50 protein-coding genes and 1 pseudogene (2 of these 51 cut by a window edge) are annotated in these 57,671 nt (G+C 69.2%); 12 read left to right on the top strand and 39 right to left on the bottom strand.

Annotated elements, in window-relative coordinates; translation table 11 throughout:
* The 17 genes from mtrB to pruA all read right to left on the bottom strand — a co-directional run.
* Positions 1 to 1,447, bottom strand: the 5' portion of a protein-coding gene (gene mtrB, locus J5V16_RS14435; RefSeq protein WP_208497049.1) for an MtrAB system histidine kinase MtrB. 179 nt of this gene lie to the left of the window's left edge; 1,447 of the gene's 1,626 nt are visible here — the first part of the coding sequence; the start codon lies at positions 1,445 to 1,447; its stop codon lies off the left edge, out of view.
* Positions 1,447 to 2,136 carry an MtrAB system response regulator MtrA gene (gene mtrA, locus J5V16_RS14430; protein WP_030155693.1) on the bottom strand — a complete coding sequence of 230 codons (690 nt, stop codon included), beginning with the start codon at positions 2,134 to 2,136 and terminating at the stop codon, positions 1,447 to 1,449. The genes mtrB and mtrA overlap by 1 nt, the downstream gene beginning before the upstream one ends.
* A 74-nt stretch (positions 2,137 to 2,210) precedes the next feature.
* A complete protein-coding gene (locus tag J5V16_RS14425; RefSeq protein WP_408612455.1) occupies positions 2,211 to 3,587 on the bottom strand; it encodes an NAD(P)/FAD-dependent oxidoreductase in 1,377 nt (458 codons plus the stop codon).
* 20 nt (positions 3,588 to 3,607) lie between these two features.
* Positions 3,608 to 4,222 carry a hypothetical protein gene (locus tag J5V16_RS14420; protein WP_208497048.1) on the bottom strand — a complete coding sequence of 205 codons (615 nt, stop codon included), beginning with the start codon at positions 4,220 to 4,222 and terminating at the stop codon, positions 3,608 to 3,610.
* Positions 4,219 to 5,577, bottom strand: coding sequence for a DUF58 domain-containing protein (locus tag J5V16_RS14415; protein ID WP_208497047.1), 1,359 nt, complete (start codon positions 5,575 to 5,577; stop codon positions 4,219 to 4,221). The genes J5V16_RS14420 and J5V16_RS14415 overlap by 4 nt, the downstream gene beginning before the upstream one ends.
* Positions 5,574 to 6,569 carry an AAA family ATPase gene (locus J5V16_RS14410; RefSeq protein WP_208497046.1) on the bottom strand — a complete coding sequence of 332 codons (996 nt, stop codon included), beginning with the start codon at positions 6,567 to 6,569 and terminating at the stop codon, positions 5,574 to 5,576. The genes J5V16_RS14415 and J5V16_RS14410 overlap by 4 nt, the downstream gene beginning before the upstream one ends.
* Positions 6,569 to 7,078: a hypothetical protein gene (locus tag J5V16_RS14405; RefSeq protein WP_208497045.1), complete on the bottom strand. Its 510-nt coding sequence runs from the start codon at positions 7,076 to 7,078 to the stop codon at positions 6,569 to 6,571. The genes J5V16_RS14410 and J5V16_RS14405 overlap by 1 nt, the downstream gene beginning before the upstream one ends.
* Positions 7,075 to 7,803: a DUF4129 domain-containing protein gene (locus J5V16_RS14400; RefSeq protein ID WP_208497044.1), complete on the bottom strand. Its 729-nt coding sequence runs from the start codon at positions 7,801 to 7,803 to the stop codon at positions 7,075 to 7,077. Before J5V16_RS14400 ends, J5V16_RS14405 begins: the two co-directional genes overlap by 4 nt.
* Positions 7,804 to 7,997: 194 nt before the next feature.
* Entirely contained in the window at positions 7,998 to 8,963 is a 966-nt protein-coding gene (locus J5V16_RS25075; protein ID WP_208497043.1) for a Fic family protein, read from the bottom strand.
* A gap of 143 nt (positions 8,964 to 9,106) precedes the next feature.
* Positions 9,107 to 9,535 (bottom strand): protein-tyrosine phosphatase family protein, encoded by a 429-nt coding sequence (locus J5V16_RS14390; RefSeq protein WP_208497042.1) that lies wholly within the window; start codon positions 9,533 to 9,535, stop codon positions 9,107 to 9,109.
* 51 nt (positions 9,536 to 9,586) lie between these two features.
* Positions 9,587 to 10,825 (bottom strand): MFS transporter, encoded by a 1,239-nt coding sequence (locus J5V16_RS14385; protein ID WP_208497041.1) that lies wholly within the window; start codon positions 10,823 to 10,825, stop codon positions 9,587 to 9,589.
* A gap of 66 nt (positions 10,826 to 10,891) precedes the next feature.
* Entirely contained in the window at positions 10,892 to 13,252 is a 2,361-nt protein-coding gene (locus J5V16_RS14380) for a CHAT domain-containing protein (RefSeq protein ID WP_208497040.1), read from the bottom strand.
* A gap of 163 nt (positions 13,253 to 13,415) precedes the next feature.
* The gene (locus tag J5V16_RS14375; protein ID WP_208497039.1) at positions 13,416 to 13,877 is read right to left on the bottom strand and encodes a hypothetical protein; all 462 of its coding nucleotides are present in this window, start codon (positions 13,875 to 13,877) and stop codon (positions 13,416 to 13,418) included.
* A gap of 58 nt (positions 13,878 to 13,935) precedes the next feature.
* Positions 13,936 to 14,553: an RNA polymerase sigma factor gene (locus tag J5V16_RS14370; protein ID WP_208497038.1), complete on the bottom strand. Its 618-nt coding sequence runs from the start codon at positions 14,551 to 14,553 to the stop codon at positions 13,936 to 13,938.
* Between the two features lie 4 nt (positions 14,554 to 14,557).
* A complete protein-coding gene (locus J5V16_RS14365; RefSeq protein ID WP_208497037.1) occupies positions 14,558 to 16,108 on the bottom strand; it encodes a S8 family peptidase in 1,551 nt (516 codons plus the stop codon).
* A gap of 328 nt (positions 16,109 to 16,436) precedes the next feature.
* A complete protein-coding gene (locus tag J5V16_RS14360; protein WP_208497036.1) occupies positions 16,437 to 16,736 on the bottom strand; it encodes a DUF397 domain-containing protein in 300 nt (99 codons plus the stop codon).
* A 56-nt stretch (positions 16,737 to 16,792) separates the two neighbouring features.
* Complete coding sequence (gene pruA, locus J5V16_RS14355; protein WP_208497035.1) at positions 16,793 to 18,418, bottom strand: L-glutamate gamma-semialdehyde dehydrogenase; 1,626 nt, start codon at positions 18,416 to 18,418, stop codon at positions 16,793 to 16,795.
* Positions 18,419 to 18,597: 179 nt separating this feature from the next.
* On the opposite strand from pruA, the gene J5V16_RS14350 reads away from it, so the two are divergent.
* Positions 18,598 to 19,521 carry a hypothetical protein gene (locus J5V16_RS14350; protein WP_208497034.1) on the top strand — a complete coding sequence of 308 codons (924 nt, stop codon included), beginning with the start codon at positions 18,598 to 18,600 and terminating at the stop codon, positions 19,519 to 19,521.
* Between the two features lie 47 nt (positions 19,522 to 19,568).
* Here J5V16_RS14350 and J5V16_RS25740 read toward each other — a convergent pair.
* Positions 19,569 to 19,916, bottom strand: a pseudogene (locus J5V16_RS25740) (DUF6912 family protein); the annotation flags it as partial.
* A 37-nt stretch (positions 19,917 to 19,953) separates the two neighbouring features.
* The gene (gene secA, locus J5V16_RS14340) at positions 19,954 to 22,851 is read right to left on the bottom strand and encodes a preprotein translocase subunit SecA (RefSeq protein ID WP_208497032.1); all 2,898 of its coding nucleotides are present in this window, start codon (positions 22,849 to 22,851) and stop codon (positions 19,954 to 19,956) included.
* A gap of 114 nt (positions 22,852 to 22,965) precedes the next feature.
* Here secA and J5V16_RS14335 point away from each other — a divergent pair, with 114 nt between their 5' ends.
* The 3 genes from J5V16_RS14335 to J5V16_RS14325 all read left to right on the top strand — a co-directional run bounded on the left by J5V16_RS14335 (position 22,966) and on the right by J5V16_RS14325 (position 26,364).
* Positions 22,966 to 24,087: a GNAT family N-acetyltransferase gene (locus J5V16_RS14335; RefSeq protein ID WP_208497031.1), complete on the top strand. Its 1,122-nt coding sequence runs from the start codon at positions 22,966 to 22,968 to the stop codon at positions 24,085 to 24,087.
* 72 nt (positions 24,088 to 24,159) lie between these two features.
* On the top strand, positions 24,160 to 25,131 hold the full coding sequence (locus J5V16_RS14330; protein ID WP_208497030.1) for a GNAT family N-acetyltransferase: 972 nt from the start codon (positions 24,160 to 24,162) through the stop codon (positions 25,129 to 25,131).
* A gap of 84 nt (positions 25,132 to 25,215) precedes the next feature.
* A complete protein-coding gene (locus tag J5V16_RS14325) occupies positions 25,216 to 26,364 on the top strand; it encodes a L,D-transpeptidase (RefSeq protein ID WP_243901262.1) in 1,149 nt (382 codons plus the stop codon).
* Between the two features lie 158 nt (positions 26,365 to 26,522).
* On the opposite strand, the gene hpf is transcribed toward J5V16_RS14325, so the two are convergent.
* From hpf to J5V16_RS14300, 5 genes are all read right to left on the bottom strand, one after another.
* Positions 26,523 to 27,191: a ribosome hibernation-promoting factor, HPF/YfiA family gene (gene hpf / locus J5V16_RS14320; RefSeq protein WP_208497028.1), complete on the bottom strand. Its 669-nt coding sequence runs from the start codon at positions 27,189 to 27,191 to the stop codon at positions 26,523 to 26,525.
* A gap of 408 nt (positions 27,192 to 27,599) precedes the next feature.
* Entirely contained in the window at positions 27,600 to 28,241 is a 642-nt protein-coding gene (locus J5V16_RS25510; protein WP_208497027.1) for a ComF family protein, read from the bottom strand.
* A gap of 85 nt (positions 28,242 to 28,326) precedes the next feature.
* Positions 28,327 to 29,694: an ABC transporter permease gene (locus J5V16_RS14310; protein WP_208497026.1), complete on the bottom strand. Its 1,368-nt coding sequence runs from the start codon at positions 29,692 to 29,694 to the stop codon at positions 28,327 to 28,329.
* Complete coding sequence (locus tag J5V16_RS14305; RefSeq protein WP_208497025.1) at positions 29,694 to 30,992, bottom strand: hypothetical protein; 1,299 nt, start codon at positions 30,990 to 30,992, stop codon at positions 29,694 to 29,696. The genes J5V16_RS14310 and J5V16_RS14305 overlap by 1 nt, the downstream gene beginning before the upstream one ends.
* A gap of 129 nt (positions 30,993 to 31,121) precedes the next feature.
* The gene (locus tag J5V16_RS14300) at positions 31,122 to 31,814 is read right to left on the bottom strand and encodes a ferritin-like fold-containing protein (RefSeq protein WP_208497024.1); all 693 of its coding nucleotides are present in this window, start codon (positions 31,812 to 31,814) and stop codon (positions 31,122 to 31,124) included.
* A 439-nt stretch (positions 31,815 to 32,253) separates the two neighbouring features.
* Here J5V16_RS14300 and J5V16_RS14295 point away from each other — a divergent pair, with 439 nt between their 5' ends.
* Positions 32,254 to 33,903: a DEAD/DEAH box helicase gene (locus J5V16_RS14295; protein WP_408612454.1), complete on the top strand. Its 1,650-nt coding sequence runs from the start codon at positions 32,254 to 32,256 to the stop codon at positions 33,901 to 33,903.
* Positions 33,904 to 34,156: 253 nt separating this feature from the next.
* On the top strand, positions 34,157 to 34,387 hold the full coding sequence (locus J5V16_RS14290) for a hypothetical protein (RefSeq protein ID WP_208497022.1): 231 nt from the start codon (positions 34,157 to 34,159) through the stop codon (positions 34,385 to 34,387).
* Positions 34,388 to 34,442: 55 nt separating this feature from the next.
* Here the strand turns inward: J5V16_RS14290 and J5V16_RS14285 are convergent, their stop codons facing one another.
* From J5V16_RS14285 to J5V16_RS14245, 9 genes are all read right to left on the bottom strand, one after another.
* Positions 34,443 to 34,991 carry a hypothetical protein gene (locus J5V16_RS14285; protein WP_208497021.1) on the bottom strand — a complete coding sequence of 183 codons (549 nt, stop codon included), beginning with the start codon at positions 34,989 to 34,991 and terminating at the stop codon, positions 34,443 to 34,445.
* A 22-nt stretch (positions 34,992 to 35,013) separates the two neighbouring features.
* A complete protein-coding gene (locus tag J5V16_RS14280; RefSeq protein ID WP_408612458.1) occupies positions 35,014 to 35,637 on the bottom strand; it encodes a MarC family protein in 624 nt (207 codons plus the stop codon).
* Between the two features lie 62 nt (positions 35,638 to 35,699).
* On the bottom strand, positions 35,700 to 36,869 hold the full coding sequence (locus J5V16_RS14275; RefSeq protein WP_208497020.1) for a hypothetical protein: 1,170 nt from the start codon (positions 36,867 to 36,869) through the stop codon (positions 35,700 to 35,702).
* Positions 36,866 to 37,411 carry a SigE family RNA polymerase sigma factor gene (locus J5V16_RS14270; protein ID WP_208497019.1) on the bottom strand — a complete coding sequence of 182 codons (546 nt, stop codon included), beginning with the start codon at positions 37,409 to 37,411 and terminating at the stop codon, positions 36,866 to 36,868. Before J5V16_RS14270 ends, J5V16_RS14275 begins: the two co-directional genes overlap by 4 nt.
* A 242-nt stretch (positions 37,412 to 37,653) precedes the next feature.
* Positions 37,654 to 38,487 carry a PH domain-containing protein gene (locus J5V16_RS14265; RefSeq protein WP_208497018.1) on the bottom strand — a complete coding sequence of 278 codons (834 nt, stop codon included), beginning with the start codon at positions 38,485 to 38,487 and terminating at the stop codon, positions 37,654 to 37,656.
* A 13-nt stretch (positions 38,488 to 38,500) separates the two neighbouring features.
* Complete coding sequence (locus tag J5V16_RS14260) at positions 38,501 to 38,656, bottom strand: hypothetical protein (protein WP_205326815.1); 156 nt, start codon at positions 38,654 to 38,656, stop codon at positions 38,501 to 38,503.
* Positions 38,657 to 39,111: 455 nt separating this feature from the next.
* Positions 39,112 to 39,831, bottom strand: coding sequence for a TrmH family RNA methyltransferase (locus tag J5V16_RS14255; RefSeq protein ID WP_208497017.1), 720 nt, complete (start codon positions 39,829 to 39,831; stop codon positions 39,112 to 39,114).
* Between the two features lie 137 nt (positions 39,832 to 39,968).
* On the bottom strand, positions 39,969 to 41,924 hold the full coding sequence (locus J5V16_RS14250) for an acetoacetate--CoA ligase (protein ID WP_208497016.1): 1,956 nt from the start codon (positions 41,922 to 41,924) through the stop codon (positions 39,969 to 39,971).
* A gap of 93 nt (positions 41,925 to 42,017) precedes the next feature.
* Positions 42,018 to 43,298 (bottom strand): MFS transporter, encoded by a 1,281-nt coding sequence (locus J5V16_RS14245; protein WP_208497015.1) that lies wholly within the window; start codon positions 43,296 to 43,298, stop codon positions 42,018 to 42,020.
* A gap of 256 nt (positions 43,299 to 43,554) precedes the next feature.
* Between J5V16_RS14245 and J5V16_RS14240 the strand changes: the two genes are divergently transcribed.
* Together J5V16_RS14240 and J5V16_RS14235 are read left to right on the top strand one after the other, a co-directional pair.
* Positions 43,555 to 44,223: a FadR/GntR family transcriptional regulator gene (locus J5V16_RS14240; RefSeq protein ID WP_208497014.1), complete on the top strand. Its 669-nt coding sequence runs from the start codon at positions 43,555 to 43,557 to the stop codon at positions 44,221 to 44,223.
* 97 nt (positions 44,224 to 44,320) lie between these two features.
* A complete protein-coding gene (locus tag J5V16_RS14235) occupies positions 44,321 to 44,779 on the top strand; it encodes an RrF2 family transcriptional regulator (protein WP_208497013.1) in 459 nt (152 codons plus the stop codon).
* Positions 44,780 to 44,782: 3 nt separating this feature from the next.
* Here J5V16_RS14235 and J5V16_RS14230 read toward each other — a convergent pair whose 3' ends face one another.
* Entirely contained in the window at positions 44,783 to 45,238 is a 456-nt protein-coding gene (locus J5V16_RS14230) for a type II toxin-antitoxin system VapC family toxin (RefSeq protein ID WP_208497012.1), read from the bottom strand.
* The gene (locus J5V16_RS14225) at positions 45,235 to 45,471 is read right to left on the bottom strand and encodes a ribbon-helix-helix domain-containing protein (protein WP_208497011.1); all 237 of its coding nucleotides are present in this window, start codon (positions 45,469 to 45,471) and stop codon (positions 45,235 to 45,237) included. Before J5V16_RS14225 ends, J5V16_RS14230 begins: the two co-directional genes overlap by 4 nt.
* A gap of 94 nt (positions 45,472 to 45,565) precedes the next feature.
* Between J5V16_RS14225 and J5V16_RS14220 the strand changes: the two genes are divergently transcribed.
* Positions 45,566 to 46,489, top strand: a complete 924-nt coding sequence (locus J5V16_RS14220) for a YihY/virulence factor BrkB family protein (protein WP_208497010.1) — start codon at positions 45,566 to 45,568, stop codon at positions 46,487 to 46,489.
* Positions 46,490 to 46,537: 48 nt separating this feature from the next.
* Here the strand turns inward: J5V16_RS14220 and J5V16_RS14215 are convergent, their stop codons facing one another.
* The 4 genes from J5V16_RS14215 to J5V16_RS14200 all read right to left on the bottom strand — a co-directional run bounded on the left by J5V16_RS14215 (position 46,538) and on the right by J5V16_RS14200 (position 53,659).
* Complete coding sequence (locus tag J5V16_RS14215) at positions 46,538 to 50,272, bottom strand: rhamnogalacturonan lyase family protein (RefSeq protein ID WP_208497009.1); 3,735 nt, start codon at positions 50,270 to 50,272, stop codon at positions 46,538 to 46,540.
* Positions 50,273 to 50,524: 252 nt separating this feature from the next.
* Entirely contained in the window at positions 50,525 to 51,784 is a 1,260-nt protein-coding gene (locus J5V16_RS14210) for an RICIN domain-containing protein (protein ID WP_208497008.1), read from the bottom strand.
* Positions 51,785 to 52,126: 342 nt separating this feature from the next.
* Entirely contained in the window at positions 52,127 to 53,197 is a 1,071-nt protein-coding gene (gene cds1, locus J5V16_RS14205) for an L-cysteine desulfhydrase Cds1 (protein ID WP_208497007.1), read from the bottom strand.
* The gene (locus J5V16_RS14200; RefSeq protein WP_208497006.1) at positions 53,198 to 53,659 is read right to left on the bottom strand and encodes an Lrp/AsnC family transcriptional regulator; all 462 of its coding nucleotides are present in this window, start codon (positions 53,657 to 53,659) and stop codon (positions 53,198 to 53,200) included.
* 226 nt (positions 53,660 to 53,885) lie between these two features.
* On the opposite strand from J5V16_RS14200, the gene J5V16_RS14195 reads away from it, so the two are divergent.
* From J5V16_RS14195 to J5V16_RS14185, 3 genes are all read left to right on the top strand, one after another.
* Complete coding sequence (locus J5V16_RS14195) at positions 53,886 to 54,116, top strand: BldC family transcriptional regulator (RefSeq protein WP_208497005.1); 231 nt, start codon at positions 53,886 to 53,888, stop codon at positions 54,114 to 54,116.
* A gap of 521 nt (positions 54,117 to 54,637) precedes the next feature.
* Positions 54,638 to 56,053: a glycoside hydrolase family 6 protein gene (locus J5V16_RS14190; RefSeq protein WP_208497004.1), complete on the top strand. Its 1,416-nt coding sequence runs from the start codon at positions 54,638 to 54,640 to the stop codon at positions 56,051 to 56,053.
* A gap of 377 nt (positions 56,054 to 56,430) precedes the next feature.
* Positions 56,431 to 57,671: the 5' portion of a glycoside hydrolase family 6 protein gene (locus tag J5V16_RS14185; protein WP_208497003.1), read on the top strand. It continues 526 nt past the right edge of the window; the window shows 1,241 of its 1,767 coding nt (coding positions 1–1,241); its start codon is at positions 56,431 to 56,433; the stop codon falls past the right edge of the window.

Genomic DNA, 57,671 nt, shown 5'->3' with positions numbered 1-57,671 from the left:
GGCCCAGGCCGGTGCCGCCGGTCTTGCGGTTGCGGGAGGGGTCGGCGCGCCAGAACCGGTCGAAGACGCGGTCGGCGTGCCCGGGCTTGAGGCCCACCCCGTGGTCGCGCACCGCGACGGCCACGGCCGTGTCGCTCTCGGCGACCGTGACCTCGACGGGGCGGCCCTCGGCGTGCTCGATCGCGTTCGAGACGAGATTGCGCAGGATGCGGTGCACCCGGCGCTGGTCGACCTCGGCGATGACCCGGCGGGCGGGCTTGGCGATGGTGACCGCGACGCCGCAGTCGCCCGCGAGCCGGTCCAGGCCCGCCACGACGTCCTCGGCGATGCGGCCCACGTCCACGGCCTCCACCTCGAGCGAGGCGAACCCGGAGTCGAAGCGGGAGATCTCGAGCAGCTCCTGGAGCAGGTCCTCGAAGCGGTCGATCTCGTGCTGCAGGAGCTCGGTGGAGCGCTTGGTGAGCGGGTCGAACTCGTCGCGGTTGTCGTAGAGCAGGTCGGCGGCCATGCGGATGGTCGCCAGCGGGGTGCGCAGCTCGTGCGAGACGTCGGAGGTGAAGCGCCGCTGCATCATCGACATCTCCTCGAGCCTGCGGATCTGGTTCTGCAGGTTCTCGGCCATGAGGTTGAAGGAGCCGGCGAGACGGGCCAGGTCGTCAGAGCCGCGCACCTCCATGCGCTCGTGCAGGAGCCCGGCGGCGAGCCGCTGCGAGGTGCGGGCGGCCTCGCGGACCGGGGTGACGACGAGGCGGGTGACGAGCGCGGCGATCACGCCGAGGAGCAGGACCAGGGCGACCCCGGCGAGCGCCAGGTTCGTGCGCAGCAGTCCGATGGCCTCCTGCTGGGACTCGAGCGGGTAGAACGCGTAGATCTCGTACCCGATGTTCAGGTCGATGTACGAGCCGACGACGAGGTACGGCTGCGCGCCGGAGTCGTCGATGTCGAACTCGGCGTACTGGGTCGCGACCTTGACGTCGCCGACCGCGGCCTGCAGTTCCGCGCTCGGCTCGGCGCCGCCCGCGATCGGGTGGGTCTTGGCGACCTCGCCGTCGGCGGTGCGCAGCATGATGTACGGCGCGTAGACCGGGTCCTCGGCGAGCTCGTTGACGATCCGCTGCATGGTCGCCGGGAGCGCCGTGTCGGAGGCCGTGGAGAAGTTGCCCAGCTGCTCGGCGGCGCGCTCGGCGGCGTTCTCGGTCTCCTCGACGGCCGTGTCCTGGCGTTCGTCGAGCAGGCCCGAGGTGACCGAGCCGGCCACGACGAAGCTGAAGATGAGGACGAGGACGGTGGAGGCGATCAGGGTGGAGGAGACCACGCGCAGCTGGAGCGAGGCGCGGAAGCGGTCGACCAGCGGACGCGAGACGCGGCCCGCGAAGCGGGCGGCGCCCTGGGCGAGGCGCCGCAGCCAAGCCGGCCTCTCGCGAGTCCGGCCCTGATCCCGTTTCACTAGCCCAATCCGGCTTTGTACCCGACGCCGCGCACGGTCTGGATGAGCTGGGGGCGCTCGGGGTCGGGCTCGATCTTGGCGCGGAGGCGCTGGACGTGGACGTTCACCAGGCGCGTGTCGGCCGAGTGCCGGTAGCCCCACACCTGCTCCAGGAGGACCTGGCGGGTGAAGACCTGGCGCGGCTTGCGCGCGAGTGCCACGAGCAGGTCGAACTCGAGCGGCGTGAGCTTCACTTCGGCGCCGTTGAGGGTCACCTGGTGGGCGGGCACGTCGATCTGGACCTGGAGGCCGGGCTTGCCGATCTCGAGGCGCTCGGGCGTGACGTCGTCGCCGCGGCGCAGGCGGGCGCGGATGCGGGCCACCAGCTCCTTGGGCTTGAACGGCTTGACGATGTAGTCGTCGGCGCCCGATTCGAGGCCGAGCACGATGTCCACGGTGTCCGATTTGGCGGTGAGCATCACGATCGGCACGCCCGACTCGCCGCGGATCGCCTTGGCGACGTCGATGCCGCTCATGCCCGGGAGCATGAGGTCGAGCAGGACGATGTCGGGGCGATGCTCCTTGAACGCGGCGAGCGCCTTCTCGCCGTCGGTGACGAACGTGGGGGTGAAGCCTTCGGTCCGGAGGATGATGCCGAGCATCTCCGCCAGGGCCGGGTCGTCGTCAACGACGAGTACACGTGCTCTCATGGACACCAGTTTTCCACCTCGCTAAAGGCTGAAGCACCACGGGTCTCATACCCGTGGTGCTCCAACTGTAACGACTAACCGACGGACTTGGCGGCCCGTGCGGGGTCAGTGCCTGCGGCGATGGCTTCGAACGGCTCGCGGCCGGCCTGGATTTCACCGAGTTGGACCATTTCGCGCTTCGTGAAGAAGCCGACGATCCAGTCCGCGAGGACGCGGCCCTTGCGGCCGGTGCCCGGCACGCGCGACAGGTGGTAGCCGCGGTGCATGAGCCAGGCGAGCAGGCCCTTGGCCTTGAAGCCGAAGGTGTTGGCCACGCCCTTGTACAGGCCGAGACCGGCGACCGAGCCGATGTACTTGTGCTCGTACGGCTTGAGCTCGCGGCCGACGTGCTTGCGGTACACGTTCTCGGCGAGGATCGCGGCCTGGCGCACGGCGTGCTGCGCGGACGGGGTGCACCAGTCCATCGGGAAGTCCGAGGTGTCGGGCACCTGCGCGGAGTCGCCGGCGCCCCAGGCGCCTTCGACGACCTCGCCGATGGTGGCCTTGCCGGCCTCGACGCCGGTCGCGACCTGGAGGCGGGTGTTGCACTCGAGGTGGCCGCGCGGGCCGATCGGCAGGTCCGACTGCTTCAGCATCGGGTTCGGCATGACGCCGGCGGTCCAGATGATCGTGTCGGTGTCGAACTCCTCGCCGTCGGTGAGGACGACATGGCCGCCGATGCAGGACTTGAGGGTCGTGCCGAGGCGGATGTCGACGCCGCGCTTGGTGAGCTCGCGGGCGGCGTACGCGCCCATCTCGGGGCCGACCTCGGGGAGGATCTTGTTCGCGTACTCGACGAGGTACCACTTGATCTCGTCCGCGTCGAGCATCGGGTAGTTCTTCACGATGTTCGCGGTGAGGTCCTCGAGCTCGCCGAGGGTCTCGGCGCCGGCGAAGCCGCCGCCGACCGTGACGAACGTGAGGGCCTTGCGGCGCACGTCCGGGTCCTCGGTGGTCGCGGCGATGTCGAAGCGCTGGAGCACGTGGTTGCGCAGCCAGATGGCCTCGCCCATCGACTTGATGCCGATGGCGACGTCGGCCAGGCCCGGGATGGGCAGGGGCCGGGTGACGGAGCCGGGGGCGACGATGACCTCGTCGTACTCGACCTCGCGGGCGGGGCCGACGAACGGCTGCACGGTGAGCTTGCGCTCGGCGTGGTTGATCTCGGTGACCGCACCGGTGAGGATGGTGCAGAGCTTGAGGGCCTGTCGGAGCGGCACGACGCCGTGACGCGGGGAGATGGAGCCAGCGGCCGCCTCGGGCAGGAACGGCTGGTAGGTCATGTGCTGGTTGGGGTCGATGACCATCAGTTCAACTTGACCGCGCTTGATGTCGCTCTTCAGCAGCTTGCTCAAGCGTTCGGCAACGTAGAAACCGACGTGACCGGCACCTATCACGACTATACGTTTCACGGGTTCAATTCTGTCCTTGCTCAGGGGTGCTTGTGTAGTGAACGCGCGAGGACGTAGATCACTGTTACCGCGGACACGATCCCGGCCGCGATGACGAGACCGGCGGCGAGACCGGTGAAATACGCGGTGAACAGGGCCAGGGTACCGGCGACGACCACTGTGCACGCCAGGACGAGCCCCAGGTGGCGGCCCCAGGTGAGCATGATCTCACCGTCCATTGCGGTAGTTGTTCGGAAGCGCTGAGTGACGGCGGCCGTGGCGTGGGCCGTGTACAGCAGGCAGGCGAGGGCGGTGGCCGTCCACAAGGAGGAGTCGCCGTCGTCCAGGGCGCCGCTGATGACCCACGAGACGAGCACGAACAGGATGGCGAGCGCCGGCGCGATCCCGCCCGGGAGCAGGGCCGCGGTGAGGGCGAAGAGCGCGGCGGCGCCGACGTAGAACCCGGCCGCGGCCCACTCCGGCGGGACCGCGATCTCGGCCGCGATGAACAGCGCCAGCATGATCACGAGCCGCAGCAGGACTCCGGCGGGCGCGACCCTCCTGGCCCACGAGACGCTGCCGGCCTTGCCCGCTTTGAGACGTTCGCGGGCGCCTTCGCTGAGCGCCCGGGCGAGACTGCGATGCGAGTCGCTCATCGGTACCGCCTCCGGTTCAGTTCGGCGAGCACGTTGTCGAGCGACGCCGAGCCCTGCCAGGGCTCGACCGCGACGCCGAGGTCGCGCAGCTCCATCACCGTGTTCGCGCGGGTGAGCCGCCACAGCCGCTCCGCATGAGGGGTCCAGTGGGTCCGCTCGGGCGGGGAGACGTGCGGCGGGAGCGTGTCGACGCAGAGCACCGGCCGCCCGGCGCGGGCGATCGCGGCGACGAGCGCGAGCGAGCGGTCGGTGAGCAGCGGCGTGAACACCACGTTCAGCGAGCGCTGCCCCGCGAGCTGGCGGCGCAGCATCTCGGGCGAGGGCGGCAGCGGGTCCGGCGGCATGTCGACCGACTCGAGCCAGCGCAGCGTCGCCGCGGCGTGCCGCCGCCCGGCCCCGGCCCGCATCCGGCGCCCGCGGGCGCCGAACTCGATGCAGGCCGTGCGGTCGCCTTGCAGCGCATAGTGGGAGGCCACGGCCCCGGCCGCGCGCACGGTGAGGTCGGCGATCGACGCGGCGCCGTCCAGGCCGCCGGAGACGCCCGCCTCGACCTGGAGGTCGAGGATCAGGGTGACGTCCGTGTCGCGTTCGGACAAGGTGGCGTTGACGTACAGGTCTTGGCTGCGCATCGAGGTGCGCCAGTCGATGCGGCGCAGCCGGTCGCCGGGCTGGTAGAGCCGGACCTCGGCGAGTTCGCCGGAGTCGCCGCCGCGCCGGGACCGGTGGACGCCGGTGACGCCGTCGGCGAACGGCAGGGACTCGGCCGAGTCGAACCAGTCGGGGACGGGCAGGACCCACACGGTCGCGCCGTGCAGGCGCTGCACGGTGGTCTCGAGCAGGCCGCCGCACGCGATCGAGCGGACGTGGATCGGGCCGAGGTGGTGCCCACCCCAGCGACGGGCCCGCGCGGCGACGACCATGTCGCGGCCGGTCTCGGGCGCGAGGCGCTCGGCGAAGTCGCCCTTGCCGGTGTGCAGCTCGATCCACGGGTCGGCGCCCGCGGTGACGAGCGTGGTGACCGGGACGGGTTCGGGGTTGAAGACCATGAGGCTCGCGGCGGCCGTCGCGCCCTCGGCGGTGGTGGCGTCGTCGTGCGCGACGAGCCGGGCCTCGGGCGGGCGCGTCGGCCGGTGCTGGAGCAGCACCGCGGTGCCGATCGCGAAGGGCGCGGCGATGAGCACCAGGTCGATCCGGCCGAACGCGACCGAGACGAGCAGGCACACCGCGACGAGCGCGACGGCCCGCGTCAGGGCCGGGGTGCGGCGCCAGGTCACGGGCGGCTCGGCGTGCGCCCGTGCCACCGGTCTCGCGCTGTCGGGCCGCAGACTCAGCGCGGGATCGCCTGCGAGACTCATTGCCGCGCAGAATAAGTGGGAGTCTGGGCGGTCTGCGGCGCCTGGACGCCGTGGCAGATGTCGGCGACCACGGCGGCCGGGTCGATGCGGCGCATCCACAGCTCCGGCTTGAGGGTGATGCGGTGCGCGAGGGCCGCTCCCGCGACGCCCTTCACATCGTCCGGCGTCACGAAGTCGCGCCCGGCGAGCACCGCCAGCGCGCGCGAGGCGAGCAGCAGCGCGAGCGACCCGCGCGGTGAGGCGCCGACCTGGAGCTGGGCGTGGCCGCGGGTCGCGGCGGTGATGGCGACCATGTAGCGGCCGACGGAGTCCTCGACGGTGACGTTCTCGAGCGCCCGCTGCATCCCGACGAGCGTGCGGGCGTCGATGACGGGCGCGAGGTCAACGGTCTCGGCGCGGCGCGAGATGCGGCGCTGCAGCACCTCCCACTCCTCGTCGGGCGTCGGGTAGCCGAAGGAGACGCGGAGCAGGAACCGGTCGAGCTGCGCTTCGGGCAGCTGGTAGGTGCCCTCGAACTCGACGGGGTTGGAGGTGGCGAGCACGGTGAACGGCTCGGGCAGCAGGTGGGTCTCGCCTTCGACGGAGACCTGGCGCTCCTGCATGGCCTCGAGGAGAGCGGACTGCGTCTTCGGGGGCGTCCGGTTGATCTCGTCGGCGAGCAGGAGGTTGGTGTGGACGGGGCCCTTGCGGTAGACGAACTCGCCGCTCTTCTGGTTGTAGAGGAGCGAGCCGGTGACGTCGGCGGGCAGCAGGTCCGGCGTGAACTGGAGGCGCCGGAAGTCGAGCCCGAGGCTCTGCGCGAAGCAGCGCGCGGTGAGCGTCTTGCCAAGTCCCGGAAGGTCTTCGAGGAGGATGTGGCCGCCCGCGAGGATGCCGGCGAGGACCAGCTTCAGCGGCTCGTCCTTGCCGACGATGACCGACTGGACGGACTTCAGGACCGCGCCCGCGTGATGGGCGACCTGGTCGAGGCTGATGCTCGGGGTGTCTGACATTAGATCTCCTCGATCGCTTGCAGGTGTTCGCCGAGCTGCCTCGGGGTCGGGCAGTCGGGTGCGGGCCGGGTGAGGAACAGGAACGTCGGTTCGCCGAGCAGCTCCCGGCACTGGTCGGGCTGCTTCTCGAGCGAGAGGCCGCGGCGCAGCCGAAGCCGTTCGGAGGCGACCTCGACGAGCTGCTGCTTCGCGTTCGTGCTCTCGAACCGGCCGGGTTTCGCCTCGGCGAAGATGAGCCGGTCCTCCCAGCGATTGACCTCGGTGAACGGCCGCCAGCTGGGTTCGTTGACGGTGCTCGTGACGAGCGGCGGGGCCTTCACGGTGTCGGCCCGCATGCCGTTGACCACGGAGTTCGCGACGAGCCCGGCGAGCGCCAGCAGCACCAGCTGCCAGATCGCGAACTCGACGCCTGAGATGAGCGCGGCCGCCCAGAACAGGACGGCGAGCGCGACGGCCCCGACCGCGGGCCAGAGCCGCAGCCGCCCGAACGGGGCGAAGAACTCCTTCATCGGCCCTCCCGGACGCCGAGCTGGGCCTGGAGCGCGATGAGCGCGTCACGGGCGCGGTCGCGGTCGGCTTCTACGACCTGGTGCGGCGAGTACCGGGCGCGCAGGTAGGCCTCGGACAGCCGCCGCAGCGCCGTGCCGTCCAGCTCATGCCTCACCAGCAGCTTTCTGACCAGGTCCGCGGGGGTATCGGACGATGCGCGCTCGATCCCCACGGCCTCGGACGCCCGCTCGAAATGCAGCCAGCACGCCATGATCGCCGCCCGCGGATCGGTGCCCAGGTCCATCTCGGCGAGCGCGGCGTTCACGGCCTCCTCGACGAGCGTGAAGTCCCTGTGCAGGTACTCGGGTTCCGGATCGGCGATCCCGCTGCTGGGCGGCGCGTCCCGCAGCCACTCCACGAGCCTGCGGGTGAGGAACAGCAGCACGAAGAACGCGGGCACGCCCACGAGCAGTCCCAGGACCACCCACGACACCCACCCGGGGAGGGTGTACTCCTCGCGGGGCTCCTCCATCGGCATCTCGGACGGCAGCTCCATCGTCTGCTGCGCCTCCGGAGGCGGCGACTCCCGCCCTTCCCCCGTGCCTTCCGGCAGCTCGGCCTCCTGCCACTGCAGCCCGGCCCCCTGCGCGGCCAACCCGACCACCAAGAGCGCCGCGACCACCACGAGCACCGGCAGCCAACGCCTCGCCGCGTCGCTGCGCGATCGCGTGTCGGGGTGCGCCATAAGGAACCTCAAGGGGTGCTCGTCTTCCGGGGTTACGCGCCCCACCCTATGCCAACCGTGCCGCAACCGCATACCACCCCGAGCGCGCTCCCACGAATGTTCGCGAACCCCGAATTAATTGAACCGAACATTCACTGCGACGTGAAGTGGTCGATGGACTCAGCGCTCGTGCGGGTCACCTCGAGTTGCGGCGCTCATTCCCTGCGGCGTCGGCGGCGGGACGCAAGGTACTCGTCGACCGCCTGGCGGCTACTCAGCCACTGGCCGGATGCGTTCTTCGCCGCGCGCAGCCGACCGCGGATGGCGGCGGCCCGTAGGGCGGGCTCGCCGATGTCCTCGCCTGCCAGCCCTGCCAGCGGCACGAGTTGATCGGTGCCCGCGAGCGCGGGCAGGGCGAAGCGCTCGATGCTGTCGAGCGCCTGCCGGGTGAGCAGTTCCGCGAGGCTCGCAAGGTTGCCGCGGTCGGCGTCCTGCAGGCAATCGAGGTACCGCTCGCGGCGGCGCTTCTCAATGACGATCGGCGCGTAGCCGCGCCGCAGCAAGAGCAGGTTGAGGAGCAGTCGGCCGGTGCGGCCGTCGCCGTCGAGGAACGGATGGATCTGCTCGAAGCGGTGGTGCAGGTGGGCGAGCCGTTCCATCTCATGCGAACCGGGCAGCCCATCGAAATCGCAGGCTTCGTCTGCCCAGGTCCGCATCAGCGAATCGACCTCGGTCCACGACGGCGGCTTCATGCCGCCGGGGAAGGCCGCGATCTGGTGTCGACGGAAGGCTCCCGGCCCTTCATCCTTGGAGGCGTGCGGATGCGGAGCGGTCTCCCAGACCAGCCGCATCGACTGGAAGTGGAGCTGCCGGACCTCCTGAAGCGTGACCAGCGGCCCGTCCCCGTCCGAGATCCCCTGGGCATAGACCCATTTGGCGGCATCGGCGTAGCCCTGGACCTCGAGGTATTCGGCCACGGGTCTCGGCCGGGCCGTCCGACCGCGTTCCAGCAGTTGCTCCACGTCGGACAGCGCCAGCGTGTTGCCCTCGATCGCGGTGCTGTGGTGTGTGTCGCGATGCCAGAGGTCGGACCAGATGTCAGCGGCTTGATCGGGTTTGGGGAGCCCGCCGTACTCCGTGCGAAGCTGCTCTACCGCGGCGTCGAGCCGGGCGTAATGCACCTGACGGGACGGCCTTCCGCGCGGTGACATGACCCTCCACGAATGTTCGGCAACGGCGAATTGATTGTACCGAACATTCGCGCAGCGGCCCCGGAAGCCGCGTCGCGGGTCGCGCAGCGACGCGTCGGCCGCTGGCGGGGTCGCTATGAAAAGCGGGCCACGAAGCGGGATTGCCAGGGGGTCTCCACTGCCTTCTTGGCGTAGTGGGCGCGGACGTAGGCGACCGCTTCGGCAGCCGGGACGCCGTCGAGGATCGCGAGGCAGGCGAGGGCGGTGCCGGTGCGGCCGTTGCCGCCGTGGCAGGCGAACTCGACGCGTTCGGTCTCGGCGCGGGTCCACGCGGTGCGGAGTTTCGCGGCGAAGTCGGCCTTGTCGCTGGGGAGGCGGAAGTCGGGCCAGCGGACCCACTCGGCTTCCCAGTCGACGGCCGGCGGCTCCTTGCCTAGGAGGTAGAGCGCGAAGTCGGGCGTCGGGCCTTCGGGGAGCGGCCGGGCGAGGCCGCGCCCGCGGACGAGGCGGCCGGAGGGCAGGCGGAGGACGCCAGGGGCGTCCGGGTCCCAGGTTTCGTTCATCCTCTGGAATCTACTGGGCGGCAACGACTCGCGCTTCGGCCGGAATGCCGGTCATGCGGGCTTCGCATTGAGGGTGTCTTCGTCGGGGATCTCGCGGAGCTTCCGCAGCGGCGTCCACAGGAGCGGGAGCGTCCCGGCGAAGAGCATCGCGGCCGCTATCAGAAGCGCGGCGCGGGCGCTCAGCAGCTCACCGGTGAGACCGCCGACGATCGAACCGACCGCGAGCCCCGCCCAGCAGATCACGCGCTGCGTCGCGCCGACGCGGCCCTGCATGTCGTCCGGGGTGACCGCCTGCCGGTAGCTGATGACGTTCACGTTGAATACGACGATCGCCGCCACGTAGACCACCTGCCCGAAGAAGGCCACCGCCGCGCCCCAGCCGGGACCGGAAGCTGCGACGATCGCCATGCCGGGACCCGAGATCGCCAGCGCCGCAATCGCAGTCGGGCCGACACCTGCTTTCGTCGAGATGCGGCCGACCAGCATCGCACCGAGCACCCCGCCGACACCCGAACCCGCGAGCACGAACCCGGCGACCTCGCTGGATTGGTCGGCTTCGCGGATGAGGAACACCATGAGCATCGCCTGGAACGCGCCGACGGAGAGGTTGCACCAGCAGCTCACGAGCAGGATGCTCCGCAGGACTGCGTCGCGGAAGATGAACTTGACCCCTTGGACGATCTCACTGCCCAGGTGCGGCTTCTCGGGCCGCTCCGGCTCTTCTTCCTGGAACTTGATGCGCGCGACCGAGAACGCGGAGACGGCGAACGACACCACCGCCACGACGATCGCGACCGGCGCGGTCAGGAGCGAAACCAGCGGACCAGCAGCGAGGGGTCCGCCGGTGTCGGAAGCCGACCTGATCCCCTGGATGCGGGAATTGCCGCTCGCGAGGCGCTTGTTGTCGATGAGCCTCGGCACGTAACTCGACTGGGCCACATCGAAGAAGACGGAGGTCAAGCCGAGCAGGAACATCGCCGCGAAGACGTGCACGGTCGTCAGGGCGTCGAACGCCCACGCGATCGGAACGCCCGCCATCACCACCGCGCGCAGGATCTCGCTGGTGACGATGATCGGCTTGTCCCGCAACCGGTCCACCCAGACGCCGACCAGCAGGCCGAACATCACCAGCGCGATCTGGTCCATCGCATACAGGATGCCGATCTGCGACTCGCTGAGGTCCAGGACCACGACCGCGATGATCGAGATCGAGAAGTACGCGACCTGGAGGCCGATCTGGCTCGCGCCGACTGAGGTGAAGATCCGCCGGTAGTCGGGATTGCGGACCATGGGCTTGGGCTCTGACTTAGGCGGGGTTTCGGTCATCTGGGGTGGACCTTCTCAGGGGTGTGCGGTTCACGCGCCGAACGCGACGAACGGATGCCACGGCCTGTGCTCGCCCACGGCCGCAAGGGCTTCAGCGGGGCTGGCACCTGCAACGCAGCGCTTGTGGTACTCGATCATCATCTCGGCGGCCATCTCGTCGGGAACTTTCGCAAGGCTCGAGACGACGGTCGAAGTTCCGGCGTGCAAGAGCGCCGCGGTGAAGCCGAGCGTTTCGTTGCCGACCGCGACGGTCGACCGACCGAGGTCGCAGGAGGAGAGCACGACATGGCCGGGGGGTTGATCGAGGCCGAGGAGCTCATAGGCGTTGAGCGGACCCAGACCGAAGTCGAGCCGGGAGAAGAGCACATTGTCAGGCTCGTGATGCCCATGGGCCGCAATGTGAGCGACAGCAGCATTGTCGAGCGCCTTTAGGACCATCTCAGGATCCGACTCATCGGCGGTGATCAGGTTGGCGCCCGGATAGAGGCCCGCAATCGTTTCAATCTCACCGCCGGCCAGGGACAGCGCTGGACCAGCCGCGACCAGAGCAGGACCGTCGGCGCGGGTTCGATGCACCGCGCGCCACCATGCTTCGGCCGAAGGAGAAATGGTCACGGCCCGACCGCGAAGGGGCGGCAACAACGGCCACGGCACCCAGTTGAGCTGGCTGTGCGGGACGATGACCACCTGCCGGTCGCCGACATAATCGGCGATCGGCTTCCAGATGCCGTCGGCGAGCGCGGTCGCATTTCGGCGGATCGCGCCTTCGACGCTCGCCTGGATACGGGGGTGAAGCCTCCGGCGGCTACCGAGCGCGTCGAGGTCCGCGCCCAGACGACGTTCGAGCTCCGTTGCCTCGTCAAGCGGCATCATCCACGTGAACTGGAGGCCGTCGCCCCCGGCGAGCACCGCACAGACCTTATTCGCGACCTCGAACATGTTGACCACGACCGTGTCCCGCGACTCGGCGAGATCTTGAATGGCATCGGGCGCGATGCGGTCGGCTCGTTTTCCCGAGCCAGGTTGCGCCCGCTCATGAGCGCGGATCTCCTCTTCGATCTCTTGGACCCGACTGCGCGCCTCGGCGTCGTCTCCGCCTTCGACCTGCAAATCCCAGAGCCGCTGGCGTGCTTGCCGAAGCTGACCGAGCGCTTCACGGGCCGCGGGATCGGTGCTGGGCTTGACCGGCGGAATTCGAAGCGCCTGGGCACGGCTGCGCTCGACCCACCACAGCATGTCCTCTGGGCCGCTGTGCCTGGCCACATGGCCGAGTCCCATGAACGCGAGCTGGATCCCGAGGGCCGAGGCCCCCGCCTGGAACTCGACCGAGCCGAAGGCCATCCGGTACTCATCGAGCAGATCGAGTCCGGCGAGCAGTTCGGGAAGGGGGTCGCGATCCTGCGCCACCGCGAGTTCAGCTTTGGCGAGATACCGCGCCAACTCTTCGGCCAGCGCATCGTGGCCTGGTCCACCGTGTTCGCCCTGGAGCACTTGTTCGACACCGTCGAACTCTCCAGCTTTGATCTTGGCGCGAGCGGCGAGGATCTTGGCCTGCTTGAGTCTGAGGGTCCAACCGCGCTGCTCCAGGGCATCGCACAGGCGCTGCACCTTATCCGCGAAGTCCGGGCCGTGCTGTCCCGAATCGAACTGCGCTTGGAGGATGAGGAGGCGGGCGAGGAACGCCATCGGCTCGTTCCCCTGGCTGTACAGCGAATCCATGGCCTGCCTGGCCCATCGGTCGGCCAGTTCGGATCGGTTGTCCTCAAAGGCGGCCAATGCCCGCCAGTATTCATCGATCGCCGCATTCCGAAGGTCCCCGGCGAGTCGATGCGCGGCTATGGCGTGTTCCCACCGCTCTGCTGCCTGCCGGTACATACCGACACTGAGCAACGCATGGGCGTAGGAGGCGTCGATGAAGGATTCAAGGTCCGGGGCGAGCTTCCGGAACTGATCTCTGGCCACGTCGAATGCTTTGAGCGCCTTGGTGACCTCCCCGAGATCGAGCAGGAGTAGAGCCTCGATATGGATGGCCCGTGCCCGGTTGACGGGTACGTCGATGTCGTTGTAGAGCTCGATCGCACGCCGGATGCTCTCCATTCCTTTGCGCAATTCACCCAGGTCTCTCCATACCAAGGCTCGATTGTAGAACGATGCCGCATAGAAGTTGTCGGGTCCGTATTCCGCCAGTAGCGGTTCGGCCAATTCGAACCAATGCAGCGCGTCGGACAGTCGACCGCTCTGCCATAGAATCAGCGCGCGCTGATGCAGCAGAATTCCCCGATCATCCGCGAAAGCCAAGATGTCGGCGAAGTCAAGCAGGCGCTGTCCCTCGGCCGAGTCGCCGAGGCTCGCTCGGTTGAATGCCATCACCATCAGGATTTTGGCGATCAAGCGTGCCTGCGCGGTCCCCGCTTCCGGGAGTCGTTCTTCGCTCCAATTCAGGAGTGCGAGGGCCTTCTCCAGAACTCCTGCGGATTCGGCAACTTGGCCGCGACGGCTGAGGCGCTGACCGCGTGTGAACAATCGCCAAGCACCCTGGAGCATTCTTCACATGCTACAGGCGGACCGCGGGCGTCACGACGACTGCCGGTAGGCCTATCCGCTGCAGTGCCTGTTCGGGCCGAATCACCAGTTGGAGCATCTGCCCCTCGGGTACGCCTTCGAGCGCGAATCTGCCGGACTCATCGGTTGCGGCCCTTCGCGAACCCTCGGGGCTCCTAAGTTCGACCTCATATATGCCTTCGGGCCCGATCCACCCGTCAAGACGAAGCCCCCCTGGCGCGGAGGGGCGCGGCGTCACCATCACGGTGACCGTCTCGCAGTCGAACGTGACCGAAGCCGGATCACCCTGACTGACCGCCAGTTCCGCGTCGCCCCGCATGGATACGAGTTCCCCGGCGCGCGATACCCTTGCCACTCTCGCGTCGAGTTCCGCTTCCAGTTCGAGTACGAACTGGACTCGCTCGTTCAGGTCCTCCGGGATCGGATCATGCCTGTGATGCAGTTCGTTGATCACTGACAAGATCCGCTCATCGCAGGAGTCCAATGGCTCGAATTCGCTCTGACTCTCGTCTTCAGGCCGCATTTTCATCCCGCTCCTCACCTGCGCTCCAGGACGGATCGTCCAGGAGCGTTCTCCTCAGTTTGTCCAAGCAGCGGCCCCGGGTTGGACCGATGCTCCCCCTTTTCATCCCCAATGCCTCGGCGATGACGTCGTAGTCGGGCCGGGCGACCGTCGCCACGAAGGCGAGCAGCCGCCGGCACCGCTCAGATTGGGCGAGGAAGGCGCGGCGCACGGCCTCTCGTTCAGCGACGCGGACGAGTCCGTCCTCGGCGCTTTCGAGGGTCCCTTCCTCCTGGATCTCGATCGGGTCGGCTATGACTTCGCGCCGCATGTGCCCGATCTGCTTCCAGGCCTCGCGGCTGACGGTGGTGAGCAGCCACTTGGTCAGCGCGCGAGGATGTTCCAGTTCTTTTTCGATGTGCCACAACCGAAGCCATGCGGTCTGCACAACATCAGCGGCGCGTTCACGGTCCAGTCCGGTGCGACGGGCCGCGCGCCACAGGACCTCGTTGAGCTCCGTGACGAGGGCCCGCTGCGCGATGCCGTCGCCGGCGCGCGCGGCGAGGTAGAGCCGCGCGCGCCTGTCATAGTCGACGGTGTCCACCGGGTGAGCCGAAATCGCGTTCATGGACTCAGGCTAGCTGCTTCTTCAACCGCTTCAACGCTTCGTGCGCACGCGCTGACGATTGGGCGGCACTGCCGACCTCGCTGAGCTCGGACTCCGACATCGCGTTCACGAGGAACGAAGCCGCGATCGGCGCCGCGAATGAAGTCCCGCTCCAGACGGCGTACCCGGCAGAGAAGTCGTCAGGGTCGTGGCTTTCCCTGTGGCGGTTGAGAATCGTGGACATGGCTCGGCGTTCAGGCATTCGCGAGCCCAAAGCCTCGCAGGGGTACGTGCTGACCAACCCGGCCCCGGTGGCGTAGCACGAGACCCAAGGGCCTTCATTGGAGAACATCGCGATCTTGCGGTTGGGGTTGAGCGCGCCGACGCTCAGGATCGGTGCGGTGTCCTCCGCCCTCGGGTGCGCCGCGAACGCCGCGGGATAGAAGGGGCGGTCCGACGACTGGTTCCCCGCGGCGGCGACCACTGGGACACCGAGTGTCGCGAGGCGTTGCACGGCATCCCCGATCCAGCCGCCGGGCTGGTCCTCCGGGTTCTCGTCTACGTAGCCCATTGCCAGGACTACCAGATCGACGCCGAACGCCTCGCGGTCGCCGTTTCGCGCCGCCTCGACTTGGTCTGCGACATGGTGTATGGCCGCGATGACCTCGTGCTCGTACGCCATGCCGTCGTTGTGGACGACGCGCAGCGAATAGACCTGCACGTCGGGCGACATCTGCCGAAGCAGCCCGGTAATGAAGGTGCCGTGGCCGAAGTGGCTGGCGACCTCGCCGATGAGGGTCGGCTCGTGGACCGGGCCTTCCCAGGGATCGTCGAGCGGGATCGCGGGCGAATCGGAGTGATCGCCGAGTTTCGCCTGGAAGGCGTGGTCGACCACTACGAAGGTGTCGTCGTGTTCAGTGCGGTCCGAGACGTCGAACGCGGGGTGGCGTACGGGGACACCGGTGTCCAGGACCGCGACGCGCAAGCGCCGGTCCAACTTTTGACGGACGGGCATGGGGTTGACCATGTCGACAGGGATGCGGCCGAGCGGGTGCGGATGTCCACCGCCGATGGGCGGCTCGCCACTGCCGATGCCGCCGCCGCCGCTCTTGGCGCAGATCATCAGGTGTTCAAGGCGAACCTTGTCGAGCAGCGCGCCCGGGAGGCTCTGCTCACCAGTGTCGGTGCGAAGTCGTTGGAGCAGCGACCAGGCGTCGACACCGGCCTGATCCCCGTGCATGGAAAGCACCGGGACTCGGTATGCGCCCTGCCCGGGCACAATCGTGCTCGCGGCCTGGCTCTCCATCTGCATTCCAGTGGGGCGGATCGCCTCTTCGAGCCTTTCGCGGGCCTCACTGTCGCGGATGACCGACTCGTCGACGAGCAAGCGGTCGTACCGGTAGATCGTGCCGATCGGTGCCGAGTGGCCCGCAGTGCGCATGACCTGTCCCGGGGCAAGGACGCGGCCGCCGTGGCGGTCCAGGGTCGCGTAGGAGAGTTCGGGGACGCCGCTCATGTGGTCGCGGCGGGGGTTGGGCTTCAGATGGGGTTCGTTATCGGCGAACACCAATCGCATGGGAGCTCCTCTGCTGGTCTCGGGGGTCTATGCGGTTGTCCGGTGAGGAGGGGGATCCTTCGCGATCCATTCTCCCCGCCCATCGCCATGCGCAGGGTTCTCGCGTGGCGCCGATAGGTCGGGAGGCATTCAGGCCCGGAATGCCGCGAACGCCACGGGCTGGCGCATATCGCGACTTTCACCAGGGAAGAGACCGCCGAGTCCGATCGGATACAAGAGATTCCCGAGAAATTCAGGTTGGCACGTTCCGGCGATGCGCAGAAGGTCCGGGAACGCGGACGGCCGCGCCGACAGGGAGCGTCGGCGCGGCCGCGCGTGCTTGCGGGGCTTACTTGTTCGCCGGAGCGTCTTCCTCGTCGTCTTCGATGATCTCGACGATGGGTTCGTCGTCCCAGGTCTCGATGTCGAACTCGCCGTCGCGGACGCCTTCGACGAAGGCCTCCCATTCGGACGGGGTGTAGATGAGGATGTCGCCTTCGGGGTCTTCGGCCATGCGGAGGGCGACCAGACCGTTGTCGGCGTAGCCGATCTCGAGCGCGGCGGGCGTGCCGTCCTCGTGGGTGGTGCGTTCCCAACGGGCCGTTGCAGTGTCGAACTCGCCCTTGAGCGGGTGCTCACGCTTCGTCATCGTCCAAGCATAGAAGGGCCCGGACCTCCCGGTCCGGGCCCCCTTTAGGCCAGGAGCTATCCCTGGTGCGGATAGCGGTAGTCCGTGGGCGGCAGGAAGTTCTCCTTGATGGAGCGGGGGCTGACCCAGCGGACCAGGTTCTGCCAGGAGCCGGCCTTGTCGTTGGTGCCGGAGCCGCGGGAGCCGCCGAAGGGCTGCTGGCCGACGACGGCGCCGGTGGGCTTGTCGTTGATGTAGTAGTTGCCGGCGGCGAAGCGCAGTTCCTCGCTGGCGCGGGCGATGGCGGCCCGGTCGGTGGCGAAGACCGCGCCCGTCAGGGCGTAGGGGGCGATGTCGGCGGCCTGGCGGACGACTGTGTCGAAGTCGGCGTCGTCGTAGACGTAGACGCCGTTGATCGGCCCGAAGTACTCGTCGGTGAACAGCTCGTGGGTCGGGTCGGTGGACTCGATGAGCGTGGGCTGGACGAAGTAGCCCTGCGAGTCGTCGGCCGAACCGCCGGTGACGACGGTGGCCTTCGCGTCCCCTTGGAGGCGTTCGAAGAGCGCGGCGTGCTTGGCGAAGGCGCGGTCGTCGATGACGGCGCCGCCGAAGTTGGCGAAGTCGGTGACGTCGCCGTAGGCGATGTCCCCGGTCATGCCGACGACGGCGTCCTTGAGGCCGCCGCGCCACAGCGAGGCGGGCACGTAGGTGCGCGAGAGCGCCGAGCACTTCTGGCCCTGGTACTCGTACGCACCGCGGACCATGGCGACGGCGAGCGCCTGGAGGTCGGCGCTCGGGTGGGCGACGATGAAGTCCTTGCCGCCGGTCTCGCCGACGAGGCGCGGGTAGGTGCGATACCCGGCGATGTTCCGGCCCACCGTCTGCCACAGGTGCTGGAAGGTCTTGGTGGAGCCGGTGAAGTGGATGCCGCCGAGGTCGGGGTCGAGGAGCGCGGTCTCGCTGTTGGCGCCGACGCCGGTGACCATGTTGATGACGCCGTGCGGGAGGCCGGCCTCGAGGAGGACCTTCATGACGAAGTGGGCGGCGAACTGCTGGGTCGGCGAGGGCTTCCAGACGACCGTGTTGCCCATGAGGGCCGGGGCCGTGGGGAGGTTGCCGGCGATCGCGGTGAAGTTGAAGGGCGTGATGGCGAGGACGAACCCGTCGAGCGGCCGGTGGTCGGTGCGGTTCCACAGGCCCCTGGAGGAGTTCGGCTGCTGCCGGTAGATGCCTTCGGCGAAGCTGACGTTGAAGCGCAGGAAGTCGATGAGCTCGCACGCGGCGTCGATCTCGGCCTGCGCGGCGGTCTTGGACTGGCCGAGCATGGTCGCGCCGTTGAGGACGTCGCGGTAGGGGCCGGCGATGAGTTCGGCGGCGCGCAGGAAGATCGCGGCGCGGTCGGCGAAGTCGGTGCGGATCCAGTCGTGGCGGGCGGCCTTGGCGGCGGCGACGGCGTCGGCCCATTCGGCGGCGGTGGCCTCGCGGGTGGTGCCGAGGACGTGGGCGCGGTTGTGGGGCTGCACGACCTTGATCTCGGCGCCGGTGCCGCGCCGCCACTCGCCGGAGATGTTGAGGTCGAGGTCGAGCTGGGTGCCCGCGAGTTCGGCGAGGGTCTTCTGGAGGCTTTCGCGCTCAGGGGTGCCCGGTGCGTACGTATTGACCGGTTCGTTCTCCGGAGTGGGAACCGTAAACAAGGCGTCCATCGCGCCCTCCCGTCGAATCGATGGCTGTTTCGATGATAAGTCTTTGATCAAGAGGCTACAAGGTGCGATGCCCTGCCGCCATCCTCGCACAGATCGAGGGCTGCGACCTGGTGCGATGCCAAGAAAGGAAGGCCCTGGTGTGATGCAGCCGCCCGAACGGCGATACGTACTCTGGGCTGGTGACTGAAACGCAGGAAGCACAGGCGCAGGAGCAGGAGACCGGGCGGCGCGCGGAGGCCCCGCCCGCGGCACGGCCGGGGCGCGTCGCGCTGTGGGTGCTCGGCGTCGCGGCGGTGCTCTCGCTCGCCGGGGTCGTCTTCTCGCTCTACCAGCTCACCGGCATGGCCGACGGGCTCGACGACACCGGCGTCATGCTCCTGGCCAACAGCCTCTTCAGCCCCATCATCGTGGCCGCGTTCGCGGGCGCCGTCGCCGGCGTCGTGACCCCGCGTCTGCTCAGGGGCCCGCAGCGGGCGCTCACCGCGCTCGGGTTCACCGTGGTCGGCCTCGCCGTCGGCGCGGTCGCATATGCGAGCTTCGCCGTGGACGCCTCGATCGCGCTGGTCCTGGCACTCGTCCTGTTCGGGTCCGCGATCATCGGCGGCCTGTTCGCTCTGCCGAAGCGCGGCACCACCGTCGTCGCCGGGCTCAGCGCCACCCTGCTGCTCCTGGTCTTCATGTTCGCGCGCGGCCTGTTCGAGGCGGCCACCTCGGTGAGCCTGTTCTCCGACCCGCTCGACCAGTACGGCGCGCTCGGCCGCGCCCTCCCGTTCATCGCCGGGCTCGCCTGCGGCGTCTGCGCATTCCTCTACCTGCGCAAGAAGAAAGCGGGCGTGAAGCTCCTCGGCCACCTCGTCGCCGGGGCGACCCCGGGCGCGATCTGGCTGGCGGCCACCGTGATCGCCCAGATCGGCGTCGAAGTGCTCCTCAATGTGGGCCTCGACGAAGTCTCGCCGCTCGACACCGCGTTCCTCGCGCTCAGCTTCCAGTGGCAGTACAACGGCTCGATGACCGCGATGTTCGCGGGCGCGCTCTGCGCGGTCCTCGCCTTCGGGCTGCTGCTGCCGAAGGCCCCTAAGGCCAAGGCCGCCAAGAGTTCCTGAAGCTCCGAAGGGGCGTACCAGTCGAGCACGTTCGACTCGATCAGCTCGAGGTCGGGCTCGCCGGTGGCGAGCTCGGCCGCGATCTGCACGGCCGCGGCGGCGTCGTCCATGTGGATCGCCGCCACTTTCTTCAGATTCACCGTGCCGTCGAATCTGGCGGCCGTGCCCCCCGGCTTCTCCGACACGAGGTCGTCCGGGACGTCGGCCGAGATCACCACCCGCCGCGGCGCCTGGTCGACGAGTAGCGCGACCGAGGCCAGCGCCGCATCGGCGAACGCCGTGTACTCCAGGTCCTCCACGTCCGCGCCGGGCGCCTCGCGCTCCAGCCAGGACGTCACCGTGTGGACGTCGAGGACCGGCTTCACCTCGCCGTGAAGGGCGAGGTGAGCCAGCATCTCCGCGTTCGCGGGCACGTAAATACGGGTCATGCCCTTAGTTTGCGGCTCCGCCGGGGGCCCCGTGGCAGCGCTTGTACTTCTTGCCCGAACCGCACGGGCAGGGCTCGTTCGGCCCGACCTTCTCGGACTGGCGCTGCTGCGGGTTCGCCTGCTTCGCGGGAGGCGCGGTCGACGCCTTGCGCGGACCGGCCGAGCGGGCCGACTTCGGGGCGACCTTCGCCGCGCCCTTCGAGCCCGCGCCCGGCGTGCGCTTCACGGCGCGCTTCTGGCCGGGGACCGGCTTCGGCGGGCGCTTGAACACCGAGCCGTCCTCGGTCGTCGTCTGCTGCTCCACCCCGGAGGCCGAGTCGATCGACGGCGCCGACTGCACCAGCATCTCCGGCTTGCGCAGCGGCTCCAGTCCCCGGATCTGGGCCTCGGGCTCGGCCGTGCCCTCGGTCTTCTGCTTCAACTCGGCGTTCATGAGGAACCGGACCGACTCCTCCTTGATGCCGTCGAGCATGGTCTGGAACATGTCGAAGGCCTCGCGCTGGTACTCGATGACCGGGTCGCGCTGCGCGTACGCCCGCAGGCTGATGCCCTGCTTGAGGTAGTCCACCTCGTACAGGTGCTCGCGCCACTTGCGGTCGATCGTCTGCAGCAGGACGCGGCGCTCGAGCTTGCGCAGGACCTCCTCGCCGAACTCCTCCTCGCGGGTGGCGTAGACGGCGTGCGCGTCCTCCTTCACCGCGGCGAGCAGGGTCTCGGCGTCCAGTTCGGACAGGCCGCCGGCCTTCTTCACGAGCTCCTTGTGGGAGATCTGGATCGGGTAGAGCTGCTTGAACGCGCTCCACAGCTCGTCCAGGTCCCAGTCCTCGGCGTAGCCGTCGCTGGTGGCTCCCGCGACGTAGGCCTCGAGCGTGTCGTCGATGAAGTGCCCGATCTGCTCGGAGACGTCCTCGCCGTTGAGCACCTTGCGCCGCTCGTCGTAGATGACGGTGCGCTGGTTGTTCATGACCTCGTCGTACTTGAGGACGTTCTTGCGGATCTCGCCGTTGTGGCCTTCGATCTGCGACTGCGCCGACTCGATCTGGCGCGACACCATCTTGGAGATGATCGGGACGTCGTCGGGGACGCGCAGCCGGTTCATCATGGCGCGCACCGCATCGGCGTTGAACCGCTTCATGAGGTCGTCGGAGAGCGAGAGGTAGAACCGCGACTCGCCCGGGTCGCCCTGGCGGCCGGCGCGGCCGCGCAGCTGGTTGTCGATGCGCCGCGACTCGTGGCGCTCGGTCCCCAGCACGTACAGGCCGCCCGCGTCCTTGACGTCCTCGGCCTCGGCCTTGGTGGTCTCCTCGAACTTCGCGAGGGCCTCTTCCCAGGCGGCCGCGTAGGTCTCCTCGTCGGCCTCGTCGATGCCGCGCGCCCGCAGGTCGGCGGCGGCCAGGTACTCGGGGTTGCCGCCGAGCATGATGTCGGTGCCGCGGCCGGCCATGTTGGTGGCGACGGTGACGGCGCCGCGCTGGCCCGCCTGGGCGATGATGTCCGCTTCCTTCGCGTGGTTCTTCGCGTTGAGGACGTTGTGCGGGATGCCGCGCTTGCGCAGGAACTGGCCGAGCATCTCGGACTTCTCGACCGAGGTGGTGCCGACGAGGATCGGCTGGCCGGTCTCGTGGCGCTCGGCGATGTCGTCGACGACCGCCTGGAACTTCGCTTCCTCGGTCTTGTAGATGACGTCGGACTGGTCCTTGCGGATCATCGGCTTGTTCGTGGGGATCGGGATGACGCCCATGCCGTAGACGTTGTTGAACTCCGCCGCTTCGGTCTGCGCGGTACCGGTGATGCCGCCGATCTTGTCGTACATGCGGAAGTAGTTCTGGAGGGTGGTGGTGGCGAACGTCTGGTTCTCCTGCTTGATGTCCACCTTCTCCTTGGCCTCGATGGCCTGGTGGATGCCCTCGTTGAAGCGGCGGCCGGGCAGGACGCGGCCGGTGAACTCGTCGACGATGAGGACTTCGTCGTTCTCGGAGACGATGTACTCGCGGTTGCGCTCGAACAGCTCGTGCGCCTTGATCGCGTTGTTGAGGTAGCCGACGAGCGGGGTGTTGACCGAGTCGTACAGGTTCTCGATGCCGAGGCGGTCCTCGACGCGGGCGACGCCGAGCTCGGTGATCGCGATGGTGCGCTTGCCCTCGTCGACCTCGTAGTGCTCGTCGCGCTTCATGGTGCGCACGATCTCCGCGAACTCCTTGTACCAGCGCGGCGTGTGCTCGGCGGGGCCGGAGATGATGATCGGCGTGCGGGCCTCGTCGATGAGGATCGAGTCGACTTCGTCGACGAGGGCGAAGTTGTGGCCGCGCTGCACGAGGTTCTCGGCCGAGCTGGTCATGTTGTCGCGCAGGTAGTCGAACGCGAGCTCGTTGTTCGTGGAGTACGTGATGTCGCAGTTGTAGGCCGCGCGGTGCTTCTCCGCGCCCTCGCCGGGGAGGACGACGCCGACGGTGAGGCCGAGGAAGCGGTGGATCTCGCCCATCCACTCCGCGTCGCGGCGCACCAGGTAGTCGTTGACGGTGACCTGGTGGACGCCCTTGCCGGTGAGGCCGTTGAGGTAGACCGGGAGCGTGGAGACGAGCGTCTTGCCCTCACCGGTCTTCATCTCGGCGATGTTGCCCTGGTGCAGGGCCGCGCCGCCCATGAGCTGCACGTGGTAGTGGCGCATCCCGCGGACGCGCTTGGCGGCCTCGCGGACGGTGGCGAACGCCTCGGGCATGAGGTCGTCGGTGGTCTCGCCGTCCTTCAGACGCTCTTTGTACTCGTCGGTGAGCGCGCGGAGCTCCGCGTCGGTCATCGCCTCGTACTCGTCCTCCAAGGAGTCGACCGCATCGGCGATCGCGTTGAGTCGCTTGAGCGCACGGCCCTCGCCGGCTCGCAGTACCTTCTCGAACAACGACACGGAAGATCAGCTCCCACAGCAACGTCTCGGCCAAATCGGGTGGATTTCCCGGTCAATAGTACGCGTAGTCGGCGGCTGGTCCCGATGGCCGCCGGTGGGGCACAATCGTTGCCTATGGAACCCGTCACCCTCACCGCCGGCGGCCTGCGGCTCGTCGCGTGGGAGCAGCGCCACATGGCCGATCTCGCGAGGATCTACGCCGACCCGCTCATCGAGCGGTTCCTCGTGATGCCGCTGCCGTGGTCGGGTACGGCGCGGGAGCGGTTCGTGTGGCTGCAGGAGCGGCACTGGCAGAGCGGGAACCCGCGCTGGGCGGTGGAGGACGGGAGCGGGCGGCTCGTGGGCTCGATGGCGTTGACGAAGTCGTTCCCGTACGAGCTGACGATCACGTACGTAACGGCGCCGTGGGCGCGTGGGCGGGGTGTGGCGCAGCGGGCGATCCGCGCGGCCGTCCAGTTCGGGTTCGACAATCTGGGCGCCAAGCGCATCGCGTGGGACGCGATCGTGGGGAACCACGCCTCGCGCCTGGCGGCGGTGCGCACCGGGTTCACCGTGGAGGGCGTCGCCCGCAACGGGGTGTACCAGCGGGGCGTCTCGCGCGACTGCTGGGTGGGCGGGATCCTGCCGGGCGAGGTGCGCGGGCCCGACAGCCCGCCCGAGCACTACGGGATCCTGAAGCGGCAGGCCGGGTTCTTCCTGGCCGAGCGGGGCGAGCTGGAGACCAGTGCGGCGGGGCTGCGGCTGCGGCCGCTGCTGGAGAAGGACCTGGACGACCTGGCCGCGACCTGCGACGACGCCGAGGTGCAGCGGTGGACGACGGTGCCGGGCCCGTACACGCGGGCGATGGCCGACCACTGGTTCGCGTTCTGCCGGGACGCGTGGGACCGGGGCGAGCGGGTGCTCTACGTGCTCGCGGACGCCGACGACCGGTACTGCGGTTCGGTGGAGTTCAACTTGCGCGCGCCGGGCGAGGCCGAGATCGGCTACTTCTGCTCGCCGTGGGCGCGGGGCCGGGGCTGGATGACGGCGGCGGTGCGGCGCCTGTGCGAGCTGGGCTTCGAGGAGCTGGGGCTCGAGCGGATCGAATGGCGCGCGGTGGTCGGCAATGACGCGTCGCGGCGGGTGGCCGAGAAGGCCGGGTTCGCGATCGAGGGCACGCGCAAGGGCCTGCGGCACGGCGACGACGGCCGGCTCGACTCGTGGGTCGGCAGCCGCCTCAGGGAGGACCTGGCCTGAGTCCCGCCCGGAATGTGAATCGTCTTCCGGGAATGGTTGACGGCAGGGCGTCGCCCCTGCTTGGCTGAGGGCGTGTATGACTTCGCGCCCGTCGAGTCGGCGGCGTTCTCGCTGCGACCCGCGCCTGAGGACGTGAAGGTCGACTGCGGGTTCGCACCGGACGCGATCGCCGTCGGCCCCGAGGGCGAGGCCGTCTGGGGCGCGCTCGGGTTCGCGCAGGACGGCGGCACGGTGTTCGTGCGGTTCTGGGTCGCGCCCGAGCGGCGCGGCAAGCACCTCGGCGCGGCGATGCTGCGGGCGGCCGCCCCGGACGTCTTCGCCGGCGGCGCGAAGCGCCTCGAAGCGCGGCCGCCGGTGCGCGACCAGGCCGCGATCCGGGCGGGCCTGCGGGCCGGGTTCCGGATCGAGGGCGGCGTGGCGCGAGGCGCGGCCTGGGACGGCACCGAGGCGCTGACGCTCGGGCTGCTGCCCGGCGACGGCCCCGGACCGTTTCCACGCGTGCTGCCCGACCTCCCGGACGGGTCCCTGCGCGACGAGGTGATCGCGCTGCGGCCCCTGACGCCGGACGACTACGAGGCCCACCTGCGGCACCGGTCGCGGCCCGAGGTCTACTCCGGTTCGGTCCTGCCGCTGCCGCCCAGCGCCGCCGAGGCCCGCGAGGTCTGCGAGTGGCGGGCGGCGGTCGCGTGGCTGCGCGGGCGCAGCGCCCTCATGGTCATCGACGACGGCGCGGGGTACCAGGGCACGATCGGCCTCTACGACGTCGCGCGCGTCGTCGGCACCGGCATGATCGGCTACGACCTGCGGCCCGAGACGCGCGGTCGCGGGTACGCGACGCGGGCGGTGCGACTGGTCCGGCAGTGGGCGTTCAGGGAGGTCGGACTCGACCGTGTGTGGGCCGGCACTGATATTCACAACACAGCGTCGCAAGCCGTGCTCCGGCGGGCGGGATTCCGCCTGGAAGGGGTCGAGAGAGGCGGTCTGCCGACCGTCGCGGGACGGCGGCGGGACACGCTCCTGTGGGCTTCGCTAAGTAGCGATTGACATGCAACCCAACCGGTAGGGCCAAGCGTCGAAGCTATAGTGATCCAGTCACTTCGCTTTGTGGAGGAACCCCCGTTGAAGCTCATGCCCGCCCGCGCACTGGCGGTGCTGTCCCTGCTGCTCATGGCCGGGGCCTGCGCCGCCCCCCAGACGGGGACGTTCACGCCGGCGCCGATCGTCCCGGCGGTGTCGATGGACGCCGTCGAAGACCAGGACCCGACCGCTCCGTTCACGCTCTCCGTCGTGGACGGCATCCTCGAAGAGGTCAACGTCACCTCCGACCGCTCCGAGACCATCGAGGGCGCGTTCTCCGAGGACCTCACCTCGTGGACCTCTGAAGGCATCATGGACGCCGGGTCCACCCACACCGTGGTCGCGAAGGCCGTCAGCTCGGACGGCACCGTCACCGAGTTCGAGCAGCAGTTCACCACCCAGGCCCGCGAGAGCTCGGGCTTCGAGGTCGCCGACGTCACGCCGGTGGCCGAGGGCGAGGAGGTCGGCGTGGGCGCGCCGATCATCGTGACCTTCACCGAGGACGCCCCCGACCGCGCCGCCGTCGAGCGGCTGCTGATCGTCGAGTCCGAGAAGGGCCACGAGGGCGCCTGGCGCTGGATCGACGACGACACCGTGATCTACCGGACCAAGGAGTACTGGGAGGGCCACCAGACGGTGACCTTCACCGCGGACTTCGAGGGCGAGTTCCTGGGCGACGACACGTGGGGCGGCGAGGACTACACCGCGCAGCTGAAGATCGGCGAGGCCAACATCTCCCGCGCCGACCTCGACTCCCACACCATGACCGTCGAGGTCGACGGCGAGGTCGCCCGCACCATCCCGATCAGCGGCGGCTCCGGCGCCGAGTACGAGTACTACACCGCGACCGGCACGCACCTGGTGATGGAGAAGTTCGAGAAGAAGACCATGGTCTCCCCCGGCAAGGAGGAGGGCGACGAGGGCTACTACTCGACGGACGTCAACTGGGCCACCCGCATCAACGCCACCGGCGAGTTCGTGCACGGCGCCCCCTGGAACGGCAGCCTCGGCGAGGCGAACCTCTCGCACGGCTGCCTGAACGCCAGCGAGTCCGACGCCGAGTGGTTCTACCACATGGCGCAGCGCGGCGACCCGGTCGAGGTCGTGGGCGAGTCGTCCCCGCGCCCGATGCCGTGGGACAACGGCTGGGGCTACTGGGTGATGTCCTACGACGAGTGGAAGGAAGGCTCGGCCCTCTAGCGAGCCGGACCCCCTGACCGCACCCCCAGACATGGATCGAGGCCCCGGGCGACAACGCCCGGGGCCTCGTCCCGTCCGGATGCCACCCCTCAACAACATCCGGACCGAAGAGGAAAGTCCCCCCTCTTCACCGCCGCGCGGCGGCGGTCCCGTAGTGGCTAGAGGTCGAGCCGCAGCAGGCCGTAGTCGAAGGCCCGGCGGCGGTAGACGACCGACGGGCGGCCGCTCTCCTTGTCGTGGAACAGGTAGAAGTCGTGGCCGACCAGCTCCATGTTCTGGAGGGCGTCGTCGACGGTCATCGGCTCGCCCGGGTGGATCTTCTCGCGGACGATCCGGCCCGGCAGGTGGTCCTCGACGAGGCCGTCGAAGTGGTCGACGTCCTCGGAGATGAAGTGCGCGGCTGCCACGTCCCTGACCGGGGACTCGGCGAGCAGGGTGCCGTTGACGGCGCCGTTGCTGCCGTTGGAGGTCGCCTGGGACACCGACATCGGGGCTTTGGTGCCGCCGCGGTGGACGCGCTTGCGGTCGGTGTTCTTGCGGAGCTGGTGCCCGAGCTTGGTCACCGCGAGTTCGAAGGCGGAGCGGAAGTCCGCGGCGCAGGCCTCGGCTCGCATCACCGTCCCCTTAGGACGGCAGGTGATCTCCACTCGCTGGGCGTGGTCAGCCTGGCGGGGATTGGGCTCGTGATAGAGCTCGACGTCGATATCGATCGCTTCCCCGTCGTAACGGGCGAGGTACTTGGCGATCTTGGATTCGATCTTCTCCTCGACGAGCTCGCGGTAGTGGTCGGGAACCTCCACGTTGCGGCCCTTGACGACGATGTCCACCTCTGAACCTCCCAGGTGCATCCTGCTCTGCGACGGCGGGATGCGAACGAAGTTGTGCATGCTGGGTCCGGAGCCGATGGTCCGGTACGGCGGAAGGAGCGACCTCCTCTCACGGATGGAACGACCAGGGATTCCGCACCACTGGAATTGGGGGCGTTCACCTTTCGGCCATCTGACCTCTGTCGTCTCGTTACCGATCTGAGATTTCGAGACTAACGCTTCACTCACCGAAAGTCGACCCTTCGGCTACCGGAATTCTCCAATGCGAATGGGCACGCCCGCGCGAAATCGCGCGGACTGGCGAATGCGGCTCGCGTTCGCGGACGAAGGGGGCGCACGCGGCCTGTCGCCTTGCCGACACCGGGAGGGGTACCCGCCGGTACCGCCACATGAACCACTCCGGCCCCACTATGCGGCGGCCACCGTGACGGCGGCGGGCACCCGCACTCCCGCGCCCCGCAGCACCCGGGCGGCGGCGTCGAGGGTGGCGCCGGTCGTCACGATGTCGTCCACGAGGATCACCGGGCGGCCGGTCGCCGCCAGGGCCGCGAGGCGGCGCGGGACGGCGTGCAGGCTCGCGGCGGCCGCAGCGGCGCGCTGGCGCGGGGCGAGGCCCACCGAGTCGGGCCGGGGCCGGGCACGCAGCACCCGGTGGAGGTCGCCGTGGCCGGCGCAGGCGGTGGCGACGTGGTCGAAGCCGCGGGCGCGACGGGCGGCGCGCGTGGGCGGAATCGGGACGAGGACGGCGTCGGGGACTTCTGCGGCCGCGACCGCCAGCGCCCGGGCGAGGACGGCCCCGAGCGCGGGGGCGAGTTCGCGCCGCGAGCGCTCCTTGTACTCGTTGAGGGCTTCGGCGAGCGCCCCGGCGTAGGGTCCGCCCGCGACGACGGGCGGCGCGGTGCGCACGGCCGGGGCGGCGAGGAGCGGGCGGAGGGCGAGCAGGTCGGCGGTGCAGTCGGCGCACAGACCGCTGCCCGCCGCCGGCGCGCTCCGGCAGGAGGCGCAGGCGGCGGGCAGGAACAGGTCCCGTGCGTTCTCGGTGAGTCTCACCGGGGACTAACGAGGCTGGGGGCGTGGCGGGCACCCCCGGGGCGGGGGCCGCCCGGCCCCCCCGCGGCGCCGCCCCCCCCGCCCCTCAGGCCCGGAGGGTGACCGCGGGCGGGATGCGGCTGGCGCGCCAGGCCGGGTAGACGCCGGCGACGACGCCGACGACCGCGCCGATGACGGGCCCGGCGGCGAACAGCATCGGGTCGAAGACGATCTGCCAGTCGCGGTAGAGCGAGACGAACGCGGTGACGTTGACGCCGAGGACGGTGCCGAAGAGTCCGCCGATGAGTCCGATCAAAGTGGACTCCCACACGAACTGCATGGCGACGGCGCGGCGGGCGGCGCCGACGGCGCGGCGCAGGCCGATCTCGCTGCGGCGCTCCATGACCGAGACGAGCGCGGTGTTGGAGACCGAGACGGCGCCGATGACGAGCGAGACGCCCGCGAGGCCGAGCAGGAGGGCCTGCATCTCGTTCTCCACGCCCTTGCGGAAGTTGCCCAGGTCCGAGGGCTTGTTGACCGAGAGGTTGTCGACGCCTTCGGGGAAGACCGCGGTCGGCGCGGTCTCGGCGACCTTCTCGGCGGCGCCCAGGTCGGTGCGGATGAAGACCTGCGCGGCGGCGAACTCGGGGTCGGCGCTGATGCAGGGCGTGGGCGGGATGATGACGGCGCCGGTGAGCTTGGCTTCGCCTTCGGGCGCGGTGTAGACGCCGACGAGGGCGTACTCCTCGCCGTCGAGGTAGATCATCGGACCGCCTTCGAGCGAGGCGTAGCCGAGGTCGCGGGCGGCGGACTCGTCGATCACGGCGACGCGGTCGTCGCGTGCGACGTGCCCTTCGTCGAAGGCGGCGCCCTCCACGAAGGTGAAGCCGAAGGCCTCCATGGCGCCCGGTTCCATGCCGAAGACCGGGACGTCGCGCAGGTAGTCCTGGTGCTCGGTGCGGGAGGCCTGGCGCTCTTCGGCCGAGGCGCAGAAGATCCCGGCGTCCTCGACACCGTTGATCCCGCGCACCCGCTCACTGGAGTCCAATGTGGGCGCGAAGCCGGCGTCGCGCATGTTGTTGGAGAACGAGACGGTGACCTGGGTGGCCTCGGTGGCGTCGAACCGCTCGGCGATGGCCGCGGCCGAGGTGGACGAGAGGCCCACGGTGGCGACGGTGGCCGCGATGCCGAGGGCGATGCCGATCGCGGTCATCCAGGTGCGCATGGAGCGCCCGCGCAGGGACTGGAAGGCCTCGTAGGCGATGCCCATGCTGCGGACCCCGAAGCGGCCCTGGCGTTTCGGCATCTCGCCCTTGGCGGCCGCGCGTTCGGCCTTCAGGTCGGCCTTGGCCGCCTTCTTGGCGGCGCGGCGGCCTCTGCGCCCCTGCGGTTCGGCCGCGACCGAGCCGTCCTCCGGGGCGATGTAGTCCAGGAGCTCGGTGTCGGTCTCAGGGGAGCGGCGCTCGCGGGCCATCAGGCGTTTTCCCGGTCGCGCCAGGCGATCACGACCTCGTCGTCCTTGGCGAGTTCGCCCTCGACGGGCTCGACGACGCCCCGGCCGTCGTGGCGGAGGGTGACCTCGACCTCGACGTGGCGCTCCTTCCGGTCCTCGCCTTCGACGACGGTGAGCATGGTGCGGCCCTCGCCGTCGGTCCACAGGGCCGAGAGCGGCACGATGAGCGCGTCTTCGGCCGAGCGGGCCTTCACGAGGGTGACCTCCTGCTCCTCTTCGGGGACGAGCTCTTCGACTTCTTCGAGTTTCTCGGCGTCGAACGCGAAGACGGCGTACGTGACCTCCTGGGTCTGCTCCTCGCCCTCTTCCCCCGGGTACATGCCGCCGTCTTCGCTCTCGGCGGCCTCTTCGCGGACCTCGAGTTCGAACTCGCCGACCTCCTGGCCCTCCATGGGGCCGTCCCCGAACTCGAGTTCGACCCCGTCCTTGGACAGCTCGGCGGCGGTCTCCTCGTCGAGCTTGGCCTCGAGCTTCCAGTCGCCGGACGCGAGCACCATCACGGGCTGGTCGGTGCCGACGGGCGCGGACTGCTGGGCGTTGATCTTGCTGACCTGCATGGGCAGGTCGGGCAGGAACACGACCTCCGAGGAGGGCACGACGACGCGCTCCACGGTGGCGGCCTGGCCGCCGCCGGTGTTCTCGTCCCCGCCGGTGTCGCCTTCGGCGCCCTCGTCGCCGCCGGCGGTGTCCTCTTCGCCGGTGTCCTCGGAGGCGACCTCCTCGGACTTGGTGGCGTGGTCGTAGCCGACGTTGTCGTAGAGCTTCTTGACGTCGGCAACGGTGCGCGCGTCGAACGTGCCGGTCTGCGGGGTGCCGTAGAGCTGCTGGAGCGCGAGCTGCAGCTGCTTGACGTCGGGCCCGGTGTCGCCTTCGGTGAGGTCCCGGTAGGCGGGCACGTCCCCTTCGAGGGCGATCATCGGGCGGCCGGAGACCTCCAGGATGACCGTTCCGGCCTTGACCTCGTCGCCGACTTCGAGCGGGATCTTCGAGGCCAGCGCGGTCTCGATGCCCTCGGGCGCCGCGGGCGCGGGCACGCTGAAGTCCCCGGTGCGGTTGAAGACCGCGTCGAATTCGAGTGTCTCGATCAGCTGGTCCTGGTCGACCCGGACGGTGATCACGCTGTCCTCGGGTTCGGCCGCTTCTTCGGCGCGCTGCGCCGGGGTCTGGGCCTGCATCGCGAAGTACCAGGCGGTGCCGGTCGCGCCGATCAGCGCTAGGGCGAGCACCCCGCTGACGACATGGCTTTTCTTGAGCCGCATGTTTGTGTCCTCCTCCACCGCCAAGACGCGTGGAGCGAAGGGTCCAGTTGCGGCCGAATCATCTCGATTCGGTAACGCCCCTTGCGTGACAGCCTCGGCGATGCTTGCGAGCCGTACACGAGCCGAGCGTCAGTTGTTCAAGCCGACGGATTTCATGCGGTCCTGGTGCGCGCGGGTGAGGCGGCGCAACAGGGCGTCGAGGGTGCCGCCGTCGCCCACGATGATGCCGGTGAGGCGCTCGTTGGCGGCGGCCACGCCCTGGGCGCGGTTGATGCCTTCGCCGACGAGGCGGCGGGCCCACAGCGAGAGGCGGCCGGTGACGGCGGGGTCGGACTCGACGGCGGCGCGGATCTCGGCGGCGGCCAGGTCGGAGGCGCCGGTCTCGGCGAGCACGGTCTCGATGAGGGTGCGGTCCTCGTCCTCGAGGCCGGCGGAGACGACGCGGAAGAAGTCGTCGGCGACGGCGTCGCCGAGGTAGACCTTCACCAGCGCCTCGAGCCAGTCGCGGGGCGAGGTGGAGGCGTCGAAGGAGCGGAAGGCCTCCTTGAACGGCGCCATGGCCTCGCCGGGGTCGGCGCCGAGCTCCTGCAGGCGGTCGGCGAGGCGCCGGTAGTTGCGAATCTCACCCACGGCCGCCTCCGAGAGGGCGGCGCGGCGGCCGAGGTCGGGGGCGAGGCGCGCGTCGTAGACCATCCGCTCGAACGCGAGGAGTTCGCCGAGGGCAAGCAGCCCAAGGAGATCGATGACGGCCTCGCGGCTCGGGGCCGCGGGGGCGGGGGTCGGCTCGTCGGTCGGCGCGGCGGGATCAGTTGTCTCGGACACGGGGGCAGGTTACCACTGGCCCGGAGCGGCCTTCGCCTTCGCGGGGTTGTCGGGAACCGAACCGCCGCATGCGTCTTCGCAGGTCGGCAGGGTCTCCCGACGGGGCGGGCCGGACCACGACAGTGTGAAATGCCCGACTCGCGAGGGTCGCCGGGGGCGTGATCGCAGCGTCGCATCGAGACAGAGGTGCGTCCAGGGCGTACGATGGACGGGAGCGACCGCGGCCATCTGGTGGCAGTCCCCTCGACGAAGCGCGCGAATCCTATCGGCAACGCGGGCTCGGCGGTACGAGAGCGGTCCTCGAACGCGGTACCGGCGTCAGGCGCCGGGCCGCTCCTGCGAAGCGGCGACTTCCCGAATCCGGCGGTCGTCGCCGCTGTATGACGAGAATGAATGTGGCGCCGAGTTCCCCGGATCTGGTGACGTCCTCCGCCACGAGGTGAACAGAGTGAACGAAGTGAACAACGACCGGCCCAAGAACGAAGGGCCGACCTTCGCCCAGCTGGGCGTGCGAGAAGAGACCGTCGAAGCGCTTGCGGCGCTTGGCATCGAGCGGGCCTTCGCCATCCAGGAGTACGCGATCCCGATCGCCCTCCGGGGCTTGGACATCATCGGCCGCGCCCCCACCGGCACCGGCAAGACCTTCGGGTTCGGCCTGCCGATCATCGACCGGATCCTTTCCGCCGAAGAGGGCGCGAGCGGCAAGCCGCAGGCGCTGATCCTGGTCCCCACCCGCGAACTGGGCCTCCAGGTCGCCCGCGACCTCGAGGACGCGGGCAAGACCCGCGGCATCCGGGTCCTCCCGATCTACGGCGGCCGCGCGTACGAGCCCCAGGTCGAGGCGCTCAAGACGGGCGTCGAGATCATCGTCGGCACCCCCGGGCGGCTGCTGGACCTCCACAAGTCCAAGCACATCAAGTTCGACGCCATCGCGCACTGCGTGCTCGACGAGGCCGACCGCATGCTCGACCTCGGCTTCTCCGAGGACGTCGAGAAGATCCTCAAGCTCCTCCCCGAGGAGCGCCAGACGATGCTGTTCTCGGCGACGATGCCCGACACGATCATGTCGCTCTCGCGCCGCCACATGCACCGGCCGATGACCGTCGCCGCCGACGTGAGCGCCCCGGACATCGAAGCGGCGAACAACACCCGCCAGCTGGTCTACATGACCCACTCCATGAACAAGGTCGAAGTCACGGCCAGGATCCTCCAGGCCCGCGAACGCGGCCTGACGATCCTGTTCTGCCGCACCAAGCGCGCCGCACAGAAAGTCGCGGACGAACTCGACTTCCGCGGCTTCGCCGTCGGCTCCGTTCACGGCGACCTGGGCCAGAACGCCCGCGAGCGGGCCCTGCGGGCCTTCCGCTCCGGGAAGATCGACGTGCTCGTGGCGACGGACGTGGCCGCGCGCGGCATCGACGTCCAGGACGTCACGCACGTGATCAACTACGACGCGCCCGAAGACGCCGACACCTACGTGCACCGCGTCGGCCGCACCGGCCGCGCGGGCGCCACCGGCACGGCGATCACCTTCCTCACGTGGGAGGACCTGCCGCGCTGGAAGATCATCGTCAAGGCCAACAAGCTCGACCTCGGCGAGCCGGTCGAGACGTACCACACGTCCGACCACCTGTACACGGACCTGGACATCCCCGAAGGGGCGCCGTCGGCGCTCCCGAGCGAGCTCCGCAAGCGCGACGGCCTCAGCGCCGAGCGCGAGGAGAACGTCGAGGGCGACAGCCGCAAGTCCGGCCGCGGCCGGGGCCGTGGGCGCAGTGACCGCAACCGGGGCGGCAGCGACCGCCGCGGCGGCGGCCGCTCGGGCGGGCGCGGCGAGCGCTCCTCGAGCGAACGCGCCACCGCCGACGAGCCCGCCGGCGACGCCGAGGCCAAGGCCCCGCGCAGCCGCCAGCGCCGCCGCATCCGCACCGAAGGCGAAGGCGCCGAGGTGCAGGCCCCGCGCGCCGTCAAGGACGCCGCTGCGCCCGCCGACAGCGCCTCGACCGCCGACGGCGACGCCCCGGCCCGCCGCCGGCGCCGTCGCCGCCGCCCCACGGGCGACAACGACCGCCAGACGAGCGCCGAATAAGCGCCAGGCAACACGAACGGCTCGGCCGGTGTTCCTCGATCGAGGAACACCGGCCGAGCCGCTTTTCGTCATACCCCCGCGACATCGTTGATTCAGGGGGCGCTCCGTTCCGCCACACCCGACCTCAGGTGCGGGACAACCCGGACAGCCGCCGAAACTGTCACACCCCCGCGCCACCCTTATATCGGGGGCGCTCCGATCCGCCGCACCCGACCTCGGGGGCCGCACGGCCCGCCAGCGCTAGGCTTCCCGCATGAGCGACCGCAACGAGTACGACGGCCCGCCCGTCAACGTGCCGCCGCCACCCGGCTGGCGGGTCGAGGCCGTGGCGCTGCCGAGCGATCCCCGGCCACTGCCCCCGCAGGACCACGACGCGATCGACGCGGCCGAGCAGCGCGCCCGTCTCGTCACCCACTGGATCACGCTGATCGGCGTGGCGCTCATGTTCACCGTCCTCATCGTCGGCCTCCTCAGCGCCGCCTAGCGAACGCGAACGGCCCCGGCCGGGCATCCGCCCGGCCGGGGCCGTCGTACGTCTCCTACCGGACCAGGCCGCCCCAGGTCATTTCGGCGCCCGCGTGCCCGGTCTTGAACAGCCACCAGGCCGCCAGCAGCAGCAGCGCCAGCGCGACCAGCCCGATGATGAACATGACGACCTTCCGCCCGCCCGACGCCGGGTCCGAGGAGCCCGCCGGGGTCTCACCGTCCTCGTCGGCCGCGGCCGCCGGCGCCTCGCCGTCGCGGGCCTGCGCCGCGCGCCGCCCCCGGTCGAGGCCGGCGAACAGGAACCACACCGGCACCAGGGCCACCAGTGTCCACAAGAGCCAGAACGCGTAGTCGTGGTGCTGCGAGACCGCCGCGGACCAGCCGTTCGGTTCGTTGTAGTCCGCGAGCTGCCGCCCGGTCATGATCCCGGCGAACACCGATGCGGGCGACACCAGCACGAGGGCCGCCACGGCCCAGCCGATGCGCTGGCGCAGCGGGGGAATCAGCACGTAGGCGACGCCGCCCAGGACGAGGAGTCCGACCAAGATGATCGGGGCGTGCACCACCAGCGGGTGCAGGGGCAGATTGAGAATCGTCGGCATGGGTTTATTGAACCCTAAACAATCACCAGGCGGAAGCTCCAGCAGAACTTTCGAAGAGTTCGACGTAGCCCATCACAGCATCCGCTATGAGCTGCACCGCGATCGCCGCCAGCAGCACGCCCGCGATCCGCGTCAGCACCTCGATGCCGCCGCGCCGCAGGATCTTCACCAGGAACCCCGAATACCGCATCACCAAGTAGATCGCGAAGTGGATCACCACGATCGCCAGCGCGATCCACAGGTAGTCCACACGGGACGGCGCCTGCTGCACGAACAGGATCACCGCCACGATCGCGCCCGGCCCGGCGAGCAGCGGCGTGCCCAGCGGCACCAGCGCGATGTTCGACGTGGCCGTGCCCGACGGCTCGTCGGCCTGACCGGTCAGCAGCTGCAGCGCGACCAGGAGGAGCAGCAGCCCGCCCGCCCCCTGCAGCGCTTCGAGGTCGATGTGGAGGTAGCTGATGATCTGCTGACCGAGCAGCGCGAACAGCGAGATCACGCCCAGGGACAGGAGCGTCGCCTGGAGCGCGGCCCGGTTGCGCTCGCGCTGATCCATCGTCCCGGTCAGGGCTAGATAGATCGGCACGATCCCCGGAGGGTCCATGATGACGAAGAGGGTCACCATGACCGTCAGCAAGTACTCGATTCCACCCACGCAGCGAGTATGTCAAGTCCGCCAGGTCACAGCCCCGGATTCGACCACGCGTGTTAGGTGTAGCTCAGCACCGGCTGCACCGCGCCCTCGGGCACCTCGAGTTCGGACACCACCGGCGTCTCGCCCGACGAGTCGATGAGGATCCACGTCTCGTCGCCCGGGTTGCCGGCGAGTTCCCACTCGCCCTTCGGATCGCTCCAGATGGACGAGGCGTTGTTGTACTCGCCCTCGTACTCCCCCAGGTCGAGCTCCGGGACTTCGATCATCGTGTCGAACGAGTACGACTCGACGACGCCCTGGACGAGCGGGACCGGGTCCGAGTTCCTGCCGGAGGCGACGTCGATCTGCGCCTGGACCTCCTCGTCGTCGATGAGCCCGCACTGCTCGCCACCGCTGGCGGTCCCGGCGGCGTCGAGGTCGGAGACGCAGACGAAGTTCGGGTCGGTCGTGTCGACGAGCACGGCCGACTCGTACCCGGCGGCGCTCACCGCCTCCAAGCCCAAGTCGTACTCCGAGTTGAAGTACCACTCGCCGGACTCGCCCGCCGCGCTCGAGTGCAGGTCGGTCGTGAACACGACGGTGCTCGCGTCCCAGTCCTCGAGGGTCATCACCGCGCTCGTCGTGAAGGTGGCGGTCTCGCTGAGGTCGGGGCTGGAGAGGTTGGTCACCTCGTAGTCCGACATCGAGTAATCCGTACTCGGGGTGTACATCAGGTACTGGTCGCCGGCCCCGTTGACGTCGATCGACGTCTCGGCCGAAGGCCGCTCGACGGCGGTCCCGGACTGGCCGTCGAAGCTGGCCGTCCACACCTCCGTCTCGGTCTCCCACAGGTACGCGGTGGAGAGCTTGTAGACGTCGCTCGTCGGCTCGTCGACGTCGAGCGGAATGGTGTCGCCGTCCTCGTTGAACACGTGGTACGCCTCGTCCTCGTAGACCACGAACTCCATGGCGAACTCGTCCTGCACCTCGACGGTGCTCGTGTCCGCCGCCATCTGGTCGCGGTCGCCGTCGCCGAAACCGATCCACGGGTTCCACACGAACGCCGCCGCGCCGAGCACGGCCAGCCCCGCGCCCCCCGCGGCGGAGGCCACGCGTCGGCGGCGGCGCAGTCGCCCGGCCCCGGCGATGGCCAGGTCGGCCAGTCCGGGGTCGTCGACGGTGGGCGCAGCGCCGGCCCGTTCGGCCATCCCGCTGCGCAGGAGGGCTTCTATGTCGTCGCTCATGCCGCCTTCCTCGGTTCCATCGTCAGGCCGAGCGCGGCGGACGGGGTGCCGAGACGCTTGCGCATGCCCGCGAGCGCGCGGGAGGCCTGGCTCTTGACGGTACCTACCGAGATCCCGAGGATGTCAGCGATCTGCTGGTCAGTGCGGTTCTCGTAATAGCGGAGGACGAGGACGGCGCGCTGGCGCTTGGGCAGGGCGGCGATGTGGCGCCACATGGCGTCGCGCACCGCCGAGTGCTCGGTGAAGTCGCGGGAGTGGTCCACCCGGTCCTCGAACACCTCGGTGGGCTTCTCGCGGTTGGACCGCTTGCGCCACCAGGAGGCGTTGGTGTTGTAGAGGATGCGGCGGGCGTAGGCGTCGACCGAATCAGTCGTCCTGATCCGGCTCCACGCCAGGTAGGTCTTCGTCAAGGTCGTCTGCACCAGGTCCTCCGCTGTAGCCCAGTTCCCCGTAAGGAGATACGCCGCACGGTGCAGCGCGGCGGAGCGAGCCGCCACGTACTCGCGGAACTCCTCGTCCTGGGACGATTTGATCTCGCTCACGAGTCTCCCTGGGGGGGTCGAAGAACAGACGACATCACCCCGGCGGGCGGTTGCTCCACCGGGCGGAATTCTGCCAAGAGATGGGTGTTCCTGGCAACCGAGAGTCGGATACAAACTGAGTATACGAAGTAGGTGCAACCCCTTGGGGCCGGGCACCCATAGCGGCGATTCAGGCCATGACCAGGACGAAGAACACCCGCCGACGGTGTCGGCGGGTGTGCGGACGGTGAAGAGGGCCGGCGCTAGGCCTCGGCGGGCTTGGGCGCGGGCTCGGCTTCGGGGATGAGGTCCTCTTCGGGTTCGGCCTCGCGTTCGTCGACCGCCTCGGGCTCGTACATCTCCTCGCACATCTGGAGGTAGAGCTCGTTGGGGTTCGGCAGGTGCGGGACGTTCCGCAGTGCCTGGTCCTGGCCGGCGGACTCGATGATGAACTCGCCGTAGTTGAGCATGCGGCCCATGGGCGTCTGGGAGTACTTCATGTCCGTGACGCGGCCGAGCGGCATCATGGCCACCGAGCGGGTGATGACCCCTTGGATGAGCATGATCCGCTTGTTGGTCAGGATGAAGCGGTCCATGTACCAGTCGAGGATCTTCCAGCCCACGAAGCCGAGGATGAGCAGCCATACGAGCACGGTGACCGTGAGCGCGGTGTTGTCGACGCCCGACTTGGCGAGCATGCCGGAGATCAGGCCCATGATGAAGGTCGCCAGCGTGCCGACGACGTACCAGGGCATGAGGTGGATCCAGTGCCGCCGCCATTCGCCGCGGTACTTCTCGGTCGGGAAGAGGTAGCGGGCGGAGATCGGCGATGGGACGTCGGGCACGGACGGAGCGCGCACGCCGCCGAGGAGGCCGCCGCCGCTGAGTCCGCTGTTGAGGCCGTCGTCGAAGCGAACGCCGTCGATGTCGCTCGCGGCGGTCGCCGGCGCGGATCCGGCCGTTCCCGGAGGGAAGGTGAATTCGCGCGTGGGTGCCGCGCCCGGGGCGGGACTGTCGGAGGGGGCGCGGGGAGCGGGGGGTTCGAGCGGCTCGGTGTCCTTGTTGTCCCCCGAGCCGCCTGCACCGGAATCGGTCATAGTGCCGTCGCGATCAGGTCACGAGGTTCGTGAAGAACGCCGCGAAGCCGTTTGCGGCATCGAGGATTCCGCCAGCGAGGTTCCCGACCACGTCACTGGCTTCACCCGGCCTGAAGGCCACAAAGAACACCAGGAACGCAAGTCCGCCCCAAGTCAGAAACTTCTTCAACTTCCTCACCCCTCCCGTCAAGGGTCCTGGCCGATCGTTCGTCTGGCGCAGGCTGGCACGAGTCTACCGTACGAGCATGACTCGGCTTTCAGTTTTGTTCTGGGCCCCAACCGGTGCGAACCGAGCGGCCCAATGCCGGGATCAGCGTAACGCGATGGCTCCACTTTCGCCCGACTCCGCCTATCTACCAGCGGATTCAACCTATTCGCTTGTACCACCGGGAGCTTACCCCAAGTAACCTGCCATTGGCTCAATGTAGGCGTAACGCCCTCCGTAACCCCATGGAAGCGTCAGGTATCCGACACCGAGCGTTCGCGAACGCCCCCATGGCGTACGCGGCGGCGAGCCCGCAGGACTCCGGAGCACGTGGGTGCTCCATTCCAGAGTGCCACCGGGATGCGACAGTGCGCGACCCCTGCGGGGGTCGGATTGCCGACGGTTTGCGGGAGGCGCTCTCAGACGGGACGCTGCTCGAACACATGTTCCCTCACCCAGGCGTGCATGGCGATGCCGCTGGCGACGCCGGCGTTGATCGAGCGGGTCGATCCGAACTGGGTGATGGAGCAGACCATCGAGCAGGCCTCGCGCACCGGCTCGGAGAGGCCGGGGCCTTCCTGGCCGAAGACGAGGACCGCGTTGCGCGGCAGCGAGGTCGTCTCGATCGGGACCGAGCCGGGCAGGTTGTCGATGCCGACGACGGCGAGCCCCTCGGCGGCGGCCCAGGCGACGAACGCCTCGACGGTGGGGTGGTGCTCGACGTGCTGGTAGCGGTCGGTGACCATCGCGCCCCGCCGGTTCCAGCGGCGCTTGCCGACGATGTGGACGGTCTTGGCGAGGAAGGCGTTGGCGTTGCGCACGACGGTGCCGATGTTGAAGTCGTGCTGCCAGTTCTCGATCGCGACGTGGAAGTCGTGGCGGCGCTCGTCGAGATCGGCGACGATCGCCTCGCGGGTCCAGTACCGGTAGGCGTCGACCACATTGCGGCGGTCGCCCAGGCGCAGCAGCTCGGGGTCGTAGCGCTCGTCCTCGGGCAGCGGGCCCTCCCAGGGGCCGACGCCGACCGCGTCGAGGTCGGCGTCGTACTGAGGAGCGGGTTCGGCGGGGCCGGTCGGGTCAGTCACGCCGCTTATTGGAGCACAGCCGCGGGCGGTCGGGGCGCGAGCGGCGGGAGGCATGGCGCCGCCCCGGCGGCTACGGGGGAAACCGACCGGGGCGACGCGTTGCATAGTAGCTCCCGGACGCCTGCGATCGGGCACACACTCCGTTGAATTCCCTTGCCGCGTAAGGAAATCGGGTTATTGAGCGTCCCTTGTCACTCAGGTTTCGGCCAAGGCCTGAGGAAGGCCTGGAGCGCGTCAGGGTTGGCCAGGGCGTCGCGGGCGATCGCCTCCTCGGCGGGCACGCCTTTGAGGATCTTCTTGACGGGGACCTCAACCTTCTTGCCGCTCAGCGTGCGCGGGATCGCGGGCACCTGCCGCATCTCGTCGGGCAGGTGGCGCGGCGAGAGCTGCTCGCGGAGGGCGGCGTTGATGCGGCGGCGCAGGTCGTCGTCGAGTTCGGCCCCCTCGGAGCAGGCGATGTAGAGCAGCAGCCGGTCCTGGCCGGGATCGTCCAGGTGCACGACCAGGGAATCGGCCACGCCCTCGATCGCCTCGACCACGGCGTAGAACTCGGCGGTGCCCATGCGCACGCCGCCGCGGTTGAGGGTGGCGTCGCTGCGGCCCGAGATCACCGCGGAGCCGCGGTCGGTGATGGTGATCCAGTCGCCGTGCCGCCAGATCCCGGGGAAGTCGGTGAGATACGTGTCGCGGTAGCGGTGCTTGAGCGGGTCGCCCCACAGCCCCACCGGCATCGAGGGCATCGGCGAGGCGATGACGAGCTCGCCTTCGCGTCCGATGCCGGGCCGGCCCTCGGGGTCGAAGGACTGCACGTCCGCGCCGAGGCACCGGCACGAGAGCTCGCCGCGCCAGACCGGGACGGTGGGCGCGCCGCCGACGAACCCGGTGCACAGGTCGGTGCCGCCCGAAAGGGACTGAAGCTGCGCGGTCTCGCTGACCGTTTCGTACACGTAGTCGAAGCCGACGGCCGGGAGCGGGGCGCCGGTCGAGCCGATGCCGCGGATCAGGGAGAGGTCGGCCTCCTCCATCGGCTTGATGCCCCTTGAGCGGCAGGCCATGAGGAACGGCGCGCTCGTCCCGAAGTAGGTGGCGCCGGACGCCTCGGCGAGGCGCCACATCCCGGCCGGGTCGGGCGCCCCGTCGAACATGACGATCCCGGCGCCCACGATCGGCGCCGACATCAGGTAGTTCCACATCATCCAGCCGGTCGTGGAGTACCAGAAGAAGCGGTCCCCTACGCCGAGGTCGTGGTGGAGCGAATGCATCTTGGCGTGCTCGATCGCCATGCCGCCGTGGGAGTGCACGATCGCCTTCGGCAGGCCGGTGGTGCCCGAGGAGTACAGGATGTACAGCGGGTGGTCGAAGGTGAGGGGCTCGAACGCGACCCCTTCGTCGTAGGCGCAGAAGCGGTCCCAGGTCTCGCCCTCGGGTGCTGCCGTGCCGAGGTACGGAAGGGTGATGAGCGAGCCGAGGCCTTCGAGGCCGCGCGCGACGCGGCGGACCTCGGCGGTGCGGTCGACGGTCTTGGAGCCGTATTTGTAGCCGTCCACGGCGACGAGGACCTTGGGCTCGATCTGCGCGAAGCGGTCGAGCACGGCCTTCGCGCCGAACTCGGGGGCGCAGCTGGAGAAGACCGCGCCGAGGCTCGCGGTGGCGAGCATGAGCGCGTAGGTCTCGGGGATGTTCGGCATCCAGGCCGCGACGCGGTCGCCGCGGCGCACGCCGTGGGCGACGAGCCCGGCGCGGGCGCGGGCGACGGCCTCGCGCAGCTCGCCGAGAGTCCACTCGACCGGTTCGCGGGCGTCGGAGTAGGCGCGCACGAGCACGTCGTCCTCGTCCACGCCGGGCGCGGTGAGGACGGCGCGGGCGTAGTTGAAGGTCTCGTCGGGGAACCACACCGTGTCGGGCATGGTCTCGTCGGCGAGGACGCGGTGCTCAGGGACCGTGGCGCCGAGGCCGAAGTACTCCCAGACCGCGCCCCAGAACGGGCGCAGGCGCTCCACGGAGTACCGCCAGAGGGCCGGATAGCCGGTGAGGTCGCGCTCCTCGCGGCGGGACAGCCACTGGCCGAACCGCCCGATGTTCGTCGTCTCCACCGCGTCAGGCCGCGGCAGCCACAGCACCTCGTTGGTCATATCCGCCTCCCGCATGCCACCTCAGTGTGGTCCACAGCACTATCGTGTCACGAGGAAGCTTCGTCCTGGCTTGCGGGTCCGCCCGTTTCGGCGGGTTCGTCCCGCTATTCAGTCTTCGTCGAGCTCGTCCTCGATGTAGCGCTCGCGGATGACGTAGAGGCCGCTGCAGAACAGCAGCACGGTCAGCGCGGCGACGAACCCGAACGGGACCGACCACGAGCCGGTGAGGCCGTAGACCCAGCCGACCGCGAGCGGCCCGACCCCGGCGATGAGGTAGCCGCCGGACTGGGCGAACGAGGACAGCGCGCTCGTCCCGGCCGGCGTGCGGGCGCGGAGCCCGAAGAGGGTGAGCACCAGCGGGAACACCGAGGTGCCGATGCCGAACAGCGCCATCCACAGCCAGGTGAGCGCGCCCCCGCCGTCGATCCAGAGGCCGGCGATCGCGGGCGGGTAGCAGGCCATGAGGATGAGGAAGACCGGGCGCGGGCCCCAGCGGACGGTGAGGATCGGGACGATCACCGAGACGGGGATCTGCACGATGGTCAGCAGGCCGAGCATCGACCCGGCGGCGGCCGCGGTCATCCCGTCGGCGGCGAGGATCGTGGTCGTCCATCCCATGAGGATGTAGGCGATGGCCGACTGGCAGCCGAAGAGCAGCAGCATCATCCAGGCCAGGCGCGAGCGGCGCACGCCGTGGAGGCGGCCGATCGGCGCGACCCCCGCGGCGGCGGGCGCGGGCCGCCACAGCAGCCACGGGACGATCGCGACCAGCGCGGGGACGGCCCAGACGGCCATCGCGATGCGCCAGTCCCTGGCGAGGTGGTCGATCGGGGCGGTGGCGGCGGCCGCGACGGCGGCCCCGGCCGCGAGCGTCGTGGAGTAGGCGGTGGTCATGAGCCCGATGCGGTTCGGGAAGTAGCGCTTGACGATCACGGGCACGGCGACGTTCCCGACCGCGCCGGCGGCGAGGGCCATGAGGCTGAACAGGAGGAACAGCGCGGTGTTCGGGGCCCAGGCGCGGGCGATCAGGCCGAGGCTCATCGTCAGGAGCGCGCCGGTGAGGAGGGCGCGGGGGCCGAAGCGGCGGGCGAGGCGCGGGGCGAGGGCGCCGAGGCCGGCGAAGGCGAGGACCGGGAGGGTGGTGAGCAGCCCGGCGACGGTCTCGGACATGCCGAGGCCGGCGCGCAGTTCGGCGAGGATCGCCCCGACACTGGTGACGGCGGTGCGGAAGTTGAACGCGGCGAGGACGATCCCGGCGACCAGGACCCAGCCGACCGCGACCGCCGTGCGCGGCGGCAGGGGGTCCGCGGTCTCGGCGTGCGGGGCGGGCGCGGGGTGCGCCGCGTCGGCCTGCTGGTCTTCGATCGCGGTGGCGTCGGTCGTCGTCACGCGGACGGCTCCTTCCGGGCGGCGGGAGGCGGGCGGTGGTCCGGTGAGGGGCGGTAACCGTTATCCAAGAGTTCGCGGCACTCGTGGTGGACGCTGAGCTGCTGCGATAGGATGGAGACAATTCATAGGATGAATTGACGGCCTGTCAACGGTATCGCGGCGGCTGTCTGCTTTAATCCTCCTAGTGTTGGGAAACACGCACCCCCCATGGCGGCCCCCGCTGGCCATGGACGCTCCGGAGAGGTCAGGTCCGTCAGTGGCATTGCAGTCGACACGCAAGTCCGCCCTCGTCGATCAGGTGATCGAGCAGCTGCGCCAGCAGATCAGCGACGGCGAGTGGGGCCTCGGCTCGCGCATCCCCACCGAGAGCGAACTCGCCGAGCTCCTCGGCGTCGGCCGCAACACCATCCGCGAAGGCGTGCGGGCCCTCGCCCACGCCGGGCTCCTCGAGATCCGCCAGGGCGCCGGGACGTTCGTCGTCGGCCGCAGCGAGGTCACCGCGGCCGTGCGCCGCCGCATCGCCGCCAGCCCCGCCTCCGACGCCATGGAGGTCCGCCGCGGCCTCGAGGTCGAGGCCGCGCGCCTCGCCGCCCACCGCCGCGACGAAGCCGACATCACCCGGTTGCGCATCCTCCTCTCCGAACGCGAAGCGACGCACGAGGTCAACGACACCGAGTCGTTCATAGCGGCCGACATCGCCCTCCACCAGGCCGTCGCCGAAGCGAGCCACAACAAGCTCCTCGCCGAGCTGTACTCCGAACTCGCCGACTCCCTGCGCGAGACCGTCCGGGCCGGGCTCGGCCCGAACCTCGCCGAAGAGCCCCACATAGACCACTCGCGCGCCATCGAGGCGATCATCGCCGGCGACGCTGACCTCGCCGCGGCCGAGACCGCCGCGTATCTGCGGCTGCTCATCGACGACTGAGCCGCCGTCGCTCACAGACCGGCCGTGAGCCAAGGGAGAAGCCGCTTGCAGAGGATAGAGTCGGTACGACCGCACGATTGATCCCGAAGGAGTCCTCATGCGCCTGTCCGCCCGCGTCGACTACGCACTGCGGGCCGCCGTGGCCCTCGCCGGGTACGGGGAGCGGTGGGTCTCCGCCGAGCAGATCGCCGAGGACCAGGGCATCCCCCGCAAGTTCCTCGAATCGATCCTGCTCCAGCTGCGCCGCGGCGGCATCGCCACCTCCAAGCGCGGATCCGAAGGCGGCCACCAGCTCGCGCGCCCCGGCGACGAGATCAGCCTCGCCGACGTCATCCGCGCCGTCGACGGCCCCCTCGTCGGCGTCCGCGGCGAACGCCCCGAGCAGATCGCCTACACCGGCACCGCCGCCGCCATGACGAACGTGTGGATCGCCCTGCGCGTCTCCGAACGCCACATCCTCGAATCGGTCTCCCTCGCCGCCGTCGCCAACGACGACCTCCCCACCTCCGTCACCAAACTCCTCGAAGACCCCGACGCCTGGGTCATCCGCGACTGACGGTCAATCGAGGTCGGTCGGGAGAATCCGGAAGAAGTCGAACCCCGAGTCGCCACCAGGAAGCGGCGCCAACCGCCGGAAGTCCGTCTCGTCAAGGGTGAAAATCTGATTCGTCTCCCAGTCGCGCGCAAGGGCGACCGCCAAGCAGTCGGCGAGGTCCAGCTCCATGTCGTCGTACTTGCCACGGAGTTCGCGAACCGAGAGGTAATCCTCAATCGACAGCTGGCCGACGTAGTCGGTCGCTCCGACGCCGGCCACCCGCTCGATCAGGTCCTCATAGGCCTGTTTAGCAGCACCGTAGTGAACCCGAGCCCGGATCAGATGGTCGAGTTCGGCAAAGACGAGCGGGGAGTACACGAATCCGCTCGTCGAATTGAACAGCTCCGCGCAACGCCCGTGGTCAGGATCCCGAGGATTGAAGACCGCCAGCAGCGCTGAGGTGTCGGCGACGATGATCACCGGCGGTCGGCCCGGTTCTCATACGCCTCGCCGATGATCCGGCGACGCTCTTCACGCGATACCGGTCCACCGAAATCAAAGGTCGACACACGCTTCGGGCGCACCGCCCGCTCCTTGAGGTAATCGGTGACCAGCTCATGAATCATCGCGGCCCTCGAAATACCGCGGGCGCGCGCGTGCCGGTCGAGCTGCGCCAGCTCGTCCTCTGTCAGATACGTCGACGCCTGCTTCATAGTTCATATGGTATCAACTACGGCAGCACTTGGCCTACGGCGCGGCTGACGCGTCGGGCCGCCGGAGCGCGCGCGGCTTTGGCAGAATCGGTTCGTGAAGTTCCCTGACTTGGGGGCCTGGTGGGACGGCGTGCTCCTGAGGGCTCGGAAGCGGTCCAACCTGGTGGACCACTCGTGGCGCGCCGGCGAGCGGTACGGCGAGGTGCACGGCGGCCAGCTGGCCGCCGCGATCTCGTACTACGCGTTCTTCGCGGCGTTCTCGATGTCGCTCCTGGCCTTGGCGATCTTCGGGTACCTGCTCAACTTCCCCGAGATCTACCGGTCCGTGGAGGACTGGCTCTCGACGAACCTGCCGGTGATCGACATCGGGGTCCTCGAGGACTCCCGCAAGTCGGTCACGATCTTCGCGTCGGTCGCGCTCGTCGTCGCCGGGGTCGCGTGGGTGCAGTCGGTGCGGGCCGCGATCCGGCAGATCTGGGGCCTCGACGCGCAGCCGGGGAACCCGTTCCTGCGGTGGGCGATCGACTTCCTGATCCTCATCGGCATCTCGACGCTGCTGCTCATCACGATCGGCGCGACCGCCGGCGCGGAGTGGGTGCTCGCCAGGTTCGAGCTCGACGAGGCCACCGGCAACCTGGCGACCGTGGTGCGGGCCGTCTCGGTCCTGGTGGGCCTCATCGCGAACGCCCTGCTCGCGATGGTCCTGCTCCAGGCCCTTCCCCGGGTCGTCATGCCCCTGCGGCGGGTCGTGTGGGCCTCGGTCGCGGTCGCGATCGGCATGGAGCTGCTGAAGACGGCCGGCCGCATCTACGTCCTCCACGTCTCCGACCGCCCGGCCTACCAGGCCGTCACCACGGCCGTGGGCCTCCTCGTCTTCCTCTACATCTTCAACGTCATGATGCTCCTCGCCGCTTCCTGGACGGCGACCTCCCTGCGCGGCAAGGCCATCGACCTCTACGAGCGCACCCCGATCCCCTACGAGCCCGGCCGCCTCCACAAACCCCAGCCGGACAAGTGAAACGGCCCGGACGCGATGCGTCCGGGCCGTCCCTTGTTCAGTCGGGGGTCATGCGGTGGCGCAGACCTGGCCGTTCATGAGGAACATGCCGGGGTCGTGCGGGTCGCCGGTGCCCTGGTAGCCGATCTGCTTGGTGTGGCCGGGCTTCAGGGGGAAGTTCCAGAAGGCCGGGTCGGCGGTCATGGAGTCGCCGTCGATGGCGATGGTGCCGCCCCAGTCGTATTCGACGGTGGTGACGCCGCCGGACTTCCAGGCGAGGTCGAACTCGTCGATCGCCGTGTCGCCGGTGTTGGTGATCTTGATCTGGACGACGAAGCCGTCGCCCCAGTCGGCGGCCACCTTGTAGTCGATCTCGCAGGACGCTGTCGCGTACGGCGCGGCGGCGGTGTCGCGGCCCGGGCCGGAGACGACGGTCTCGAGCTCGGGGGCCGCCATGTCGTAGCCGATGAAGTAGCTCGGCCACGGCGGCTGGTTGTAGGACACGTTCTGCCAGGACACGGCGAGGCGGTACTGCGGGTCGTTCATCAGCGTCGGCAGGGCGTGGTCGGACGCGATCGTGGTGGTGAACAGGCGCACGCCGTCGTTGGACTCCTTGCGCAGGATCACCTCCTCGCGCCAGTCGCCGAGCAGGTCGCCGGTGAGGACCGCGTTGCCCTTGGTGCCGTTGTTGGTGTCGACGCCCTCGGGGGTGAAGATCTCCTCCTGGGCGCCGGTCTCGTGGTCCCATTCCGCGATGTACGGGTAGACCGGGACGTAGTCGGGTTCGTTGAACTCGTGGTCGAAGATCTCGCGGCCGAGGTCGCCGTCCCACCAGACCATCGAGTTCGCCGACGGGATCGAAGTGCCGATGAGGGTGCCGTCGGCGGCGTGCAGCGCGCCCTCGCGGGCGTTCCACGCGCCGGTGGTCGAGACGGCCCAGCATTCGGCGCCCGCGTAGTTCGGGTCGATGTCGCCGCAAGTGCCGCGGCCGGTGTCCTTGGTGCCCGGGATGGACCAGAGGACTTCGGCGGTGTCGGCGTCGCGGAACGCGCCGGCCTTGTTGCCCGAGCACGACATGCACTCGAACGGGCTGAAGATCTCCAGGCCCTCGTTGGAGGGGTCGAAGTCGGAGACGTGCAGCGCGTCGCCGTGGCCGAGGCCGGTCGAGTACAGCGGCGTCCCGTCGTCGTTGATCGTCATGGCGCCGAACACGATCTCGTCGCGCCCGTCGTCGTCGACGTCGGCGATGGACATCTGGTGGTTGCCCTGGCCCGCGTACTTGCCGCCCCAGCGGTCGGAGCTGAAGTTCCACAGCTGCGGCAGGTTGTCGCCGTCCCAGTTCCAGGCGGTGATCTCGGTCTTGGCGTAGATGCCGCGGTTGGTGATCAGGGACGGGTGCACGCCGTCGAGGTAGGCGACGGCGAGCATGAGGCGGTCGCCGCGGTTGCCGTAGCAGTCGCCCCACGAGCAGATGTCGCCGCGCGCGGGCGCCCAGTCGGCGGTCTCCATGGCGGCGCCGGTCTGGCCGTTGAAGATCGTCAGGTACTCGGGGCCCTTGAGCACGCGGCCGTCGGTGCCGCGGTGGTCCGAGGCGGCGTCGCCGATGACGTTGCCCTCGCCGTCGACGGTGCCGTCGGCGGTCTTGAGCGCGACTTCGGCCTTGCCGTCGGAGTCGAGGTCGTAGGCGACGAGCTGCGTGTAGTGCGCCCCGGCCCGGATGTTCCTGCCGAGGTCGATGCGCCACAGGCGTTCGCCGCTGAGGGTGTACGCGTCGATGTAGACGTTGCCGGTGTAGCCGCTGCGGGAGTTGTCCTTGGAGTTGGACGGGTCCCACTTCTGGATGATCTCGTAGACGCCGTCGCCGTCCACGTCGGCCACGGCCGCGTCGTTCGGCGCGTACGTGTACGCGACGCCGTCGGGGGTCGTGCCGCCTTCGGGTCGCTCCATGTCGATGTCGATGTACTGGTCGTTCCAGACCTCGAAGGCCTTGGTGTAACCGGTCTCGACGCCTTCGGCGACGGTGGCGACCCAGTACGTCGAGTTCGCGGTGCCGCCCTGGTCGGTGAGGTTGGTCAGCTGCGTCGGCTCGGGCGTGATGAGCCGGCCGTCGCGGTAGACGTTGAACGCCAGGCCTTCCGGGTCGAGCGCGAGGCTGCGCCAGCTCAGGAAGTTCCCGCCTTCGACGCTGACGGCGACGGGGGCGCGGTCGAGGCTCTCGATCTGCTCGGCGCATTCGGTGCACGGCTCGTCGGGGCCTTCGTTCCCGCCGCCGGGGACGTCGCCGATGCGGGTGAGCTCGAGGCCGTTGAGGTGCCCGGTCTGGCCGGAGATGTTGATGTCGAGTTGGCCGTCTTCGACGGTGATGCCTTCGAAGTCCTTGGTGAGGATCGACCTCGAGGCGGCGTTGGCCGCGCCGTAGTCGACGCCCTCGAACTTGACGTTCGCGCGCGCCGAGCCGACGTAGTCGCCGGTGATGACGCGGGCGGTGTAGAGGCCGTCCGCGACGTCGACGGCGAAGTCGTAGGAGCCGCCGAACCAGGCCACGAAGTCGCTGCCGACCGGGTCGGTCGTGACGCCGCGGTCGCGGTCGATCGCGGTGGACATGTCGGTCGTGAAGCCGTAGCCGCGTTCGGCCGTGTAGGCGGTGCCGCGGTTGACCTCGGTGTAGCCCGGGGCCACGGTCTGCGAGGCCGGGCCGAAGTCGTACTTGAAGCCGGCGGTCGCGGTGGTGACGGTGAGGGACGCGGACTTCCCGCCTTCGCCCTTGCCGTTGACGCCCGCGACGGCGAACTCGTAGGCCGTGTCCTCCTTGAGGCCGGAGACGCGGCCGACGCCCACCGTGGCGGTGGAGCCGAGGCGCCATGCGCCACCGGGCTCGCGCACGAAGACGCGGTAGATGTCGGCGTCGTCGGCGGTGTTCCAGTTGAGGGTCACGCTGGCGTTGGCGACGGTGGCGGCCTTGAGTCCGGTGGGCGCGGCCGGAACCGAGGCCGGGGGCGCGACGTCGACGACGTGCTCGCTCAAGGGGAGGCCGAGGGTGGCGGTCTCCTCGGCGACCAGGCGGGCCATCTGGATGGCGCCGTACTCCTGGAAGTGCGTGTCGTCGGCGGTGCCGTTGGGCCGGTTCGGGTAGACCCCGGCCGGGACGTGCAGGAACACCGACTTGGCTTCCTCGGGGCCGATCTCGTTGAGGTAGGCGCGGGAGGAGGCCGAGAGGTCGACCATGGCGACGCCGGTCTCCTCGTGGAGCTCGTAGACCTTGTTCACGTAGTCGCCGAAGGACACGTTGAACTGGCCGGTCTCGGCGTTGAAGCTGCGGCGCGAGACGGGCGTGACGAGCACCGGGACGGCGCCCTTCTCGATCGCGCCCGCGATGTAGTGGTCCCGCAGGTACCTCTTGTAGTCGTCAGGCGAGGTGTACCGCTCGGGGACCGAGGCGGTGGCGTCGTTGTGGCCGAACTGGACGAACAGGTAGTCGCCCGGCTGGATCTCGTTCAGGATCGCGTCGAGGCGGCCCTGCTCGATGAAGGAGCGCGAGGAGCGGCCGCCGATCGCGTGGTTCTCTACGCGCACGTTCTCGTCGAAGTAGCGGTCGATCACCTGGCCCCATCCGGCCTGCGGCTCCCAGTAGGGGTCGTAGGTCTGGACGGTGGAGTCCGAGGCGAGGTAGACGGTGATGCCGTCGTCCTGGGCTTGTGAGGGGGCGCCCGCGGTGAGGACGCCCGCGAGCGCGGTGGCCCCGGCCGCCAGCACCGCTAGGGTGCGGCGCCACCGGGAGGCCGGAGGAGGAGCTGTGGGCCTCATGGTCACTTCCGTAGTGAGAGGAGGAGGGTGCCCGCCGGGCAAGGGGACCGAATCGTGGTAGATCACGATGATATGAATCGTTTCAATTCGGCGGTCGATTGCGGGGCAAGCGTTTACTACCAAGAGGGACCGTACCGAGTGGAACTTGAAAAGTCAATACATGTCGATACATGTGAGAAGCCCGGTGGGATTCCGGAGGGTTGCGGGTCCGCGGCGCCCGTGAGGGCGGCGCCGCGGACCCGCCGGTGCGGATCAGCGGACGTGGGGGCCCAGGGCGCCGCCGAGGGCCTTCGCGCCCTCGGAGACCAGGCGCGCCATCTGGGTCGCGCCGTACTCGTGGAAGTGCGTGGAGTCGGCGAGGCCGTTCGGGTAGTTCGGGTACTCCCCGACCGCGAGGTGCATGAACACCTCGGCCTGGGCCTTGGCGGGGGTGATGAGGTTGAGGTAGGAACGCGAGCGCGCGCCGAGGTCGATGAAGCGCACGCCGGTCTCCGCGACCAGCTCGCGGACCTTCGCGCCGTAGGCCGCGAACGACTCGTTGAACTGGCCGGTCGAGGTGTTGTAGTCGAGGCGGTTGACCGGGGTGAGCAGCACCGGGATCGCGCCCTTGGCGGTGGCCCCGGCCATGTAGTGGTCGCGCAGGTACATCTTGTAGTCGGCGGGCGAGGTGTAGCGCTCGGGGTTGCCAGTGCTAGCGTCGTTGTGCCCGAACTGGACGAAGAGGTAGTCGCCGGGCTGGATCGCGTTGAGGATCGTGGTGAGGCGGCCCTGCTCGATGAAGGAGCGCGAGGAGCGGCCGCCGATGGCGTGGTTGGCGATGCGCGTGTTGGCGTCCATGAAGACGCCGAGCTTCTGGCCCCAGCCGGTCATCGGGTACGCCGAGGAGTTGTAGGTCTGGGCGGTGGAGTCGGAGGCGATGTAGATCGTCGGATTGCCGGAGGCGGGCGCGGCGTCGGCGGGGACGGGCTTCCACTGCTGGTTCTGGCCGCCGCCGTTGTCGTACTGGGACAGGCGCGAGCCCAGGGCGATGTTCCACTCCCAGACGTCGAGGGCCTTGCCGGAGTTGCGGTTGACGAAGCGGAGCCAGGTGCCGTCGTCGATGATCTGCCACTGCTGGTTCGTGCCGCCGTTGCCCGTCCACTGGACGATGTCGGCGCCGTTGGCGGTGGACTTGGCGTAGACGTCGAGGGCGAGACCGGAGTGGCGCGCCTCGATGCGGTAGTAGCCGCCGCCGGCGTCGACGAAGCGGAACTGCTGGGCGGCGGCGTAGCTGCGCTGGCGCTGGACGAGCTTGGCGCCGTTGGCGGTCGAGGCGCCGTCGATCTCGAGGGCGAGGCCGTTATAGCGGTTCTGGAGGACGTACCAGGTGCCGGGGGTGAAGGCGGCGCCCGCGGTGCCCGCGCCGAGGAGGCCGCCCGTGGCGGCGCCCGCGCCGAGCCCGGCGAGGAGGCCGAGGGAGCGGCGGGAGAGTTTGGCGCCGAAGGGGTTCGGGTGGTCCGACGGATGGGTCATGTCTGCTCCTTCGAAGAAGGGCACGCGGCGGTGAAACGATTCAGAATCGCGCGGTTCGCGAGCCCCTGCGAAGGACCTCGAGCGGTGCCGGGTGCGCCAAAGGTTTTACATACTTATACATTTCGATGTGTTTTGGAGCATCGTAGCCTCAAGGCAAACGTTCGCACAAGACCTGAGCGGCGGGCGGCTACTACCTGAGGCCGAGTACCATCCCCAACCCCCACCCACCCAGGGGACCGTTGGGCTCCACTTTGGCGCGGGGGACTGACAAGACAGCGGTTTCACGCTGGCGGAAGTGGTGCGAGTCTCGCCCTCAGGCAGGCGGCGGCGCACTGGCCCCCGTCAGGCCGGCAGCAGCGGGGCGAGTCTCGCTCTCGCCGCGTCGAGGTCGATGCCCTGGGCCGCGACCCAGTCGTCGTCGAAGTAGGTGCCGCCGTACCGCTGCCCCGAGTCGCACAGCAGGGTCACGATGCTGCCGCCGCGCCCGGCCTCGCGCATCTCCGCGATGAGCGCGAGCGCCGCGACGAGGTTGGTCCCGGTCGAACCGCCGAGGCGCCGTCCCAGCCGCGCCGAGGCCCAGCGCACGCACGCGATCGACTCGGCGTCGTCCACTTTCACCATGCGGTCCACGAGCTCGGGGATGAACGACGGCTCGACTTTCGGCCGCCCGATCCCCTCGATGCGCGAGCCGCGCTCCGCGGTCGCCTCGGGGTCGCCCTCGCGCCACCCGTCGAAGAACGCCGAGTGCTCGGGGTCGACCACGCACAGGCTGGTGGCGTGCTTGCGGAACCGCACGTACCGCCCGATGGTCGCCGAGGTCCCGCCCGTTCCCGCGCCGACCACGATCCACGCTGGGACCGGGTGCCGCTCGAGCCGCATCTGCTCGAACACGCTCTCGGCGATGTTGTTGTTCCCGCGCCAGTCGGTGGCCCGCTCGGCGTACGTGAACTGGTCCATGAAGTGTCCGCCGGTCTCGGCGGCGAGCCGTTCGGCCTCGGCGCAGACCTCGCCGGCCTCGCGCACCAGGTGCGCCTTGCCGCCGTACGACTCGATGAGCGCGATCTTGGCGGCGCTCGTCGACTCCGGCATGACGGCGGTGAACGGCAGCCCGAGCATGCGCGCGAAGTACGCCTCGCTCACGGCGGTCGAGCCGCTGGAGGCCTCGATGACCGGCGTGCCCTCGTCGATCCAGCCGTTGCAGATGGCGTAGAGGAACAATGAGCGCGCGAGCCGGTGCTTGAGCGAGCCGGTCGGGTGGGTCGACTCGTCCTTGAGGTAGAGGTCGACGCCCCACTCGGCGGGCAGCGGGAAGGGCAGCAGGTGGGTGTCGGCCGAGCGGTTCGCATCGGCTTCCACCGCGGTGATCGCCCAGTTGGTCCACTGCCGCGGGCGTGCCCGGTCGACGGAGCGCATTCAGTCCTCCTGCTCGTACGGGACGGGCTGGGGCCGGTCCTCCCACTTGGTCGAGAGGGTGATGGTGGTGCGCGTCTGGGCCACACCGGGAATCGCGCCGACGCGGTGGATGAGCCGTTCGAGATCGCCCATCTTGGGCACCCGCACCTTGAGTTGATAGCACTCGACGCCGGCGAGGAAATAGCACGACTCGATCTGCGGAATGGCGCGCAGGCGTTCGCAGATGTCGTGATGGTCGGCGGCGTTGTCGGGGATGATGCCGATGAGCGCGGTGATGCCGAGCCCTATGGCCTCGGAGTCGATGACGGCGCGGTAGCCGGCGATGACGCCGTTCTTCTCCAGTTTGGTGACGCGGTCCTGCACCGAGGGCGCGGTGAGACCGACCCTCCGCGCCAGTTCGGCGTAGGAGGTACGCCCGTCGGTGCGCAGAAGGTTCACGATGGTCTGGTCGATCTCGTCCACTCGTCGAGGATAACCAGAGTTGCCACTTGCGCCCTGTGCCTACCTCATACCCGCGTACTCCTAGAGCGTCGGATTCAGCCCAGAGCGTCGTTGCCATACGCGTGGTACTTTCAGGCAATACCTACCAGCCGAAAGTATGTCCAAGAACTCATGGCAGGTTTGACTGAATAGTGGTGTAATGGGTTTAACGCACGAAGTGAGTCTTCATCACGGGGAGGAAGAAATCATGGAGACCGAGGACCGCCTACTCACACCAGGCGAAGTGGCCACACTGTTCCGAGTCGATCCCAAGACCGTGACGCGCTGGGCCGCCGCAGGCCGGATCGGGAGCATACGCACACCGGGCGGGCACCGTCGGTTCCGCGAGTCGGAAGTGCGGGCCCTGCTCGAGGGTGATTCTGGAGCCCAGGCCACCTTCGAGTCCGGCAGTGCCCAGTTAACGGCAGTGCCCTGCTAGCCCAGCCGTAACGCGCGGCCGCCTCAGCGACCGCGATTCCGTGAACTGAACGACCGTCCGGCACAAGCCGGTCCCGCGCAGCGCCCCACGTCCGCACACGGCCGAGGAAGGACGCGCCCGGTACCGGCTTTTCGCGTGCCTGGCCCCGACGCCGCGGAACTTTCGAGCCCGCGCCGCCGCCCGCATGAGCAGGAGGGGGCGCGGGCTTTTTCGCCGCCCGGGCATGATCATTTCCAATGTGGAGTGGATTTGTTCCATTGAGGGCATTTGTTCACTTTCTGAAGTCGGGCTAATACCGTGAGTCGCCATAGTTGCCGCCAAAGGGAAAAATCTGGATTCTCCGGGATCGAGACCCTTGACATCACAGTGAGACATAGGCAAACTTCGATGTAAAGTTTGGGAGCGCTTCCGTGTCCACCCGGTACGCACGGAGCCTCCTCTGAGAGCAGGCCCGTCAGCGCGGCTTCGCCGCGCTCGCCGACCGGCTGCTCTGTCAACGCCCGACGATCAAGGGAAGGCACATGACACTCAACCGAAGGAAGCAGCGCCTGGGCGCCCTCGCGGCGGCGACGCTCGCCGCCGCCGCGGTCAGCACCGTCGCGCTCAGCAGCGCCGGAGCGCAGGAACGGCCGGACGACGCCGGCATCGCCCAGGCGAAGGTCGACAACCCCTACGAGGGCGCGCAGGTCTACGTGAACCCGCTGTGGTCCGCGAACGCCGCGGCCGAGCCCGGCGGCGCGGCCATCGCCGACGAGGCGACCGGCGTGTGGCTCGACCGCATCAGCGCCATCGAAGGCAACGACTCCCCCACGACCGGCGGCATGGGCCTCAAGGACCACCTCGACGAGGCCCTCGCCCAAGGCGCGGACGTCATCCAGTTCGTCATCTACAACCTGCCCGGCCGCGACTGCGCCGCCCTCGCCTCCAACGGCGAACTCAAGGCCGACGAGATCGACCGCTACAAGAGCGAGTACATCGACCCGATCGTGGCGATCCAGGGCGACCCGGCCTACGCGGGCCTGCGGATCGTCAACGTCATCGAGGTCGACTCGCTGCCGAACCTCGTCACCAACGTCTCGCCGCGGGCCACCGCGACCCCGAACTGCGACACGATGAAGGCCAACGGCAACTATATCGACGGCGTCTCGTACGCGGCGGCCGAACTCGGCGCGCTGCCGAACACCTACAACTACCTCGACGCGGGCCACCACGGCTGGATCGGGTGGACCAACGACGACCCGCAGTACGACAACTTCCACGCCTCGGCGGCGACCTTCGGGTCGCTCATCGGGGAGAACGGCATGACGGCCGACCACGTGCACGGCTTCATCACCAACACGGCGAACTACTCGCCGCTCGAGGAGCCGCACTGGGAGGTCGACCAGGTGGTCGGCGGCAAGCCGATCAACCAGAACGGCGACGTCAAGTGGGTCGACTGGAACGCCTACAACGGCGAGATCGACTTCTCGACGGCGTTCCGCGACGAGCTGGTCGCGAACGGCTTCAACGCCGACATCGGCATGCTGATCGACACCAGCCGCAACGGCTGGGGCGGCCCGGACCGGCCGGCCGGTCCGTCCGCGTCGACCGACCCGGTCACCTTCGTGGACGAGTCGCGCATCGACCAGCGCCACAACAAGGGCAACTGGTGCAACCAGGCCGGCGCGGGCCTCGGCGAGCGGCCGACGGTCGCGCCCGAGGCGGGGATCGACGCCTACGTGTGGATCAAGCCCCCGGGCGAGTCGGACGGCGCCTCAGAGCCGATCGACAACGACGAGGGCAAGGGCTTCGACCAGATGTGCGACCCCGCGTACGAGGGCAACATCCGCAACGGGTTCAACATGAGCGGGGCGCGGGGCGAGATGCCGCTCTCCGGCCACTGGTCCTCCGAGCAGTTCGCAGAGCTCCTGGCGAACGCCTACCCGCCGGTGAACTGACCACTTCGTCTGTCCGGCAGGTAGAGGGCGAACCGGCACTTCGCCCGCATGAAGACGGCGGGGCCGCGCATGGCGCGGCCCCGCCGCCGCGCGTCCACAATGCGGACTCGAGGGACGGTTGTGCGCCAAAGTTTTTCTAAGGGACCCGTCCGGTTCCGCGCGGGAGCGTTTTCACTGATTCAAGCGCTTGCCAATCTGGCGACCGCCTTCGAAAGCGTTGGCCGAACACGCCTCAGGAGGGAATTTTCCTGGGCGACCTCTTGACAGTTCATCAATATATCGGAGATTATCAATGCACATCTTGGGAGCGCTTCCCTGGATGGGCACCCGTTCCGGGCCGCGTGACGTGGCCAATCAACCCCGAAGGAAATCGAAACATGCAACTTTCTCGAAGGAGAAGGAGACTCGCGCTCACGAGCGTCGCCGTCGGCGCGCTCGCCGCGACGGGTCTGACCTTCGCTTCGGCGAACCAGGCACTCGCCGAAGAGGGCTGCGAAGTCGACTACAACGTGGTCAGCTCGTGGGGCGGCGGCTTCCAGGCCAACGTCGTCATCACCGCGGACGAGCCGATCAACGGCTGGGAGATCAAGTGGAACTTCCCGGCCGGCACCACCGTCTCCAACGCGTGGAACGTCGGGTGGACCCAGAGCGGGACCGGCTTCACCGGCAAGGACGTCGGCTGGAACGCCAGCATCGGCTCCGGCCAGAGCCGCGAGGTCTTCGGCTTCATCGGGAGCGGGTCCTCTGCGACTCCGGGCCAGTTCACGGTGAACGGCGACGTCTGCAACGGCCCGTCGAACCCGACCACCCCGCCGACCGAGACGCCGTCCGAGACGCCCACTGAGGACCCGGGCGGCGGCGACAAGGTCGACAACCCGTACGCGGGCGCGCAGGCCTATGTCAACCCGATCTGGTCCGCGAACGCCGCGGCCGAGCCGGGCGGCGACGCGATCGCCGACCAGCCGACCGGCGTCTGGATCGACCGCCGCTCCGCGATCTACGGCAACGGCTCCCCCACCACCGGCAGCATGGGCATCGAGGACCACCTCGACGAGGCCCTCGAGCAGGGCGCGGACGTCATCCAGTTCGTCATCTACAACCTGCCCGGCCGCGACTGCGCGGCGCTCGCCTCCAACGGCGAGCTGGCGGCGGACCAGATCGACGTCTACAAGAGCGAGTACATCGACCCGATCGTCGACATCATGGGCCAGGCGAAGTACGCCGACCTCAGGATCGTCAACGTCATCGAAGTCGACTCGCTGCCGAACCTCGTCACCAACGTCTCGCCGCGCGCGACCCAGACGGACAACTGCAACACCATGAAGGCCAACGGCAACTACGAGGACGGCATCTCCTACGCCGTCTCCGAGCTGGGCTCGCTGTCGAACACGTACAACTACCTCGACGTCGGCCACCACGGCTGGATCGGGTGGACGAACGACGACCCGCAGTACGACAACTTCCACGCCTCGGCCGCGCTGTACGGCGACCTCATCGGCATGAACGGCATGACCGCCGACGACGTCCACGGCTTCATCACCAACACCGCCAACTTCTCGGTGCTGGAAGAGCCTTACTGGGAGGTCAACCAGAACGTGGGCGGCAAGCCGCTCAACCA

The sequence above is a fragment of the Glycomyces niveus genome (genome assembly GCF_017592475.1).
GTDB lineage: Bacteria > Actinomycetota > Actinomycetes > Mycobacteriales > Micromonosporaceae > Glycomyces > Glycomyces niveus.
This window is presented reverse-complemented; position numbering and strand designations above follow the sequence as displayed.

Excerpts from the sequence above, each read along its gene's own strand:
- J5V16_RS14210 (WP_208497008.1), bottom strand. The coding sequence starts at position 51,784 with ATGACCCATCCGTCGGACCACCCGAACCCCTTCGGCGCCAAACTCTCC.
- J5V16_RS14360 (WP_208497036.1), bottom strand. The coding sequence starts at position 16,736 with ATGACGAAGCGTGAGCACCCGCTCAAGGGCGAGTTCGACACTGCAACG.
- J5V16_RS14195 (WP_208497005.1), top strand. The coding sequence starts at position 53,886 with ATGGAGACCGAGGACCGCCTACTCACACCAGGCGAAGTGGCCACACTG.
- J5V16_RS14275 (WP_208497020.1), bottom strand. The coding sequence starts at position 36,869 with ATGAGCGACGACATAGAAGCCCTCCTGCGCAGCGGGATGGCCGAACGG.
- cds1 (WP_208497007.1), bottom strand. The coding sequence starts at position 53,197 with ATGCGCTCCGTCGACCGGGCACGCCCGCGGCAGTGGACCAACTGGGCG.
- J5V16_RS14415 (WP_208497047.1), bottom strand. The coding sequence starts at position 5,577 with ATGAGTCTCGCAGGCGATCCCGCGCTGAGTCTGCGGCCCGACAGCGCG.
- J5V16_RS14390 (WP_208497042.1), bottom strand. The coding sequence starts at position 9,535 with ATGAACGAAACCTGGGACCCGGACGCCCCTGGCGTCCTCCGCCTGCCC.
- pruA (WP_208497035.1), bottom strand. The coding sequence starts at position 18,418 with ATGGACGCCTTGTTTACGGTTCCCACTCCGGAGAACGAACCGGTCAAT.
- J5V16_RS14225 (WP_208497011.1), bottom strand. The coding sequence starts at position 45,471 with ATGAAGCAGGCGTCGACGTATCTGACAGAGGACGAGCTGGCGCAGCTC.
- J5V16_RS14285 (WP_208497021.1), bottom strand. The coding sequence starts at position 34,991 with ATGCCGACGATTCTCAATCTGCCCCTGCACCCGCTGGTGGTGCACGCC.
- J5V16_RS14190 (WP_208497004.1), top strand. The coding sequence starts at position 54,638 with ATGACACTCAACCGAAGGAAGCAGCGCCTGGGCGCCCTCGCGGCGGCG.
- J5V16_RS14410 (WP_208497046.1), bottom strand. The coding sequence starts at position 6,569 with ATGTCAGACACCCCGAGCATCAGCCTCGACCAGGTCGCCCATCACGCG.
- J5V16_RS14215 (WP_208497009.1), bottom strand. The coding sequence starts at position 50,272 with ATGAGGCCCACAGCTCCTCCTCCGGCCTCCCGGTGGCGCCGCACCCTA.
- J5V16_RS14335 (WP_208497031.1), top strand. The coding sequence starts at position 22,966 with ATGGAACCCGTCACCCTCACCGCCGGCGGCCTGCGGCTCGTCGCGTGG.
- J5V16_RS14405 (WP_208497045.1), bottom strand. The coding sequence starts at position 7,078 with ATGAAGGAGTTCTTCGCCCCGTTCGGGCGGCTGCGGCTCTGGCCCGCG.
- J5V16_RS14250 (WP_208497016.1), bottom strand. The coding sequence starts at position 41,924 with ATGCGGGAGGCGGATATGACCAACGAGGTGCTGTGGCTGCCGCGGCCT.
- J5V16_RS14325 (WP_243901262.1), top strand. The coding sequence starts at position 25,216 with ATGCCCGCCCGCGCACTGGCGGTGCTGTCCCTGCTGCTCATGGCCGGG.
- J5V16_RS14235 (WP_208497013.1), top strand. The coding sequence starts at position 44,321 with ATGCGCCTGTCCGCCCGCGTCGACTACGCACTGCGGGCCGCCGTGGCC.
- J5V16_RS14385 (WP_208497041.1), bottom strand. The coding sequence starts at position 10,825 with ATGGTCCGCAATCCCGACTACCGGCGGATCTTCACCTCAGTCGGCGCG.
- J5V16_RS14305 (WP_208497025.1), bottom strand. The coding sequence starts at position 30,992 with ATGCGGCTCAAGAAAAGCCATGTCGTCAGCGGGGTGCTCGCCCTAGCG.
- J5V16_RS14370 (WP_208497038.1), bottom strand. The coding sequence starts at position 14,553 with ATGAACGCGATTTCGGCTCACCCGGTGGACACCGTCGACTATGACAGG.
- J5V16_RS14310 (WP_208497026.1), bottom strand. The coding sequence starts at position 29,694 with ATGGCCCGCGAGCGCCGCTCCCCTGAGACCGACACCGAGCTCCTGGAC.
- J5V16_RS14255 (WP_208497017.1), bottom strand. The coding sequence starts at position 39,831 with ATGCCTCCCGCCGCTCGCGCCCCGACCGCCCGCGGCTGTGCTCCAATA.
- J5V16_RS14400 (WP_208497044.1), bottom strand. The coding sequence starts at position 7,803 with ATGGCGCACCCCGACACGCGATCGCGCAGCGACGCGGCGAGGCGTTGG.
- J5V16_RS14365 (WP_208497037.1), bottom strand. The coding sequence starts at position 16,108 with ATGCGATTGGTGTTCGCCGATAACGAACCCCATCTGAAGCCCAACCCC.
- mtrA (WP_030155693.1), bottom strand. The coding sequence starts at position 2,136 with ATGAGAGCACGTGTACTCGTCGTTGACGACGACCCGGCCCTGGCGGAG.
- J5V16_RS14290 (WP_208497022.1), top strand. The coding sequence starts at position 34,157 with ATGAGCGACCGCAACGAGTACGACGGCCCGCCCGTCAACGTGCCGCCG.
- J5V16_RS14420 (WP_208497048.1), bottom strand. The coding sequence starts at position 4,222 with ATGAGCGACTCGCATCGCAGTCTCGCCCGGGCGCTCAGCGAAGGCGCC.
- J5V16_RS14265 (WP_208497018.1), bottom strand. The coding sequence starts at position 38,487 with ATGACCGATTCCGGTGCAGGCGGCTCGGGGGACAACAAGGACACCGAG.